This is a genomic window from Acinetobacter sp. ANC_7504 (assembly GCF_056779995.1).
Genome location: NZ_JBWYIZ010000006.1, coordinates 57,672 through 114,505 on the forward strand (window position 1 = coordinate 57,672; position 56,834 = coordinate 114,505).

Here is a 56,834-nt window from a genome sequence, read left to right on the forward strand (position 1 = left end):
GAAGTGGTTGAAGAAGTTCGTGCTGGTATGGAATGTGGTCTTGCAGTCAAAGGCTATAAAGACATCAAAGTACTCGATAAAATCGAAGTCTATGATGTTCAATTAATTAAACGGAGTCTTTAATGGCGGGTAGTCAACGTCTTAAGCGTATGGCGGACACGGTTCAGCGAGAATTATCTGAACTCATCCGTCAGGAGCTGAAAGATCCACGCTTAGGTGGTCTTGTGACCATCTCAGCGGTGAAAGTGAGCCCAGATTTAGGCTATGCTGAAGTTTATGTCACTGTCATGGGGCGTGAACTAGGTGATGAGCAAAGTGAAGCAGCAAATAAAGATACTCTAGATGTTTTAAATAAAGCATCAGGTTTTCTGCGTCATGAGCTGAGTCGTCGTATTAAGACACGTATCACACCTCGTTTACGTTTCCATTATGATAAAACTAATGCATACGGAAACTACATGTTTGGTCTAATTGCTGAAGCTGTGAAGGACTTACCTCCAGCTGACGATAAAAAAGACGAAGAGTAATTTCAAACAAAAAGCCACCTTAGGGTGGCTTTTTTTATCTTAATGTTTTTATATAAATTAAAGCCATAAAATAAATGCTACATTCAATTTTGAATTTGCGTATACAATATTTTTAATTAAACAAATACAAATAAATAATGAGGTTGATCTCATGCAAATTTTAAAAAAATTAGCTGTTGTGCTCGCATTATCAAGTACCTTGCTTTTCACAGGTTGTGGGTACAATACACTTCAAGCGAAAGATGAAGCGGTGACTGCATCATGGTCTGAGGTACAAAACCAATACCAGCGTCGAGCAGACCTTGTTCCGAATTTGGTGAATGTAGTTAAAGGATATGCAAAACATGAAGAACAAGTTTTAACTGAAGTCACAGAGGCACGTGCAAATGTTGCAGGGCTCAAAGTTGATAAAGAAGTCCTTGAAAATCCAGAATTGTTTAAACGATACCAAGAAGCGCAATCACAAATGACAAGTGCATTATCACGTTTGCTGGCAGTGACTGAAAACTATCCAGATCTTAAAGCGAATGAGCAATTCCGTGATTTGCAGGTACAATTAGAGGGTACAGAAAACCGTATAGCAGTTGCGCGTAATCGCTATATTTCTACCGTCCAAGATTACAACACCTATGTTCGTCAATTCCCACAAGTCGTAACTGCGAAAGTCATTGGCATGGATGCAAAAGAAAACTTTAGTGCTGAAGCGAGTGCACAAAAGGCACCTAATGTTTCTTTTGATTAAATCAATGATTATAAGTTGATGAATATGAGCATGAGAACTCAGCATCTTAGACACAATAGTATGAAATTGCTTTCATGGCTATTTGTCTTTGCGATGACCTGTACATTGCAAATGGTTCATGCAGAAACTGCAACAGCAGTAGATCATGAGTCTGATGCGATTGTGCTGGGAAAAGTGATTCAACCCAATTCAACAAATCCATCATCAAGTGTTCAGCAAAATAAACCAACTCCAGTACCTCCTGTTACTGTTTCAAATGATATGCAGGAAGGAGACACACAACGTCAACTCCCTACATTAAATGAACCTGTGATAGATCAGGCGAATATACTTTCTCCTCAAGAAAAGTCAGAACTCGATACAATAATTCGCGGTCTATATAATGAGGGTAAGGCTCAAATTGGGATCGTCATTGTTCCGACAACTGGTCAGGAAGGTATCTTTGATTTTGCAATGCGGACTGCACAGACTTGGGGGTTAGGTTCTGCTCAACAAGATAATGGTTTATTAATCGCAGTGGCGATTAATGATCGAAGATTACATATCGCAACAGGTTATGGATTGGAAGGTGTGATTCCAGATATCGTTGCGAGTCGAATTATTCGCGAACAAATCACCCCTTATTTTAAAGTCAATCAATTTGGACAGGGTTTAATTGCAGGGGTCAGAGAAATTGAACGAATCGTTAACCTTGATCCGGAAATTGCCCAGCAAGCTGCTGAAGAACTGAAACTTAGACAAGAACAAGCCTTAAAAGCGCAATATGCAAAGGAAAAGACATTTAACACGGTATTATTTATTTTAATCGCTGGTGTGATTGGTTCTTTTATTATTGGTAATCGTTTAAGTGCTTCGGTCGCGGGTGTTACTGCTTTTGCTGCGAGTATGATTTATGGTTCAGGGATTTTAATCAGCTTAATTGTGGGTATTGGAATTTTCTTTTTATTATTTACATCAATCGCACAGTTGATTTTCCAAGCATTTTTATCTGGCGGAGGACGCGGCGGCAGTGGCGGTCGAGGCGGATTTGGCGGTGGTGGATTTAATGGCGGTGGTGGTGGCTTTGGTGGGGGAGGTGCGTCAGGCTCATGGTAACAAAAACTGAAACGACAGAAATTATCACTGAACCAAAGTTGCAACAAGCATCTCAACCGAGCTTCAAGCGTTGGATTAAGCATTTTTGTTATTTGCCTGCGTCTAAACGTTATTTTTCCAAAATGGATCAAAATGCGATTGCAGAGGCAGTGAAACAAGCGGAGCAAGGTCATGTTGGAGAGATCCAAGTGGTCATAGAGGGATATATTCCATGTGCCTTGGCTTATTCAATGAATACTCGTCAGCGAGCAGAACAACTTTTTGCTGAATTAGGTGTATGGGATACAGAGTTTAATAGTGGTGTACTGATATATTTAAATCTATGTGAACAGAAAGTTGAAATTGTGATTGATCGTGGAATTCAAAAGGCCACAACGCAACAGGATTGGCAAGCAATCTGTGATCACATGATTAATGAGCTAAAAAATAAAAATTATAAACAGGGTGTTATTGTTGGTGTGATGGAAGTCGGTGAAATTTTGAATCGTTTTTATGATGATAAAGTGCAAGATTTGGAAAATGAGCTCAGTAATCAGCCAATTATTTTAAATTGATTTAAGAAAAGTGACAAAAAATGTCACTTTTTTACATAAATTAACATTAAAAATAAATTTGAAAATTATTTATTGGCAACTTTGAAGCGTTATCAGAAAATAGCATCAGTTAGTTAGCAACAACAAAATCTATTTTGGGGATAGGTTGTTAACTTTGAACTTAAAAAATTAGGAGAGATGTTATGAACGCTCAAAAAGGTTTTACTTTAATCGAGTTAATGATCGTTGTTGCAATTATCGGTATTCTTGCTGCGATTGCGATTCCTGCGTATCAAAATTACGTTGCTAAATCACAGGTTTCAGTTGGTTTAGCTGATATCACTGGTGGTAAGACGAACACTGAGTTAAAACTTTCAGAGGGTATTACTGCTGCAATTACTACAGCTTCAGGTGTAGGCCTTCCTGAAGAAACAGCAGCGTGCTCTAAGATAGATGTATCTGTAGCTACAAATGGTGAATCAACAATTGTTTGTAACTTACAAGGTTCTTCGCGTATTAATGGAAAATTCATCGCTTGGACTCGTACATCTGATGCAGATGCTGTAACAGGTGCAACTAATCCTGATGATAATGCAGATGAGTCTGTCGGCGCTTGGAAATGTGAAACAGATGTTGCTGAAAATTTAGCGCCTAAGTCATGTGTAGCAGGTACTAATCCATCTGCAGGTGCATAATAATAGTTTTTAAAAGAGCAAGCTTTAAGCTTGCTCTTTCTTTTCATTAAATAAGTATAATAGAATTTATTTTTATTTTTATAGATCTTGTAATGTGCAAGAATTTTTATATATTTTTTATTCTTCTTTTTCTAATTCTATCTTGGTTATTACCATACCATCGTTCTCCTTGGCCAACCTTCGGTTCAGAAGTACTGACGTTTATTGCAGCCTCTTTTTTATTACTATGTTTAGCAAAATCTAAAGTAAAAATCGCAAAACCACAGCTTTATTTATTGCCATTTTTAAGTATTCCACTCATTCAATTTATTTTTGGACAGAACATCTATTTCAGCAATGCTTTATTTAGTTTTGCGTATATTCTGTTCTTTATGTTGATGGTGATTGCTGGATATCAACTTTGCCTCGAGCAGAAAAAGAGAGAACAAGTATTTAAAATTACCTGTTTAACATTTGTTTCAGTCGGAGTTATCTCAGCTATATTTGCTGTGCTACAGTGGTTGGATATGCATACCTTCTTTTCAGGTATTATTTATTCATTTAACGGCAATCGCCCGTATGCGAATTTAGCTCAGCCGAATAATTTAGCGACATTACTCATTCTAAGTTTATTAAGTAGTATTTATCTATTTGAAAAGAAAATAATTTCTAGTTTTTTTCTTGTGCCAATGTCTTTAATCACACTGTTTGGTGTGGTGTTAGCACAATCTCGAACAAGTATTATCGTTTGCGCTTTTATTGTGATCTATTGGTTAATCAAACAAGTCAAAAAACAGAATCGATTTTCTCATATCCATCTCGCATTATGGGTTGGCTTATTTATATTACTTTCATCCAATTTAGCATCTCTTAATCAATGGCTTTTTGCTGTTACAGATACTCAAACTGCTGTTCAAGGCTCAGCAATAGTGGCAAAAGGTGCAGGTGATATTCGTCTAGATATGTGGCAACAAATGATAGCTGCAATTCTGCATCAACCATGGTGGGGATATGGATGGAATCAAACAGGCTTAGCGCAATACTATATTACCGATACCTTCCAAGTTTCACTTTGGTATAAAAGTGCACACAACATGATTCTAGATCTGTTGGTCTGGAATGGTTTGATTTTAGGTGGGCTTATTCTTCTGTACTTTACAGCTTGGCTACTGTGGCTCAATAAAGGGGTGAAGGATAATATATCGATCATTGCAACATTAATGGTATGTGCAATCCTCATTCATGGCATGTTAGAGTTTCCTTTGCATTATGCTTATTTTCTACTTCCAGCAGGTTTTTTACTGGGCATCATTCAGGCGGAATATACAAATTTGCCTTCATTAAAAGTGAATGGTCGAGTGTTCGCAGTGATTGGTCTTATCACGATTGTTGGGGCTTTAGTTACGACACGAGATTATTTTTTATATAAAGAGCAAAGTGTACTCGCATCAAAGACTGAAGCTTTAACAGTAGATCAACAACACACCATGCAAAAGAAAATTTGGTTGATTACTCAATTTAAAGAGCGCGTGTGGTGGATCGGATTAGATCCTAAAACTGAAATGACAGAACAACAACTTGCTGATCTAGAGCGAATGGTTGCAAACTTGGCATCAAAATATGATTTACATAAGTATGCACAAGTGTTGGCTTTTAATGGTAAGGAGCAAAAAGCGAAGCATCAATTATGGATTTTAGAAACATTGCATAAGCAGCATATTGAGTATGATGATTTATTGAAATAAAAAAAATCCCCGAAAGGGGATTTTTTTTATTTCAATCATTAAATTTGGCTTTGAATATAATTCTCTACACCTACTTGATCGACAAGATCGAGTTGAGTGGTCGCCCAATCTAAATACTCTTCTTCTTTTTCTAAAATCTCTTGTACTAAATCACGTGTAACATAATCGAGTTGTTCTTCTGCTAATTTCACAGCAGTTTGAATCGTTTCAATATTTTCTTTTACTTTCCGAACATCGCATTGCAGCACTTCGATTGTGTGTTGACCAATATAGAGCTTACCCAGATGTTGAAGATTTGGAAGACCTTCTAAAAATAAAATGCGCTCAATGATTTTATCTGCATGCTTCATTTGGCGGATAGATTCTTTATATTCCGCTGAACCGAGTTGTTCGATGCCCCAATCATTAAACATGCGTGAGTGTAAAAAATATTGGTTGATGGCTGTAAGATGGTGGTAAAGCACCTGATTTAACTGATGAATAACGTCACGGTTGCCTTTCATGATCTTAGCTCCAAACTCAAAATTCAGCCTATCATAGAAGGCTATCGATAGAGATTATCTTAACCCAACTTGCTAAAGGCTGACGAGTAATTTATTGAACAGCAAATGAAAATCGCAATCAAATACACTTTTGCAAAAAATAACCCCGCTGAGTCAAAGCGGGGGGAGAAATTGGAAATCTGAATTATAGTTATAGAATGAGTTGTTATTATTTTTAACACATTCTGAATTAAGCGGCGATTGAAATTCTGGCAGCTATTTCAGCAAGTTCTTCATTAATAATACTGCGTGCTTCAGGAACACAGCGTCCGCAACAAGTGCCTAGATCGAGCAAGTCACGAATTTCACGATAAGATTCAGCGCCATTTGCCATAGCATCTTTAATATCTTGATCTGTAATTCCACGACATAAACAAACGTACATTTCTGCTCAACCACAAGGATAAATGCGATAGTTGATATTATTGATAATTATTATCGTTTGTCAATTAAATTCATTTAAAAATGCTGTTTAATTCATCGTTTTTCCAGATAAAAAAATACCACCTTATAGGTGGTATTTTCTAAGATATTGAAATTATTTAGAAATAATTACAACACCATCCATTTCAACCAGTGCGCCTTTAGGTAAACTTGCAACGCCTAATGCCGCTCGTGCAGGGTAAGGCTGAGCGAAATATTCCCCCATAATTTGGTTTACCAGTTGAAAGTGAGATAAATCAGTGAGGAAAATATTCAGTTTAGCAATATCAGCTAAAGAACCACCAGCAGCTTCACAAACTGCTTTTAGATTATCAAATACACGACGAATTTGAGCTTCAATGCCCTCAACCAATTCCATGCTATATGGATCTAATCCAATTTGTCCTGAAAGATAAAGTGTATCGCCGACAAGAATGGCTTGAGAGTAAGTACCAATTGCAGCAGGTGCATTTTCAGTATGAATGACTTGGCGGGACATCTATTTCTCCATTATTCAAATCTAGCTTCATCATAAAGGATGAACACTATAGGTGAAAGCTCTAATCTGTATTCTTTAGCAGGCTTGTGAGACTTCTTCAACCGCAAGAGGAGCTGACATGCGTGAAATACGCGGAAAACCAAATTGCATGCGGAGTTCACGAATGATTTGCGCAATTTGCTGACGACTATGAACAACAATACTCAGATAGGTTTTTGAATCGTATTTTCGAACGGACTCGATTCCTATTTTTGATTTACGGCAGATATAAATCAGTTCTGAAATTTGCTCATCACTTAATAATAGATCGATACACAAGTAAGCATTGAAGTTGATTTCTGATTCACCTTCATCTTTCCAGTGCAACGGCATAATATTTTCAGGGTGTAACTGTTGTTCGTGTAGAAGGTTCTTACAGCGAGCACGGTGAACAATAAGACCGCGGCGAGATAAATGTCCCTGAATAGGATCGCCTAGCACTGCATTACAACAATGGGCATATTTTACATCTACACCCTCAGTACCTAAGATCAGGCGACTTGATGCTTGATCTTGATGATGATCTTGAGCAAAGAGATGGTTCGCCACAAGTTGTGGGAGCAAATCACCTACAGCAATTTGTTCAAAAAGTTGATTCTTGGTTGGAATATGGCGCCATTGTAATAGTTCAGTCCAATTTTGATCGGTTAGATCATGAATAGACGTATTAAATAACTTTAATGCACGATTTAAAGCTTGTTGACCGACAAGGCGCTGTTCATCAATATCTTGGTCTCGCAAAATATTTTGAATAGAGCGTCTGGCTTTTTGAGTGTTGATAAAGCTCAGCCAATCCGGGTTGGGTGAAGCGAGAACATCTGTAATCACCTCAATGACTTGACCACTTGAGAGTGGTGTAGAAAGCGGTTTGATTTCACCATCAATTTTACAGCCGACTGCATGGTTACCTAAGAACAAGCTTGCAGAATAAGCGAAATCTACTGCTGTCGCTCCTTGTGGTAACTCATGTAAGTGACCTTGAGGAGTATAGACCCATATTTTTTCTTGATGTAGATAATCTAATAGATCATTAAACGTGGTCTTTGCACAGTCGCCACCGACTAAGGTATGCAAATTCTGCATAGATGCTTGAATGGCAGATCGGCATGTTTGAGGAGCATTTTCACCTAATACCACCCCAAATCGCGCAGCCTTACGCATAAGTTCAGTTTGTATGGTGAGCGAAAGCGTTGTTTTCTCGCCTTTCAAACGCAGCATTAAGGATTGATTGCCACCTGGAAGAGGGCGGCGGATATGATCTTGGTAATTTAAAACTTGGAAGTTATCTTTTAACAACTCAACTAAACGATCGCAATCGGCAATGGTCTGGAGAACGATTTCAAACGCATGACTATGTGTGAGTTCTTGAAGGTTAATTTCGTTTTTAACAAAGTGGCGTAGCAATTCAATGTTATTGTTTTTCTTTTTAATCCGCCCAGGAATATTGGAGTTTTCCAAGAGGTCACTCAAATGCTTTTCCCAAATGGCTTGGTATTTACAGCGTTGAGGTTTGGTTTGCGCCAAAGCATCTTGAACATCATTGAACATATCTAAATCAAGATTTTGATAGCAGAGGTGTTCAAGGTTGTCAGCCATTTCATTCATGCCGACCAAACGCGCCATTGGCACGAATATATCAAAAGTTTCTTGCGCAATACGGGCACGTTTATCCGGTCTTAAAGCTTCCAAAGTCGTCATATTGTGGTAACGGTCTGAAAGTTTAATGATGATCACACGAGGATCTTGCAATGTGGCTTGTAGGATTTTTCGGAATGAGGCTGCTTTATTATATTCTTTGTCACTAGAGTGGCTTAATTTCGTAACACCATCGACCAGCTCAGCCACTGTTTTGCCAAATTTTTCAGTAATGTCTTCTTTGCTAAAGTCGGTATCTTCAATGACATCGTGCAGTAGTGCTGCCATCAACGTTTCTGGGTCTAGGCGCATATGCGCCAGAATACAACTTACGGCTATCGGATGCAGAATATAGGGTTCACCGCTTTTGCGTGTAATACCATCATGTGCCATGTCAGCATAATCGCAGGCCACAAGCACTCTGTCGACGTCCTTTTCAGATAAATACGCGTCGATGATGACTTTTAGCTGTTGCTTAGCTTGGCTGACCAATGGGCCTGGCATACTACACCTTTGAATCCGTGGAAGAGAGTAAAAAGTAAAAGACTTTACTAAAAATTCATATTGCTATAATGCTCTATTTTTAAATAGAGAATAGCTCTAATTTTTTTAACAAATTTTTTCAATTTTGTCGAATCATTCTCTAAAAAAATTCAATAAAAAAGCCTAGTCACTGGACTAGGCTCTTTTAAATGCAGGTCTTAAAGCTTATTGGAAAGAAAAACCATCTAAGTTTAAGTTATTTGCAGAAAGTGCTAAATCTAAGCTAGACGTTTGATAATCTTGCTCACGTTGTTTCAAGATATCTTTAGTGACATGACCTTCAGCGATTTCACGTAAAGCAACCACTGTTGGTTTGTCATTGTCCCATTCTACAGTTGGCTCGATACCTTGACGAGCAAGTTGACGCGCGCGTTTGCTTGCCACTAGTACAAGCTCAAAGCGGTTGTCTACATGGTCTAAACAATCTTCAACGGTTACGCGTGCCATAAGAGTTCTCGTATGTATGAAATTTTTTAACAGACTGCGCAGTATAAAATGCTTTGTCTATAGACTCAAGTTTAATCACGAATTCGGTGTGATTAATTTTTGAATTAAATCTTTATGTCGGTGAGCCTGTTGTGATAATGAAAGACGGTTCGCATTAATAACAGACTCAAGATCATGTAAAGCTTTATTAAAATCATCATTCAAGATGATGTAATCGAAGTTTACGTACTGTTGCATATCTTCTACCGCACAACTTAAGCGATGTTCAATCACTTCAACAGAATCTGTACCGCGGTTTGATAGGCGTTGGCGAAGATCAAATTGAGTAGGTGGAAGAATGAAAATTTGTTTTGATTCAGGAAAAAGTTTGCGAACCTGTTCTGCACCTTGCCAATCAATTTCAAGTAAAACATCATGACCTTTTGCAAGTTGTTCTTTTACAGTCGCTTGTGAAGTGCCGTAGTAGTTACCGAAAACTTCTGCGTATTCGATGAAACCACCTTGATTCACTTGCTCAATGAAAGATTCTTTGCTGGTAAAGTGATAATGCACACCATCTAATTCACCAGGACGTTGACCTCGAGTAGTGTGTGAAACAGAAACGTGTAAATTGCTTACGCGCTCAAGTAGGGCTTTAACTAATGATGTTTTGCCAGTTCCAGAAGCAGCTGAAACGACAAACAAGAGACCCGACATGATATTTTTCCTGATATGATAAAATATCTTCTCTATTTTAGAGCAGAGTGCTTTTAAACTAAATAGCAATTCGCATTTGTTTTAAAAAATATTCTGATTCATTGACCAAATTTTAGCGATCGTTTGAGGGTCTTATGGAAATTGTTTTAGCTAATCCACGTGGTTTCTGTGCTGGTGTAGACCGCGCTATTGCGATCGTTAATCGTGCACTTGAAAGCTTTAATCCTCCGATTTACGTTCGTCATGAAGTGGTACATAACAAATTTGTTGTGGACGATTTACGCCAACGTGGTGCAATTTTTGTAGATGAATTAGATGAAGTTCCTGATGACAATATCGTGATTTTTAGTGCACATGGTGTATCAAAAGCTGTACAACAAGAAGCTGAGCGCCGTGGATTAAAAGTATTTGATGCCACATGTCCTCTCGTGACAAAAGTGCATATCGAAGTCACAAAATATGCGCGTGAAGGGATTGAAGCCATTCTGATTGGTCATGAAGGGCATCCAGAAGTTGAAGGCACCATGGGTCAATATGATCTGAAAAATGGTGGTGCAATTTATCTGGTTGAAGATGAAGATGATGTTGCTGCTTTACAGGTGAATAATCCTAATAAGTTAGCATTTGTCACTCAAACGACACTTTCCATTGATGATACTGCAAAGGTCATTGATGCTTTACGTGCTAAATTTCCAGCCATCCAAGGGCCACGTAAAGATGATATCTGTTATGCAACTCAAAACCGTCAAGATGCGGTCCGTGATTTAGCGACTCAATGTGATGTCGTTTTAGTGGTTGGTTCTCCAAACTCCTCGAACTCTAATCGTCTTCGAGAATTGGCAGAGCGAATGGGTAAGCATGCTTATCTTGTAGATAATGCGGATGAGCTAAAAAAAGAATGGTTTGCTGAAACCACTAAAATCGGTGTTACTGCAGGTGCTTCAGCACCTGAAATTTTGATCAAACAAGTGATTCAGCGTCTACAAGATTGGGGCGCTACGTCACCACAGGAATTAAATGGGCGAGAAGAGAACATAACCTTTAGCTTGCCTAAAGAATTGAGAATTCAAGTTACTCAAGCTTAATAATGAATTATCAATGACATAGCAGGATAAGTGAACAGATTGCAAAAGCGTGATCTTATCCTCATTTTAATACCATTTGTCATAACTGTGTTGGTTTTATAATTATAAAATATTACTTTTGTAACATTAATAAATAAATACAAAAGTTTGAATATGAAAGACTTACAACGGGGCTTTACCATTATTGAGCTGTTGATTACCACAATTGTGCTATCAATCACAGCAACCATGGCTATTCCATCTTTTAAAAATCTTGTTGCGCAATATCGCCTAAATTCAGATGTGCGTGAATTATCAAGCGTGCTGATGATGGCGCGTAATCAAGCAACATTGTTAAGAAAAGATGTGACTGTAGATCTTAAGTCGAATCAATCAGATAGCAGTACAATCTTTCATTGGACACCCAAAGCGCAAAATAAATTGACTTCATCACAAGAAAAAGTCACATTCTGGATGGATGGGGGAATTTCTGACTTTACATCTGACATAAATTTTTCTATTTGTAATAAGGTGTTAGGTGTTTCTAAAACGATAGCAATAACAAGAATGGGAACACAATATTTAAAAGCAGAGGGGACATGCTAATGCGTGCTGCGCAACAGGGGGTAGGAATGATCGAAATTCTAGTTGCCTTATTGGTTTTGGCCATTGGGGTATTGGGGTTTTCATTTTTACAAATGCGCGCAATTGATGCTTCACATGAAGCAATGTCTAAATTACAAGCCATGAATTTAGCGCGTGACTTATCTGAGAAGATACGTGCGAACTCAAATGCTTATACTCAGTATCAAGCTAGAATAAATGCAGAAACACAAACAACTACAGCCAAATCATGTGTGCAAAAAGGAACGACGAATCCGTGTGTTCAAGCAGCCGATTTTGCCCATTATGATGCTGCCCAGATAATAAAAAATGCCAATGGTCTTGGTATGAGTATCAAAATGCCGAATTGCCAAGTCAGTAATAATTTGCAATCTCGCCGATGCATTTACGTAGCCTGGGGAAAAACAAAACCTATCGATGATGCTTCTGCAAAAGATGCATGTACCCATGGTGGAAGTTATTTACCAAAAGCGCAATGCATCGTTATGGAGCTTTATTGATGCAGCATCGTAGGTATACACAAAAAGGTTTGACGCTAGTCGAGCTTATGATCGCTTTGGTGCTTGGATTATTGATTACCGCTGCTGCGGTACATCTGTTTTTTACAGGGCAGATGGGATTCACGATGCAGAAAGGGATGTCGGAGGTTCAAGATAACGGCAACTTCGGTCTGCGCTTTCTTACTTATGAAATTCGTAAAGCAAATTATGGTCAAGTAAATATCATAAATGATCGTTTGACGCATGGTGGCATTGTTATCACTTCAGCTCAGTCTCCAGTGGTGCCTAAATCTGGTGATTTGGCATTTAATGCGAGCAATATTCCCGTCAATATTTCACGAAATATTCCAAATACGGAGGTTGTGCCTGTATCGCAATCTGGTATGCCGAGTAATATAGAGTTGGTTTCCGCTGAATCTTCACAACCTGCTCAAGCGGGAATGAGCGACCAATTGGTCATGCAGTTTTATGCTGATACACAAGGTGTGGATTGTGAAGGTAATAATTACGATGCTGGACGATATATTGTTCAACGTTTTTTTCTACGTAAAGATGCAAATGCAAATATTCAAAAAGAACCACACGATGCATTGGTCTTGGCCTGTGAAGCAGGGTGGTACACGCGTAACAGCACTCAAATTTTAAAAAATTTTAATAATAAACAGACTGTCTTTGGAACAACGAATGGTGAAATTTTGATGCATCGTGTTGATCACTTTCACTATCTGTTGGGGATTTCTAATGACGATAATACGGCACAGCAAAGATATATAAGTATTGAAGATTATAAAAAGCTCAATGTTTATCCACGGCCACGCATCAATTCAATACAGGTCGGTTTATTAGTAAGGTCATCTGAGAATGTAGGTCAAAATCAAGCAATTTCTCCTCATCAAGAATTTGAAGTTCTTGATCAAAAAGTAAAATTAAAAAAAGCACAAAAAACCGTCGCGACTAAATTTATTCGACAAGTCATTACACAAACGATCGCGATTCGAAATGGTATGAGTGTGATGGATTCAGCGGAGGGCTTATGATTCAACATCAACGTGGTGCAACGCTGATTGTGGTACTGATTATGTTAGTTCTGCTCACCATTATTGGTACTTGGGCGATTCGACAAAGTATGGTGAGTTTGAATATCACCACCAACAGCCAAGCGCAACAATTGTTAATGCAATCTTCCGATACTGTTTTTTATCGATTGGGGCATGGCGGCTATGCTGCCTCCAGTGGTAACCCCCTGAGCTTAATTGGTTACTCGATTCAGAATGAAGGTGACGAAGTCGTATTCTGTTTTAGAAACCAATCCAATAGTACGATGTTTAATGTTTCCAACAGTAGTGTATTGCGTTGGAATGAAGCAATGAGTGATGTCTCAGTCGATGGTGTTTCTGGGTTTTGTTCATTATCAAATGATGGGGATTATGCCAGTGCTCGTAAGGCGCAATTAACTCAGGTGTCTGTAATCGTAAGCCCTCCTTCAGACAGTGATCATGATATCCCACTTTCAAACGCAAATGTTGGAACTGACACTGAAAGTATAGGACAGCCTTCTGATACTAAAAAAATAATAGTCTATTCAACATCACTCTTACCCGCATTGTCTTCGACAGATTTAACGGATGAAATCCATCTTTGTTTGCGCCGACCACATACAGCACCATTGGTGGGTAATGCACAAACTATTTCGTCCTGTTTAAAGGATATTGGTGTGCCGTATAACACCCAAATTCAAAGTTACATTTTTGATGCTTATCAGCGCGCTGAATCTTAATGGGGATGTGTTGTGAATAAAAAGATAAAGAATCATTTTACAAAAAAGATGATTGCGCAAAGTATTGCAGTCGTGATGGCATTGGGTGCGATCCCAATGCAATTGAGTGCCAGTGATCTACAAATTTATCAAAATCCTGTAGCAAAAAATAATCCGATTATCATGTTGGCGATTGATAACTCGATGAGTATGAGTGCAGTAGATGCAACTTATAAAGGTCAAAGTGTTAGCCGTTTAAATGCCTTAAAAAACTCATTGGTAGATGCCTTAAATGCAAAGGACTTATCAGGAAATTATCGTATTCCAGATAATGTTTATATTGGGGTGTCGGTGTTTACGTCAACGGGTGAAATAGGGACAACAGAAGATTGGTTAAGCTATGGTGAAAATGCTCGTTCATCTAAAATCTTAGTAGAAGCAAAACAACTTACACCTGCTCACCGTACGGATTTAATCAATAAAATTAATAGTATTGGAGCCGTAGGTAGTACGCCCACACCACTATTACTCTCAGAAACTTATGCGTATTTACTAGGAAATCGTACCTTTGGGGCTAACCTAAAAGGCATCGATTTACTTCCTTCATCTAAATATTCTAATTATAGCCGTGGTTTATCTGGAGCATCATTTGCGCCAGCGGACATTCGCAAAGCGGATGGTAGTTATAGAGCGCCACTCAACAAGTTGAATAACAGTGATGCCCAATGTAGTACGCAAGGTGTTTTTTTCTTAACAGATGGGGCGCCAGTTGGTTTGAGACCAAAGACGGTACTCCCTGTCATGCAAAATGCGTTGGCAGATGACAGCTTTACTTGTGAAGGCTCGCCCTTAAAAGATGTCTATTACAATTACGGTAATGCCAAAGGTGCCAGTGGTGCCGCGACCTTCAATGGCGAGTTTAAGGAAATGGCGACGCAGCCATATCGTTTTTATGAAGATGATATTGGTAATGCTGTGTCAGCCAATCAAACCACCTGGCAAAACCGTAGTTCATGGGCTTGTGTGGGTAAGATGGTTCAGCGTTTGGCAAATCAAACACAGATGACCAGCGATGCGAATCAGAAGCGTGTTTATACATCTACTGTAGGTTTTGGTCCCTTATTCCAAAAGCATCCACGAGAAACCTGTCGTGATTATGACAATGACGGTCTATACGATCATTGTACTTTTGATAGTAGCTATACAGGTTCTGGAAATGACATTTCCAATAGTATGAATGCTCAAGCATTAAAACAGTTGGGGAATGTGATTGGTAAAGGGGATACCTACGGGACTCGCCAAGAAATTGGGGGGTATACCCAAGCGACTTCTGGTGAAGATATCCAGAATGCATTGAATACCTTCTTGGTTGCCGTCTCTCACGGTAACTTTGAGGCTGCTAGTTTTGGTACTTATGTGGTGCCATTTGACCGTTTATCAACAAGTTCAGCATATCCTTATGTGTTCGCACCGCAGTTTCAACCACAGGTGAGCACAGCAAATTCGGTATTGGCTTCCACACATCAATTATGGTTAGGGAACTTAAAGAAATACAGTATTAACGCTCAAGCTGTGATGATTGATCGTGCGGGGAAAGAGGTACTTGATCGATCAGGTGCAATACGAACCAATACGCAAGATTTTTGGAACAATACTGGAATAGATGATGGTTTGAGTGCAATTCAAGGGGGCGTGTTCTCTCGGATTGCCACACCTTCACCACTAGCAGGTGTTACTGCTACAGACAAAATAAAAACGCGCCCTTTATTCACCAATGCAACGATTGCCACAACGGGTGATCAAGCAAAACGATTGGTAGGTTCTGAGAATGGACAACTGACGAAATTAACGACACAGAATGTGCTAGCCGCGACCTATATTGATTCAACCAAGTCGGGGTGGCGACAAAATGTATATCAACCCTATTTACTGTCGGCTTTGGGTTATCGACTTGATAAAAACTACTTAAGTAGCTTACCTGCTGGATACATTTGGAATGATCTAAATAAAGTTAAAGATCTTAAGGTGATGCAGCAAATGGGAGGCGTTGTTCACTCGGAACCATTGTTGGTGACGCTCGAAGCAAAATATAACGCGGGGTCTGGTACCATTTTAGCGAATACCCGTAATGCGACTCATCGAAAAGATTACGTGGTATTTGGGACGATGCAAGGATTATTGCATGTTGTGGATCAAGAAACTGGTGAAGAGGCATTTAGTTTCCTAGCTCATGAAATGGTTCAAGATCCAAGTCGACGAGACGCGTTACTTGAACAGTCCAATACATTATTGTCATCTGCGCATCCTATTTATGGCATGGATGGATCATGGACTTCAGATGTTCAATATAAGATTGATCAGAACAACAATAAGTTTATTGCTGCGAAAGCCAACATTTATGGTGGTATGCGCATGGGTGGGCGTAGTTATTATGCCTTGGATATGAAAAATCCGAACCAACCTGAATTACTTTTCCATGTTGATCCAAGTTCTGGAACGATAAAGAGTAAATCAACATCAGTGAGTGGCACAAATCAATCAGATGCCTTAAAAGCTATGGGATATAGTTGGTCTAAACCTACCATTGCTAAAATTCGTTTTGACGGCAAAGTTAAAACGGTCATGATTGTGGGTGGTGGCTATGATATGGCCTATGAAACGGATGGTTATCAGCCTCAATCTGCATTAACTGGTCAACGAGCTAATCAAGGGGCGGGCGTCTATATTTTTGATGCTGAAACGGGCGAATTATTGTGGAATGCACGCTATGGCAACCAATCGAATCAAACCAGTGTTGATGTTAAGCATGCTGAGATGAAATATAGTGTGGTCAGTCAAATTAAAGCATTTGACCGCAATACGGATGGTTTGATCGATCACCTATATTTTGGTGATTTAGGTGGGCAAGTGTGGCGCGTCGATCTCAATAATCGTCTTGGAACGAATACAACCGCGTTTGGACGAGTGACACGTCTTGCTGATTTTAGTGCGTATCACCAACGTTTTTATGAAATGCCTGCTTTGACCATCCATGATCTGAATGGTGAGCGATTTGGTGCGGTGAGTATTGCGTCAGGAAATCGCAGCTTTCCATTAAATACCAGCAATATTTATGACAATCGAGTCTATGTGTTACATGATTATGACTTGGCACAACCGAATTTGTTTCAAGCGAATTTTGCTAAAACACAAAACCTTACCGAAGCTCATTTAACTGCATGGTCTAATTTATCAGGTACAACAGTGCCACATCTGATGAACCGTAATAAGCGTGGTTGGTTCTATGTGTTGCAACGAACAACGGCTAAAATCGAAACAGCGAATACTGGTACAGTTAAAGCATTAAATGGTTATATTGCGATCGCAAATAGTCCAAGTCATTCAGATTTATATGTGTCTTTATACAATCCAAATGATGCATCGTCACAACAACCGAACCAATGTACTGGGGGCATTAAAGGAGCAAGTCGTACCTTAAAGCTTTGCTTGCCGTATGGTGTTTGTGGAGATGCTGGATCAACGTCTAATCTTCAAAATAAAATTGTGGCAGAAATCTCAGACACTAAGTCTGATGGGATTAGTAAGCTAAACAGCGTAGCTATTGTCCAAAATGGTAAAAAGAAAACGACTTTGCTGGGCGGTGGTTATACCAACTACATCACAACCAAAGTGCTGAAAGCTTATAACTGGTTTGAGCGTCAGTAGGTGGTTACCATGAATCAAAAAGGTTTTACGCTGATTGAGTTGATGGTTGTTGTGGTGATGATTGCCATATTGATGACAATCGCAGTGCCATCTTACCAAAGTTATTTAAAACGTAATGCTGCTGCACAGGCTCAGCAAGAAGTATCCAAAATTATTGAACAACTTGAACGCTATAAAAGTCGCAGTTTTTCCTATCGAGGTTTTGATGCGAAGTATATCTACGATCAAGATACTTCAATGACGAGTATTTCCCTGCCTGATGCGAAGAAACCAAAATATGTGATTAGTATTGCCGATATCAGTGAAAAAACACCTAAAACCTTATTAAGTTCAGATCAGGGCTTGGGACGGGCATGGGGGATTCGAGCTGTACCAACGCAGACAGGCTATGATGCGTTTTTGGCGACGAGTCAGGGTATTCGTTGTAAAACAGAATATTTGGTGGAAAATGACTTAAAAGAAGTCAATGCATATACAGGATGTGGTGCAAATGCAAAACAATGGTAATTCAGGATTTACTTTAGTAGAGATTATGATTGCAGTGGTCATCATTGGAATTTTAGCCATGATTGCCTATCCGTCCTACCAAGAATATGTTCGTAAAACTAAACGTGTCGAAGTAAAAACCACATTGGCAGATATTGCAGCTCGACTTCAGCACTATCAGGTTGCGAATTACAGTTATATTAAACCGGATGGCAAAGCAGTCACGTTGGCTGAATTGGGATTTCATACCAATGCGCAAAATCGAGTTGAAGTTCCGTATTATGATCCTGTCTATACGGTTGGTATATCAGATGTAACCAACAACAGTTGGGTGTTGAGTGCAGTGCCTGTGAGTGGAAAATTGATGCAAACAGATGGTCACTTTGTCATAAATGAAGCCAATGAAAAATGTTGGGTGAAAGCAGCTTCTTGTACACCTTCTTCAAGTACAAACTGGGATGGAAAATAAATTTAAATTCAAAAATGTGGATAAATAATTTTTGAGCTTTCAATCGGATCAAAGTTCACGTAAAATACTGCCCTCTATGAAAGGGGTTTGAAATGTATCGATGGTCGGTGCAGGGATAATCCGTAAAAACTATAAGGTTCTATCATGGTTGTTATTCGTCTTGCACGCGGTGGTGCTAAAAAACGTCCGTTCTATCAAATCATCGTGACTGATAGCCGTAATGCACGTGACGGTCGTTTCATCGAACGTATCGGTTTCTTCAACCCTACAGCTCAAGGTAAAGCAGAAAAACTTCGTTTAGATGCTGATCGTTTCGCTCACTGGGTTGCTCAAGGTGCTCAACCTTCTGAACGTGTTGCTTCATTAGCTGCTCAAGCTAAAAAAGCTGCAGCTGCTGTTTAATACGGTAGAAGCTAGCCCATGACACCAACACAGAATGTTCCCGAAGATCGTATTCAGATTGGACAGCTACGTTCAGCTTATGGATTAAATGGGTGGCTCTGGGTCTATTCCAACACAGAACCTATGAGCAACATATTTGACTATCTGCCTTGGTACATCGAGACCAAAGCAGGTTGGCAAATTGTAGATGTGAAACGTTGGAAGCCACATGGTAAAGGCTTAGTTGTTTCGCTGAAAGGTGTGAGTGATCGTACTGCAGCAGACAATTTAGTTGGCGCAAATATCTGGATTTCTAAATCGCAACTGCCTCAACCAGGCGTGGACGAGTATTATTGGTCTGATCTAAAGGGTCTAACAGTGTTAGGTCTGGATGATGAAGAGCAAGAAGTCAATCTTGGTCAAATCCACGAATTGTTTGAAACAGGTGCTAACGATGTGATGGTAGTTCGTGCAACTGCTGACAGTGTCGATGGCGAAGAGCGAATGATTCCATGGCATAAAGATGTGGTGCAACGCGTTGATCTCGAAACTGGTCGTATCTATGTCAATTGGGGCGTAGATTACTAATATTTTCGGAAATACGGGAGTCTGCGATGTTTTTTGCAGTCATTACGCTTTTTCCTGAAATGTTTGAAGCGATTACAAGTTTTGGTATTAGCGGTCGCGCAGCGAAACGCGATTTAATGCAAATTCATTGTATTAATCCTCGTGATTTTGCAACAGGGAACTACAAACGAGTGGATGAGCGTCCATTTGGTGGTGGTCCTGGTATGGTGATGATGGCTGAGCCATTGGCAAAAGCAATTCATCGTGCCAAAGAGCTTGCAACGCAAGCAGGTGCTGTTCATGTACCTGTGGTGTATATGTCGCCACAAGGTAAAACCTTAAATGAACCTTCAGTACAAGATTTCGTGCAATATGACGGATTAATTGTATTGTGTGGTCGTTATGAAGGTGTTGATGAGCGTTTGATCCAAAAATATGTTGATCAGGAATGGTCCATAGGGGATTACGTTTTATCTGGGGGAGAACTGCCTGCGATGGTTTTATTGGACAGTATTATTCGGAGACTTCCGGGTGCAATGTCTGATGAACAATCACACGTTCAAGACTCATTTGTGGATGGTTTACTCGACTGTCCGCAATATACAAAGCCAGATCATTTTGAAGGTTTGGATGTGCCTGAGGTACTAAAATCAGGTCATCATGCAAATATTGAAAAATGGCGTTTTTTGCAGCGCTATCAACGAACGCTTGAACGTCGACCTGAATTGGTTGAAAAAGTTGAGTTGACTAAGCAGCAAAAGAAATGGCTCAAAGATTCGCAAAAATAAATCTTTTAGATTTATTTAAGCAAATATGACCTCAAGCATATTGCTTGAAGTATTAAATAGGCTCTTTATGCATTGAAGCGGTCAAGCATGAAGGGAAAGTCAATCGGGTCTATGCGCCTTAGCCTCTAGCCCCAGTGGATATCAGACCTCTTCTGACCCACACATATTGGAGATACCCCATGAGCGGTAAGCATCCTTTAGTACAAGCTGTAGAAAATGCTCAGCTTAAACAAGACATCCCAGCTTTTGCACCAGGTGACACAGTAGTTGTCCAAGTAAAAGTAAAAGAAGGCGACCGCGAACGTCTACAAGCGTTCGAAGGCGTTGTAATCGCTAAGAAAAACCGTGGTTTGAACTCTGCGTTCACAGTGCGTAAAATTTCTAGCGGTGTTGGTGTTGAGCGTGTTTTCCAAACTCATTCACCAATCGTAGCTAAAATCGAAGTTAAACGTCGTGGTGACGTTCGTCGTGCTAAACTTTATTACCTACGTGAACTTTCTGGTAAAGCTGCACGTATTCGTGAAAAGTTACCAGCTCGTAAACAAGGTTAATTTTAGCCTTGCTTCGAAGCAAAAAAATGCGCCTTTTGGCGCATTTTTTTATGATCAAAACTTACAAACCTTGAATCTTCAAACGATTGGCATGTTGTCTAAAGATTGATACTGGATCAGGAGCAAAGAAGCCTTTAAGCCCAAGTATTTGATTGACTTCATCAAAATGATTTAAGTTGTAATTATCACGAATTACTTTGCCGTATTTAGCACTACAAATAGGCACGAGACCATCGTGATTACGTTCATTAGGCATAATCGCTGTCCCTAAGACAACAATTGCGGTATCTAAAATATCGAGAACATTGGTCACCTTTGAAGAACCAATCCAAGAATAATGATATACGCCGTTAGCCGTTTGTGATGAACCGTTAGAATTACAGTCTTTCGGGATCGCAGCAGAAGGGAACTTTTGATTAAATTCTAAAGAACCTTTTACAGAAAGATCATACATGGATTGTTCGTAATTAACGCTAAGACTTGGATTACCTTCCATAATTGAAATTGCAGGTGCCAAAATATCACCAATAACTAATTTTGCTACACTATTAAGCACTTTACTATTTACGAAAGTATCTCCTAGGGGAGAGCCCTTAATACTGCCTGCAACAGCAGTTAGAGAAGCAACTTTCTCAGGAGCAATGGCTTCAACGTACCGTACAGTAGGTCCTCCATGACTATGGCCGATCAAATTGACCTTGTCTTTACCCGTAATAGCTAAAGCTGTTTCTACTTGTTGTAACAGTTGCTCACCACGAACCACAGTTGATTCGACAGGAGACATTTGAGCGACAAAAACACGTGCACCATTTCGTGCGAGGTCAGGGGTAATTTGATAGAACTGATCTAAACCGAAATGTTCTGTACCAATGCGGCTAAAACCTAATGCAAAGCCATGGGCCATAACAATAGGGTACTTAGTTTGCGCATAATTGGTATTTACGTATTTAGCTTCGACATCGATCAGGCCGGAAGCATATGTAAGTTGAGATAATCCTACCAGACTTAGCAGAAGTACTGGGATCATTTTTTTTGTTTTCATGTTTTCTTCCTTAAAAAGACAATATTTATTGTCAAAAAATATTGTAAAGAAAAACTAAACAAAAATAAGATAAATCCGACTAAATGTTAATCATTATTAAACTGAAAGAAAGGGTGAAAAGCTCACCCTTTGTGTTTAGGTTTTATAGCCCTTGGAGTTTAAGTCGATTTGCATGCTGACGATAAACATCTACAGCGCTTGGTGCAAAAATGCTTTTTAAACCGAGTAGATGGTTAATTTCATCTAAATGATTCCATTTATAATTATCACGAATGACCTTGCCAAATCGAGCGGAGCAACGTCCTACAATTCCATCTCCATCTTTTTCAGCCAAAAGAGAAGAAGCTAACATGCCATAATCAGATGGATCTAAAGCGGTATTAAATGGAGAGTTACCCATAAATGAATAATAATGAGTATTGTTGACACGATAAGCCCCTTCACCACATTGGGTTGTAGGTACACCATTTGGAAAATTCTGACTAAATTTGAGTGATTCTTTCGTTCCTAAACTTTGTAGGGCTGCTTTAGCATCATAAGGAAAGACTTTTGGATCAAGACCAGATGCGAATGTAATCACTGGCGATACCAGATTGTCAAAAATCGCGCGAGCAGGTGCTTCTAAAATATTACCTACCAGAACACCTTCTAGTATATCAGCCATTCTTGCTCCTTGATTTCCAGAAGCAATTGTCGTAACAGATGCGACATGATCAGGTATAACACCTGCAATATATCGAACAGTCTGACCACCATGACTATGTCCGATTAAATTCACTTTTTGCTTGCCGGTAATGGCAAGTATCTCTTCAACTTGACTCAGTGCTTGTTCGCCTCGCACTTCACTTGAGTTCATCGTTGAAACACGTGTTTGCCAGATGTTTGCACCATTTCGAGCAAGATCAGGAGTGATCTGATAAAAGTAGTCAACACCGACCATACTACCAAAGCCAAATAAGCCATGGGCAAGCACAATAGGGTATTGGGTTTGTGCATAATTTGATTTAGGTGTTTTGACGGTATGGTTAACGGCTAAATCTTTAATTTGCGTTGAGGCTTGTGCAACAGGAAGAAAAAATGAACCTATGCATAGGCTCATGACTATTTTTTTTAGTTTCATTTTCGATACTCATTCAGTGATTCGTTTATTTTTATGATTCAGGCGATATCCATCGCCATAATTTAAGATACTAAAATTGTGACTTAAGTCTATAAAAAAGAGATAAAGTGCAAATTTATTGATATAAATTGGATGGTTGACTCATTTATAGGATAGATATGTCATGCTAATGAGGGCTATTTAAACAGTCTGGACCCATCTAGAGATGAGAGCAGACAAAAAAATATATTAGAGACCTTGTTGTTTAAGGCGATTTGCATGTTGACGATACATCGAGACTGGATCTGGCGCAAAGACACTTTTTAAACCAAGCACTTGATTGACTTCATCTAGATGATTCCAATTGAGATCATCACGGATGGTTTTACCGAATTTCGCACTACAGCGTGAAACTAGACCATCATTCTCTTGACCACCATCAATTAATAAACTGGTAATTTTTAAAGCTGAGTCTACATCAAGTGGGTTTGTGACCGTTCCGATACCCGTAAAGGAATAGTTATATATTCCTTGTTCACGATATAAACCTTCAGAGCATGAGTTTTGAGGAACGCCTATAGGATATTTTTGATTAAATATTGCTGATCCTGCTAAGCTCAAACTATTGGCTCCCGCAAGTGAGTCATGAGGGAAGGATGCTGGATCAAGTCCCTGTGCCCAAATAATAGCTTTAGACAGTAGATTGACTACAGCCACAATAGGTGTTTCAAGGATTGGTGCTGTATCACGAATTTTTAATATAAAATCAGACACTGGTGAGCCTTGATGTGGCGCCCCAATCGCTGTCATTGATGCGACTAATTCAGGTCTTACACCTGCGACATATCGAATTGTGGGCCCGCCGTGAGAGTGACCGATTAGATTGACCTTAGGCGATCCAGTGAGTGCAATGACTTCTTCAACTTGATGTAAAAGTTGCTCACCCCGAATTTCTGATGAGTTAAATGGCGATACACGGGAAGCCCATACATTTGCACCGTTACGGGCGAGATCAGGTAAAATTTGATACCAATAATCTACACCGAGTGGATCAGTGCCAATACGGATAAAACCAGACATTCCGTGACTAAATACGATTGGATACTGGGTTTTTGCATAAGTAGTTTGAAATTTTGAAGTCACTTGTTCAGGTGCTGTAGCAGCGTAACTCGTGCCAATTAAACATGCGAAAGAGAGGCATGTCCCCAAAATAAATTTTCTCATCTCTATTCCTTAGATGGATTGAAATACTCGACAATTTCCGTTGTCACAATAAGAGTATAGCGAAGCAAAAGGAAAGAAAAGTGGATTTAAACTTTAGGGAACAATTTTTAAGATAAGCCTCCATAATTTCGTGATGAGCGTATGGAGGCTTGAGAAGATTATAGTCCTTGAAGTTTCAAACGATTTGCGTGTTGTCGATAAACCGATACTGGATCTGCTGCAAAAATGCTAGTCATCCCCATCATTTGATTGACCTCATCTAAATGATTCCAACGGTAATCATCCCGAATCGTTTGTCCGAAGCGAGCACTGCAAACTGGGACTAAACCATCATTTGCACCTTCCTTAGATACAATGAAAGATGCAGCTTGCATTGCATAATCTGATGGATCAAGGGCATTGGTAAACGGTGTATTACCAGTAAATGAATACATACGCATGCCATTGACTTGATATGCACCCTCACCACATTTTGTGGTTGGTACACCCGCAGGGAAACGTTCTGTAAATGCTAATGAGCCTGTTGTAGATAAACTTTTAGCCGAGGCAAGCGAATCATGTGGCAGGCTTTTCGCATTTAATCCTTGTGCCCAAACAATTGCTCCCGAGACAAAATTCATCGCTGTCGCAAGCACAGTATCAAGTCCTGTTCCTTCTGAACGCAAGATAAAGTCTGCCATAGGTGATCCTTTATTCACACCAGCGACAGTGGTCATGGATGCCACATGTTCAGGAATTGTTCCACCAATATAACGTATTGATGGTCCACCTTGACTATGCCCAATTAAGTTCACTTTTTGTGCACCAGTAATGGCTAAAATATCTTCAACTTGTTGAAGCAATTGCTCTCCACGAATTTCGTTGGAGTTGAATGGAGATACTCGTGTAGGCCAGACATTAGCACCATTACGCGCTAGATCTGGCAGGATTTGGTGCCAATAATCTAAACCAAAGCTCTCTGTACCAAGACGGACAAATCCTGTTAGTCCGTGTGCAAATACGATTGGGTATTTAGTTTTTGCGTAGGTATTGTATTTGCCAAGTGTCGAGGTTACAGGTTTCACTTCTAATGCAGAAGCATTAGATAATTGAGTCGTTAAGCAAGCTGCAGACGTAAGTAGGCACGCCATAATTTTGTTGTATTTCATCATCATCCTCAACTTTTTATTATCAAACCCTAATCCTAGAGTTAAATTGATTATAGTGATGTAAATCACATTTTAAATATCGAATAGATGAATGGTAAATTTTTAAGGTTAAAAAAGAGAGGTAGATTTGATCAATGAACTATCTTGATGAAGATTTGAATCTGCTTTCAAATCCAGCCTAATGAATTTGAAAGCAATTAATCAATTAAAGAGCTAGAGATTTAAAGTCCTTGTAATTTAAGGCGGTTGGCATGCTGTCTATAAACTGCAACAGGGTCAGGAGCAAAAAATCCTTTAATTCCGAACAGCAAGTTCACCTCATCTAAATGATTCCACGGAAAGTCATCACGAATAGTTTTACCAAAATGGGCACTACAAACTGGAACGATGCCATCATTTTTTCCTGCTTTATGAACCGACAAACGGTCAAGTAGAACCATGACAGGGTCACCTAGATCCAAGGCATTCGTAAAAGGCTTGTTTCCTGTCATTGAATATAAATGAATTCCTTTTTCTTGATAAGCACCTTCGCCACAGTGGGTTAATGGTAAACCGAGAGGGAATTTTTGATTAAACAAGGCAGTTCCTTCAACAGATGTACTCACACCAGCGGCCATCGCATCATGTGGGAACGTATCAGCAGGAAGACCTTGCGCCCACATAATGACTTTACCAAAAGTGCTGATGAGAACATTCAGTAGCTCTGATGTTCCTGTTTTATCTGCGATTTTTAATACATCTGACGCGATGATTGTACCTTTGTTGGCACCGGCTACAGTCATCACCGATGCAACATGTTCAGGCATTACACCTGCGGCATAACGAACAGAGTTTGCACCATGACTATGACCAATCAGATTGAGTTTATCAGCACCAGTAATCGCCATGACTTCTTCAAGTTGTTGAACATATTGTTCACCTCGGACTTCAGAAGAATTGAAAGGAGACATCCTAGCCGCCCATGTGTTTGCACCGTTTCTTGCTAGATCAGGTAAAATTTGATACCAGTAATCCATGCCTAGACTTTCAGTGCCCAAACGTATAAATCCAACCATTCCATGAGCGAATACAATAGGATATTTCGTTTTGGCATAGTCAGATTTGACACTTGAGACTTTGATCTGTTGAGCTTGAGTAGCATAAGTTGTCGTAGATGTTAGACATAGCGCTGTCACCAGCGAGCCTAGAATGTGTTTTATTTTCATTATTATTCCTAGTTTTTTAGTGAATCTATGATGTTCTTCCAGATGAACATACAGAAGACCTTAAAAGATGTTATTGAATGCAACAAGATACAAAAAATGCCAATTTAGCTTGCCGAATTAACATATAAAAAGCAAAAAAGAATCAAAAGTTGAAATAATTAAAGGATTTAATCATTAGCAAATGTGTTCAAAAAGCATTATTTAAATTTTGTCGAGAGTCGCTGATGGTCGGAAAAGCTATTCTGATGAATAGCTTTCCATTTAACTGCGCTATTTTGTGCGTCTAGAGTCCTGTCAGTTTCAAACGATTGGCATGCTGGCGATAAAGTGAAATAGGATCTGGGGCAAATAAACCTTTGAGACCGAACATCATATTAGCTAAATCGGTATGATTTAGTTTGTAATCATCACGAATCACACGTCCAATATGCGTGCTACAGCGCCCAACCATGCCATCATTATCTTTATTGCCATACGCTAAAGGCCCTAGCTGCATTAAAATGGTATCGATATCTAAGAGGTTGGTGGTTTGTGCAACACCAGTCCAAGAATAATAAAAGATTCCGTTGTCTATTGGGTTGCCTAAACGAGTACAACTTGACGCGAGAGCTTTTGTTGGAAAACGTTCATTAAATGCAGCAGAGCCTGTTTCAGTTAATGATTTCATCGAAGCATCAAAGCTGATCGGCATATCAGGACGACCTTGTGCATAAGCAATTAATGGGGGAATGATGTAATCCCCTAAAATATTAAATATTGTTCGAGTTGCTTCATTATTTTGAATTTTATCTGCGACCATAGAACCTCTGAAAGTCCCTCCTACACCAGTAACAGAAGCAACATAGTCGGGTTTTACTGCTGCAACATAACGCGCAGTCGGTCCGCCGTGCGAATGACCAATCAGATTGACCTTTTTCTGCCCAGTGATCGCAATTACTTCTTCAACCTGAGAAATTAATTGTTCTCCTCGAAATTCAGTCGTATGAGCAGGTGAGAGTTGTGCTGCAAAAACGCGTGCACCATTGCGCGATAGATCAGGTAAGATTTGATACCAATAGTCAATATTGAATGTTTCATTGCCTATGCGAGACCAGCCTAACCAACCGTGTGTCATCACAATAGGATATTTGGTTTTTGCGTAACTACCGATCTTTGTCTCATTTACTTCGAGTAATCCCGGACCTGCGTGGGCAGTGAATGAGCTTGATAAGCATAGCGTTGTGACGAATGCTAACGTCGTAGGTATCAATTTAAGTTTTAAGTTTTTCATCGTTCTTCCCTGTGAATGAATGTGTTCCTTGAAAAGATTAATCGGCAAAAGGAAGTTGACCGCCTTGATCATGAACTTGCTCGAATGTTTCTACCCGAAGTTGCTCTTGTGAATTATTAAAATGTTGGGAACGGAGGCGTTGTACAGCTTCCTGCTTTGCACTAGGGCTCATATTACTTTTGACAATGCTGTCACGTTCAGATAAATATTGATTGACCTTGCTTTTCCAATTTGAGCGCTGTCCATCAAGATTTTCTAGACGTTGTGTTGCTTCAGGACCCACTAAGCTGAGACGCATTTGACGAATTTCTTCTGCACTACCACCACGAGCTTTAATTTCTGCAGTTAATTGACGAAGATCTTCGAGTTGAGAAAGTTGTTTTAAATTTTCTTTCCAATCTTCAGGTAGATCATTGAACAGTTCTTTTAATTTATCGGCTTTTTGTTTTTCCGATAAATTTTTATCTTCCATGACACTCATGCGAGCCAAGGTATAATCATGATATTCATCTTCGATACCAAATAAACCTTCAATTTCATAGTCTGAAAAAAATTGTTTACGCAATGATTTCATCTGATTAAAAATAGCTTTGTAATACTGCGCACTTTCTTTGTCATGGTTTGGTGGTGTTAGGTCACCCATTTTTTCACGATATTGAACATAGCGTGACCATAAATCTGTCAGTTGACCTAGTAATGGTTCTTGATAGGTGCTTTGAACAAATTTAATAAAATCAGCCTTGATTTGCGGAATCTCTTTTTCGCCGTATTGGGTAATAAAAAACTCAAAACAGTTCTTAGTATTTTCATTCACAATCAAACGGTTGGCGTTATCGGTTTGGATTTGACAATTGATTTGAATATCTTGCTGACTTTTACTTGCAAAGCTAGAACCATTCACGGTTGTACTTTGTTGTAGCGCCATATTTTCTGATTGAATTTCGGCATCTTGTGCTGCTCGTTGTGAGTTTTCAGCAGATTCAGCTGAGTCAGGTTTCAACCATTGAAAGAGAAGGAATAAAACGATCAGACACGCCACAATCAGCAGTGTAATTTTCAATTTAGCTTTTGAATTCATTTCACATCCTATGAAATCATTTAGTTATTATTAATGGTGTAGAATAATTTGCCACAAATGTCACATTTTATGCATAAAAATTTAATCAATATTCGATAAATGGATTTGATAAAATAGCAGTATTTTACTGATCTGAATATTATCTAATGTCTGCTAAATCTCCAAAAATTACTCGACGTCATATAAGTGGTGTATTTCTACTCAACAAACCTTTGGGGATTAGCTCAAATGCAGCATTGCAAAAAGTGCGTTGGCTCTATCGTGCTGAAAAAGGTGGTCATACTGGCGCTTTAGATCCATTAGCATCAGGCTTACTCCCGATTTGCTTAGGTGAAGCGACCAAGTTTTCACACTTTTTACTGGAATCTACTAAACGTTATCAAACGACGATTCAATTGGGAAATAGTACAACTACAGGCGATGTCGAGGGTGAAGTTTTGCTCGAGGCACAACCGATTGAACTTAACGAAGATAAAATTCAAAGCGTGATTCAGCAATTCGTTGGAGACATTCAACAAGTTCCTCCAATGTATTCTGCTTTAAAGAAAGAAGGTCGTCCTTTGTACGAGCTGGCACGTAAAGGAATTGAAATCGAACGTGAGGCTCGTCCAATTCATATTTTCGCGATTGAACTGATGTCTTTCACTCAAGATTCAATTACTTTGGATGTGACATGCTCAAAAGGAACGTATATCCGAGTATTGGGAGAGGATATTGCTCAAGCTTTAGGAAGTTATGGGCACTTAACATATTTACATCGTATTCAAACTGGACATTTTGGTATTGTGCCAGAGTACACCATTGAATACTTAGAAAGTCTAACTGAACAACAACGTGAAGCATTGTTGTTACCTGCTTATGCGCCTGTCGATCATTTTCCAAAGGTTCAAGTACCAGAAGGTCGTGCAGAATATTTCTGTCGTGGGATGGAAAGTAATATTGATCATCCTGCCGAATCTCAAGTCCTCGTTTTTGACGAAAAAAAGTGTTTAGGTTTAGCTGAAATTACTGATAAAAAACGTCTAGTTCCTAAACGTGTATTAAATTTATAAGCGAACTCAATTATGGAATTAGACATCATCCTCAGCCTGATTTTTTTTGCATTTTGCGCAGGCGCAATTGATGCAGCAGTCGGTGGTGGTGGTCTCATTCAGATTCCAGCATTGATGAGTGCTTTTCCTCATATGGCGCCAGCAACATTATTTGGCACCAATAAGCTAGCTGCGGTTGTTGGAACAGCAACATCCGCGTGGACTTTCGCTAAAAAAGTTAAGTTTGAATGGAAGTTATTACTGGTGGTGGCGATATGTGCTGCCATCAGTTCTTTTGCGGGAGCTGCCAGTGTTTCCATGATTCCGAAATCAATCTTGCAGCCCTTTGTCTTGGTGATGCTGATTGTGATGGCAATTTACACATTGTCAAAGAAGGAGTTTGGACAGGTTCATATTGCACAAACGGTAAAAACTAAAATTCTGATCCTGGCTGGAATAGGAAGTTTGGCGATTGGGTTTTATGACGGATTATTCGGTCCGGGAACAGGAAGTTTTTTTATTTTTTATTTTATTCGATATTTACGAGTCGATTTTTTGCATGCAGCAGCTTTGGCCAAGATTGGTAATGTGATGACCAATTTAGCCGCTCTTACATTCTTTATTCCTGCAGGCCACATTTTATTTGCAGTGGGTGCCATGATGGCTGTTGCTAATATGATTGGTTCGATTGTGGGGGTGAAATTGGCGCTTAAATACGGTAGTGGTTTTATTCGTATTCTGTTTTTAATTCTGGTATCTATTTTAATTGTTCGATTAAGTTATCAGATGTTCTTAATGTAAACCATTCTCAACATTAAACTTTTTTATACAAATCGCTTCTTAAACCTATCTCGAAGTTATCGACTAAGCTCTTATAGTAAGTTGAGTGTTTTGAAGATCATTCAAGTTTTTCTTTTTTCAAATCATATTTATAAGACAGGATAACAAGATGAATATTTTTGAAGCTTTACGTGAAAGTCATGATGTTCAACGTGAACTTGCTGAGAAGCTGGTTCAAACTTCAGGGGACACGCCAGAACGCCGAACATTATTTGAGCAGCTAAAAAATGAATTGTTTGCTCATGCAGTGGCAGAAGACCGATACTTCTATATTCCACTGATGATGACCGATTCAGGTTTGAATATTACGCGTCATGCATTAGCTGAACATCATGAAATGGACGAATTACTTGAGCAACTCACCGAAACTGAATTCAGTAATCCAGGATGGTTAGCCATCGCGAAAAAATTGTCAGAAACCGTGCATCATCATCTTGAAGAAGAAGAGCATGGCTTTTTTCAGCAAGCAGGAAAAATTCTAGAGGATAAACAAAAGGAGAGTTTGGCTAAAAAATATCAAACTGAATATAAGAAATATAAGAAATTAGATAAAGACAGCTTGGTTTAACCCCATGATAAAAAAAGATGGCATGTGCCATCTTTTTTTATGTTTCTATGCCATGTGATTTCATTCTAGCAGCGCGATAAGTAACACCAATTGATGCAATCATAATACAACCCAAAGCAACGGCTTGTAATAAGGTAATGTGTTCATTCAACAGTAACCAACCTGTCAATGCACCTAATGCTGGTGACAAACTTGATAGCGTTCCATAAGACATTTTACTTAAATTCTTTAATGCCAATAAATCCAATGCATAGGGAATAGCAGTAGCCAAAAGCGCAATGACGATGGCTTGTGGCCAATATTCAAATTGAACTAATGCGGATGGATTATAAACCATACTGATCGGCAATAAGGTCAATGCTGAGAGGACGATTGCAATACTGAGAGCATGCATGCCGATATTCTGCCGAACGACTTTCTGTCCAAAATAAATATAGAATGCCCAACAAATGCCTGCACCAATGGCCATAGCAGCCCCAAGATATGAAAAGTTAGTCGCATTGGCATCTTGCCAAGGCACCATCAGTGCTACACCGAAAATTGCCAGGATGACCCAAATGTAATCACTTCGATGTTGGATTGACAGTAAAGCCAACGTGAGTGGGCCTAAGAACTCAAGTCCTACTGCAATCCCTTGTGGTAGTTTTCCTAATGATGCATAAAACAAGACATTCATCAAAGCGACTGAACCACTATAAAAGAGAAGATCTTTCCATTTTAAGTAAGGAAGGCGACGAAGAATTTTCCATGAACGGAACATCAATACAACCATAATTGATGCAAAGCATAGACGTAAAGTGACCACGGTAAATGGATCTAAAACTTCAAAAAGCTGCTTTGCGAAGGATGCACTAATTTGATAGGCGATCATGGATAAGACCATGAACAGCACGGCAGTGAGTTGAGCATTTGGCATTGGGAAAACGAAGCCGAATTAAAAAGAGTGAGACTGCTCAAATTTTAACATTATTATGATGACCACAGTGCTTAAATCCATTATGGAAAATGTAGTTTAAATTAAGTATGAGATCATTCTTGTTTGGCGTGTTGAGTGGTATAGGTGCAGCCAATTGAGGCACAAATGATGGTAAACAATGCTAGCCATTGATTCCATAACAATTGCTCACCCAAAAATACAAACCCAGATAATGCGGCAACAGCTGGTTCAATACTCATCAGGGTACCGAAACTTAATGCTGTTAGATTTCGTAGTGCAATCATTTCTAAAGTAAAGGGTAAAGCACTGGCGAGTATCGCTAAAGTGATGAATAACATTAGATGATTAATTTCAAATACGCTTGCTGGCAAGCCGATACTGAGGGCGATCGGCATGAGAATGATACTTCCAACAAACATGCCTAAACATACGGTGTGATTACCTGAAACTCCCGAAGGCCGCTGACCAGCAATAATATAAAGTGCCCAACATGCGCCAGCTGCCAACGCAAAAAATACACCAAGTAAATCCAAAGGTTGTTTGGCTTGGTCAAAGGGAAATAAAAGGATCAGTCCAATAATGGCCAAACTAACCCAAATAAAATCAAACTTTTGACGCGCATAATATAAGGCCACACTGAGTGGACCAATAAATTCAAATGAAACTGCTAAACCGAGTGGAAGACGATCAATGGCAAGATAGAACAACATATTCATGCCAGCTAATGCGACACCATAACTGACAATGGCTGTCCATTTAATTTGTTTAAATTGAATTTTCCAAACTTGAAAAATAAGCGCCAAAATCACAGCACTAAATGTCAGACGTAGGGCTGACACCGTAACGATAGGGAATTGTTCAAATAAAACTTTTGCTAATGAACCACTACTTTGTAGACTGATCATGGCGATCAATAACAAACCGAGTGCTTGTAACTGCGGGTTTATTTTTAACAAAGACATGGTTTTAAACGTATGGTGGTTAGATTAGAAAGGGATATCTTTCATCTAAGTTGGCGGAGCCTACGTCAACTCAGATGAAACACCATAAAAAAACCACAGCTCGAAAAAGCTGTGGTTTTCCAAACGTATTAGAGATTAGAACAATACGCGAGCGCGGATTGTACCTTCTACGTTATGAAGTGTATCAAGTGCTTCAGCAGAAGCTGTAGCATCAACGTCCATGACTAAATAACCCACATCACCTTTGGTCATAAGAGACTGACCTGAGATGTTAATGCCGTGTTCAGCAAACAGGTTGTTAATTTTAGACAACACGCCTGGAATGTTTTTGTGAATGTGAAGTAAACGGTGTTTACCTTCAGTCAATGGAAGCGCAATTTCAGGGAAGTTAACTGCTGACAATGTCATACCTTTGTCAGAGTAAGCAACGAATTTCTCTGCAACTTCTAGACCGATGTTTGCTTGAGCTTCCATCGTAGAACCACCCACGTGCGGTGTTAAAATCACGTTCGGGATATTACGTAGTGGAGAGATAAACTCTTCACCGTTCGCTTTAGGCTCTTTCGGGAATACGTCAACAGCAGCACCAGCCAAATGACCTGATTTCAGAGCATCAGCTAAATCTTCAATTACTACACATGTACCACGTGCAGCATTGATGAAGATTGAACCTTGTTTCATCTGAGCAAATTGCTCTTTGGTCATGAAATTACGTGTAGAAGGAACATCTGGCACGTGTAGTGATACAACATCAGCATTTGCAAGAAGTTCGCCCATTGAGCCAACTTGGCGAGCATTACCTAAAGGTAATTTTGTTACTGTATCAAAGTAAATCACTTTCATACCCATGCTTTCAGCAAGTACAGAAAGTTGTGAACCAATTGAACCGTAACCCACAATACCTAAAGTTTTACCACGTGTTTCAAATGAACCTACTGCAGATTTGTTCCAACCACCTGCATGTGTATCTGTAGATTTTTCAGGTACACGACGAAGGAGAAGAATAGCTTCAGCTAATACAAGTTCAGCAACAGAACGAGTATTTGAGTATGGTGCGTTGAACACTGGAATACCACGGCTCATCGCAGCATTCAAGTTCACTTGGTTTGTACCAATACAGAAACAACCGACCGCGATCAATTTATTCGCAGCTTCAAAAACTTCTTCAGTTAATTGTGTGCGCGAACGAATACCGATGAAGTGAGCATCTTTAATCGCTTCTTTCAGCGCTTCACCTTCAAGCGCAGTTTTACGATAGTCGATGTTGGTGTATCCAGCAGCATTCAAAGTGTCGATTGCGTTTTGGTGAACGCCTTCTAACAATAGGAAACGAATTTTATCTTTAGGCAAAGAGAGATGTTGGCTCATTACGGCTCCGCTACAAAGGCCAAATTTAGTGGCAGTATGATAGCATACGTGAGCGTGCTATATACATTTCCTTTATGACTTGAGCTATGGATATTTTTGCAAGATATAGTCCTTATCAGACAAACTGCGGTTGAATTAACTGCATCATATCTAAGTAACATTCGCAAAATGTCTGATTTTATCGGGGTTTCATGGGAAAATGCTTTATAATGCACAATCGTGAAATTGACTCATCTAGTCGTGGTGATATTTTCTTCACATTCGCTTAACAAATACGCTTTTAAAATCTTGATTAAAGGTTTGTTTTTTAAGCAATCTACAACTTGTATCTTTCTTGCTAGGTCTGCAAACGATGAATGCTCCAGTTGCTTTAACCCCAGAGTTATTGACTCAATTAACGTCAATTGTTGGTGAAAACCGTATCAAAACTGATGCGGACAGCCTACAAAATTGGGGACGCGATCACACTAAACATTTTGATCCAAACCCATCAGTCATCGTTTTTCCTTCGACGACTGAACAAGTTCAGGCAATTGTGAAACTAGCAAACCAATTTAATGTTGCTGTGACACCATCAGGTGGTCGTACTGGTCTTTCTGCAGGTGCTGTCGCTGCCAACGGTGAAATCGTGGTCAGCATGGATAAGATGAACCAAATTTTGGAATTCTTCCCAGCAGACCGTATGGTACGTGTACAAGCAGGTGTGGTCACTGAACAACTTCAGAACTATGCTGAAGAACAAGGTATGTATTATCCAGTTGATTTCGCTTCAGCTGGTTCATCACAAATCGGCGGTAACATCGGTACTAATGCAGGTGGTATTAAAGTCATTAAATACGGTATGACACGTAACTGGGTACTCGGTCTGACTGTGGTCACTGGTAAAGGTGATGTGCTGCGTTTAAACAAAGGCATGATCAAGAATGCGACAGGTTATGCGTTGCAACACTTATTTATTGGTGGTGAAGGTACTTTAGGTTTAGTGACTGAAGCGGAAATTAAACTTGAGCGTCAACCACAAGATCTGCAAGTGATGGTGCTCGGTGTACCTGACTTTGATGCAGTGATGCCAGTTCTTCACGCGTTCCAAGCGAAAATTGATTTAACTGCGTTCGAGTTCTTCGGTGAACTTGCGATGCAAAAAGTATTGGCAAATGGTCACGTGCAACGTCCATTTGAAACCGAATGCCCATTTTATGTATTGCTTGAGTTTGAAGCGCCATTTGAACCAATTATGGACAAGGCAATGGAAATCTTTGAGCATTGTATGGAACAAGGTTGGGTACTTGATGGCGTGCTTAGTCAAAGCTTAGACCAAGTAGAAAGCTTATGGCGTCTGCGTGAAGATATTTCTGAGTCAATCGCACCATTTATCCCATACAAAAATGATATTTCAGTGCTCATCACACACGTACCTGCATTCATTAAAGAAATTGATGCAATTGTTGCTGACAATTATCCTGACTTTGAAATTTGCTGGTTTGGTCATATTGGCGATGGTAACTTGCACTTAAATATCTTAAAGCCTGAAAATTTAACCAAAGATGAATTCTTTGCGAAATGTCAGGTGGTGAACAAGTATGTATTTGATACTGTGAAAAAGTATGATGGTTCAATTTCTGCGGAACATGGTGTGGGTATGACGAAGAAGCCATATCTTGAGTACACACGTTCAGCTGAAGAAATTGAATATATGAAAGCACTCAAACAAGTATTTGATCCAAATGGGATTATGAATCCAGGTAAATTATTTGATTTGTGAAACAAAATCTATCTATAAATAAGGTCTAAAAAACAGCATGCTTGTCATGCTGTTTTTTTATTTCATGAGAAATTTTAATGTTAAAAAGAATAATTTTTCTAAGTGCAATTGCACTTTCACTTAATGCATGTATAGGTCAAAAACAGTCGAATGAGATCAATACTAAAAATCATAATTCTGAAGCTGGTCAAGTAGAAACGTCGAAACAAAATGCCAATTCTGTTCAAAACTCTCCTTTAGATCAAGTGTATCGGAAAATTCAAAGCTTTGAAGATATGAGAACAGTAGATTTACAACAGGAATTCGATACACCTGAATCTGGAAAATCTCATGCAAAAGTAACTGTCACCTATGGTGGACTAGCGGATGACTCTGTTTCTGCACAACGTGAAACTTACCAATTTGAATACATTAATAGTGAGTGGAAAGAAATATCAAAAGATGAAACTTGGAAATGTGGTCGTGGACCAGATACTACAAACTTTCATAATAAATTATGCCCTTAAAAATTTACTTTCGAAATTTTCCATAAAATTGTTACGAGCGTCATTTGAACTGTTTAAATTCAAAAATGTAGCATCAATATGCTGCATTTTTTATTCGTATTTCTCGTTCTATTAATCATTTTTAATGAGCTTTAGAAAAAATAACATACATATCTGTTCTTTTTTGTCACAACAGTTCAGAACATCATATGTAAAAGATCAATGGCGAACTGAGTAAAACAATGATGATGAAAATAATGACCACAGTTGGTCTAGTTAGTATGATGCTCACGGGGTGTGCTACTACGAAAAATGTTATTTCTAAAGTACATGGGAATGACACTCCTTTAGAGCAAGTCTTGAAGCTACATCCTGAATTACGCAATCAGCTTGCGACTGTTGAATTACGTCAGTATTTTAATCGTGCCGAAGCACCGACCGTAGCCGAAGTCAAAGTGACACAAACAGGCTTGATGGATGACTCAATTGCTGCCGAGCGCTTTATCTATAGTTTTAAATTGAACGATGGTAAATGGCAGCAAGTTAATAAGAAAACGGAATACAAATGTGTGCGAGGAAAAAATACAAAATCTTTCCAAACTGCGCTTTGTCCATGACATCAGACCAGAAATTCGGTTTAAAAAGGCATAGTGAGTTATGCCTTTTTTATTGCATGCATTATTGAGTCGAATAAGGATGAGTAGACGAGAAGCGCCATTCACGATAGCAAATATAGCCCATCGCTAAAATGGGAAAAATCATACATAAGAAGCCAAACAACATATAAGTAATCGCACCTAATATTGCACCTGAAGTGAAGGATAAAATAGTCGGTAAGATTTTTAGAATATTTTGTTTGGCAACTTGTTTGCGTTCTTCTGATACATGAGGCGCCCCATAAGCAATAGTACAATCAATGGTCAGTTGAGCAAGATTGCCCGTCATTAAGGTTGAGGTAGCCATTGTAGATAGTAATGTTCGGATAATGGCATTTCGAATTCCCATTGCAGCAATGCCCAATGTTGCGGTAAGTATTGCGCCAAATTCAGCCAAAGTATAAAAGGGGCTGAAATTAAGTCCCGCCAGCATGAAGAGCGTTAACAGTATTGTCTCTGCAATAAAGAACCCCAGTAAGATGTTCGGATACTTGTCTTTCCAACGTTGTTCACACCACGCAGTAATACCAATCGTAACTACGAAAATGCCAATAAAAAGAGCCCACAGTCCTAATCCTCCCAAGATCGTTTCTTTGCCTGCAGTCACGATATAGCCAGTAACATGATTGGTATAAATGCCAAATAATGAAATAAATCCAACGGTATTTAGCCAACCACCGACGAGCGATAGAATCGAAGCTTCATGATGATGTCGCCAGCGATTTTTAATTGGTATGTAGCATTTTGACATAGTTCTAAAAGCTCAAGGTGTACTGAGAGATTACATCGACAAAACAAGTGTTTTATCGAGTCTGCAGATCCTTTGCTTTGTGGAATTAATCCACATGAACATTAAGTAATTAAAAGTTTCATATTGATCAGTGGTGAATGTTCAGATTAGATGATTTCTAACATTTTATATGTTTCAAATTGCATCAAATTTTGATGACAAAAATATTTCAATTGATAAAACACAACTGAAAGCATCATAAAATTAACGTAGAGGGAAATCTAAAACCCCATTAAACTAAAGTTATTCAATAAATAAGATAAAAAATGAAAACACTCGCTTTTATCCATCGTAACGACAGTCATTTTTCAGTTGGAGACTTTAATCCGGTCGTGTCTGTTTTTTCACACTATGAACTCGGAAATACAGTATCCCCATTTTTACTTCTCGATCATATTGGTCCCGGTATGTTGAAACCCTCTCAACTGCGTAAAGGTGTTGAAGAGCATCCGCACCGTGGTTTTGAGACAGTCACTTTTGTGTATGAAGGTGAGTTAGAGCATTGGGATTCGCAAGGTGGTGGAGGTGTTATTCAGAAAGGTGATGTACAGTGGATGACTGCTGCATCAGGCATTATTCATAAAGAAAAATTTAGTGAGTCATTTTCCCGAGAAGGTGGACGATTTGAAATGATTCAGCTGTGGGTGAATTTGCCAGCAACTGCAAAAAAATCGAATCCGCGTTATCAAAGCTTACTTAAATCTAACATCCCAGTTGTAGATTTAGCTCATGATGTGGGTACTGCGCGTGTCATTGCTGGGGCCTTTATGCAAGTGCAAGGACCAGCATTAGTCCACAGTCCTTTGCTGGTTTTGGATTTGGATTTAAAAGCAGGTCACACACTCACATTACCAGCAGGACATTTGGATACCACACTGATGTATATGCGCCGTGGTAAAGTTGAATTTGGTACAGATGATGAATTACTGACTGATCAGGGAATGGCGGTGTTTTCAAGTCATGGTGAAAATGTTGAATTCACCACATTGTCTGATAGCAAAATTTTATATCTCATGGGGCAGCCGCTGAACGAGCCTTTAGTCGGGCGTGGTTTTTATGTCATGAATACGCAAGATGAGATTGTTGAAGCGATTGAGGAAATGAAGCATGGTACTTTTTTGAAAAGTCATGCAATTGATGCCAAATGATGTCAATGTTTGGGTGAGAAATTGATTTACGATAAAGGCTAAATTTTCGTTTAATTTTCAGACTTTGTTTCGTAGTTCAGGGTTACAAAAACGCAAAACTTTGTCATGGCATTGTGATGCATTTCACGTAAACTACGCTTCCAAAAAATATTCAAACATGTGAAAAAAACATGCAAAAGGTGAGTAAAGCAACCTTAAGTCGGGCAACAATTATGTTTCCTTTGGCATTGGTGCTCTTCGAATTTTCAGTCTATATCTGTAATGATCTTGTACAACCTGCGATGCTTACGATTACACGTGAGTTTGGTGTAGGCAGTGAGTGGGCGCCATCATCCATGTCTTTCTTTTTATTGGGTGGAGCATCTTTGGCGTGGTTTTTAGGACCGTTATCAGATCGCTTAGGTCGTAAAAAAGTACTCCTTGGAGGTGTTTTCTTTTTTGTAGTCTGCTGTTTGCTCATTTTATTCACCCAGTCTATAGAGCAATTTCTTGCATTTCGTTTTTTACAAGGGATTGGGCTGACCATTATTTCAGCTGTGGGTTATGCTGCCATCCAAGAAATTTTTGAAGAAAGAGATGCGATTAAAGTCATGGCTTTAATGGCGAATATTTCATTGATCGCACCATTGCTTGGTCCTGTGCTCGGCGCATTTATGATAGACCATGTGTCTTGGCATTGGGGTTTCATTGGGATTGCCTTTTTAGCAGCCTTAAGTTGGTTTGGTCTTAAAGCAAAAATGCCTGAGCAGCATTTGAGTATTCCAAAGCAACCATTAAGTTATGTATGGGATGATTTCAAAGCCATTTTTAAAAATAAAAAATTTATGGGCTTGGCTTTGTCAGTACCCATGGTCTCAATTCCACTAATTTTGTGGATCGCTATGTCACCTGTAATTTTGGTCGAACAGCTCGGTCTGACCAATATGCAATATGGCTATGCACAGGTGCCTGTATTGGGTGGTTTAATTATTGGAAATATTGTCCTGATTCGTGTTATTGATCGCTATGCAGTAGGAAAGACCGTGGTAGTTGCATTGCCGTTGATGTTGGTTGGAACGCTTATTGTTTTGGCTGGTGCGATTTGGCAGGATTATTTATTATGGTGCTTAATTATCGGTATGACCTTAATCAGTTTTGGTGAGGGCTGCAGTTTTTCTGTGCTTTATCGTTTTAGTTTAGATGCTTCTGAGGTATCTAAAGGAACTGTTGCTGCCGCAGTAGGCATGATTATGATGATTGCATTCTTTGTTGTGATCGAAATTGTACGCATTATGTATGAATCCTATGGCACGATGGCATATGCATTGGCTTGTTTTATCCTTATTGCACTATGGTTTAGTGCTCCAAGAAAAATTGTTCATCAGATCATGCAAGAAAGAGCCACTTCAGCATAAAAAATCCTCCTTGTGGAGGATTTTTTAATCATTGTATTTGTTCGAGATGTTTGAGTTTACGATCAAAAATAAAAGGGGCAAAGGGTAGAACGGAAGCTATCAGCCCAAGAATAAATACATTGATAGACCACTTTTGCTTCTCGCATACCACAAATAATACGACTAAAAACAGCACAAATAGAACGCCATGTCCCATGCCAATATATTTCACATAAATAGGCTGATCCAACATATATTTCATTGGCATGGCAAAAAAGAGCAGTAGTAGGAATGAAATCCCTTCAAGTAAACCAATAATACGTAAGGACTTAATATTCATTCTCAAACCCCACAAAAGAAGACATCCTATTTTACCTAATCGTTGTTGTAGCAAAGTTAGAATCTATGTGGACTAGATCGCATTGTTTAAGGGAAATATAATTTATAATAATCGTTTTTTATGATAGTAGATTTAAAAATAAGCTAATATGTCAATCATGTCTATAAAGATGGATATGAAGTGATACTCACAACATTTTATAGATCATCAGCGAAATAAAAAAGGACTAAGCTAGAGCTTAATCCTTTGATGAGTCTTGGGTGTAGTTTAGCGTATAACACCACATGCTACACGATCACCCCCACCACCTAGTGGTTTAGGTTGGTCTGAATAATTGTCACCACCTGCATGTACCATGATGGATAGACCTTGAATATCTGCAAGTGTAAGACGTGGTGCAATCACTTGTGTTTTTGCATTACCTGACGCATCAACGTTCAATACAGGTAAGTCACCTAGATGACCATCATTTGGCGTACCATGCCCAGGCGCTTGATTTGGATTGTAATGTCCACCAGCGGCAAGCGCAGCACCCATTTTTCCATCTTTTTCAGCAGGCTCACATGAGCCTTTTTCATGGATATGGAACCCGTGATATCCAGGTGATAATTTAGTTAAGTCCGTTGTGATCACAAGACCTTTGTCACTATCTTGGAAGCTAATCGTTCCAATTTGATCATGAACTCCTTGAGCACTCACCGCATTTACAGGAATGGTTTGGATTTTAGTGTTGGATTCTTTGGATGCAGATGTATTTTGCGTTGCTGCACATCCCACAAAGCCTAAACTCAGCAATGCACTGAGCATAGAAACTTTGAATGCTGAAACTTTCGATTGCATTTGCATGCTGTTCTATCCTTGTTCCATGTAAGTGATAACGCATTGAAACAAATTTGGCATTTAGCAACAAGAACGATTTAAGTATTTGATTGTATAGATTTCTTATCAGTAAAAAATAAAACACCACTTATGAGAGTGGTGTTTCATTGTCTTGATCGTAGGCCATCGTGGCTTTAGGCACGGGTTCTGGTTCCAGTGTTTCATGTAACCATTCACGCCAAATGGCTAAAAGAATGGCGAGAATTACAGGACCAATAAAGAGTCCAACTAAACCAAAGCTCGCTAAACCACCCAATACACCAAACATGATCAATAAGAACGGAATTTGAGTAGCACCTGAAATGACCAAAGGACGAATGACATTATCGGCTGTACTCACCACACAAACGCCCCAAGCCATTACGCCAATCGCCTCAACGGTCTGACCTTGTGAAAATAACCACAGTGAAACAGCACCATATGCCACTGGAGGACCAAAAGGAATTAGCGCCATGATAAAGGTCATAATGGTTAAAAGCATTGGATTTGGAACACCAGCAACGTAATAGCTGATTCCTGCCAATATCGACTGTGCAACGGCAGTCAAACCAACACCATATACCACTGCACGCGTTGTTTCAGAGATCGTGTCGATATAATGTTGGATACGTGGACCAATGACTTTCTCCATCGCTTTACTGACCTGTTGAACAATCGTTTGTCCATCACGGTAAAAGAAAAAGAGAGAGAGCATGGCAAAACCAAGTTTGACTAAATTTTTGGTAATTTCGCTAATCACGAATTTACCGTAATTTAGATGTCCTTGAATCCATATACTAATATTACTAAAAAGTGCATTTGGGTCGGCATTGATGTCACGTACAATTCGAGAAACTTCTTTACCTACAATGGGTAACTCACGTATCACGTCAGGAACGGTGATATGACCAGAAGCCAGTTGGCGCTGTAAATCAAAGAATAAGTTTCGGCCTTCATGTTGAAGTAAGAAGATAGCAAAGGTGAACGGTAAACCGACAACGAGTGCCAATAAGAACGTCATAACAGACGCACCCAATGTAGGTCGATTACCACACCAAGCGAGAATACGTTTGTATAAAGGCCAAGTCATATAGGCGATAATACAAGCCCATAACACAGGTACGATAAAGTATTTGACAATGTCATATCCCAAATAAAGCAGAATAAAAAACAAGCCAAATAAAAGTACACGCTGTAAAGTTGGATTAAAATCTTGCACTAAAGTCTCTGATCTATATTCTTGATTTTCAAACGTATCTGACGCACATCTGATTCATTTCGAGTATGCATTTAACATCATATATGAAAATGAAAAAAAAGTGCGATGACAATCTGTATTCTTTATTTAGAACCAATCACTTGGATCATCAATTAAAACATCTAACAAGGGTTGCCATTGTTGTTGTATTGATAAATAAGTTTTTTGATTTTTATCAAAAATATTGAGACCCTGCATCGCCAATTGACCATAAGCTGTTCGTTCAGAAATCCAAGCAACAGGTTGTTGTTCAATTTTGGCAAAGAACTGTTGGATCTCTTGAGCACTCTGACTATTTGGTTTGACACGATTTGCCACCAAATGAACTTGAACTTTACCTTTCCGAATACGTTTAATGTCATGAATGTGTTTTAAGAAACGACGCGTGCTGTCGATATCAAAAAAAGAAGGTTGCAGAGGTGTGACCACTGCATGACATTCTGCAATTAATTGTTCTGCGTGTTCGCCTGTTAATGCACCTGGAGCATCAATAATCAGATAATCAAGATTCTTCGGTGCATCACCAATCGATTTTTCATGGCGCCAATCTAAACTTTGAATGTGTGTTGCTGATTTTGGGCGCTGCTTTAACCATTGCAATGCAGATTTTTGATTGTCCGCATCCGCCAATGCAACTTTATAACCTTTCTGTGCGAGTGCTGTCGCCAGTGTAATCGCAGAAATTGTTTTTCCACAGCCACCTTTTTGGTTGGCAATCAGTATCGTTTTCATGAGTTTAAAATTATACATGCTTCAAATAAGGTCTGATCTTAGCTTAGCATTAAAATCAGCCAAAACGCGCATACATGACAAAAGTTTAGTTCTTGTTTAAATTGTCCGCATAACAAGTCATAGAGAACGTCAATGTCCATTTGGATGGCAATGTTAATAGGCGCCTGTATTGGCGTGGTAATCACCACAATGATGTTGAGCTCAACCCGCAATGGCCGTATCAAAGCAGAATATGAACAATATATTGCAGAGCTTGAACTTGAGCATCAACACGCATTAGCTGCTGCTCAAAAACGCAGTGTAAATACCAGTCGTGCGGTACTGAAAGGTAAAATGGCTGAACAATTAGCACCGATTATGCCAGAATTTCAATATTTACCCAGTGATGCTAAATTCTTAGGTGATCCTGTCGACTATGTGGTATTTGATGGATATACAGATTTCCGTGATGGTGATGGCGCGGCAGAAGATATTGAAGTTGTATTGATTGATATTAAAAGTGGTGGAGCACGGCTCACCAAAGGTCAGATGGCAATTGCGAATGCAATTGCCGAAGGGCGTGTGCGTTTTGAGACGATCCGTATCGACTTTCAAGACTAACTTGGATTACTCATCCACTACGTAGAAGTGATCAGTTGGTTTTAGTCGCTCGAGCAAGCATCATGCGACGACCTACTTTGGGCACTTCTTCTGCTTCGAAATAATCGAGTTCAGAAATCTCAAAGCCAGCATCAAGCAGTGCTTGCTCGATATTTCTGTTCAAATGACAACCATCAGCAATCACTTTCTGTACAGGCGTTAAAAGATCTTGAAGACGCTTTAAACTCTTTTGCTGTTGTGCATCGTAAGCGACATGTTCAACCAAATGCAAAGTGCCACCGATACGTAATACACGTTTAATTTCATGTAGAACTTGTTGAACATGACTCACACTACACAATGTCCATGTGCTGACGACATGTTGAATAGATTGATCTTCAAAAGGTAAATTTTCCGCTTTAGCATGAACATGTTCCACATGGAACGGTGCATCTTGAATACGCTGTTCAGCTAATTTGTATACATCTAAACTCGGTTCAAGCGCATAGAGACTGTCCACAGCTTGATAAAATGGCAGGTTAATTCCTGTACCAAAACCAATTTCTAATACCTCACCTTGAATCGGAAGCAGAAGACGGCGTCTGCTATCCATCATACTTGGTAACTGCATGACTTGATTCAGAATATGAGGGAATACTCGTTGCTGATAAAATTTGTAGATCATTTTTGTTCTTAACATCTTCCATTATTTGATTATTTTACACGTTGAATACACTTTTAACAGTAGACAAAATTGTGACTAAATCACGATAGATTGTTACTGTTCATCAATTTCCTTTTCAGAATGAAGTTCTAAGATAGATCATATAGATGTAGGTTAAATACAATTCAGTCGGATGTTGTCCAGAGTAGATGTATGTGCTGCGGTTGGGTTGTTTTTGATACTTAGCAAGAAGGATGGATGTCTGTTGAAAAAGTTAGTTCTCGCATTATGTATCGCCCTTGGTGGTGTTTCGGCTTATAGCTCTGCCAGTGTGAAGTCGAGCGACTTTAATATTGCCAATGGTTTGCCCCCAGCTTCGGCAGATCAAAAAATTTCGGTACTGGAACCTTTTGAAGGGGAATTTCGTATTCTTGGTTCAAAAGAATATACCGATGATCCGCAAGCCCAATTTTCACCCATCGACTATGCCGTGACCCGCGGTATTTTCACAGAACCTGAAATTGCACGACAAATTTCGATTAATCAGTATGACCGCTACTTAAATTGGAAAATGGCAAAACCACCGATTCACCCACGCTTAGCAACACAGTTGGTGAGTAACATGCACATTATCCCGGCTAATCCAGAAATTGCGAAAGAGATTAAGAAAGTTCAACGCGGTGATCTGGTGCGCTTAGAAGGGGAATTGGTGCAAATTAATGCCAAAGATTTGGTGTGGAAGTCAGCTTTGGATTGGAATGGTATCGGCGATGGTGCATGCAAATTAATTCGCGTCGAATCAATTGAATGGTTAGAAAAGCGCAATATTTAAACAGGATTTGAGATTGATGAGTTTGAAATGACTTTCAGCTCAAAGTCTTCATCATTAGAGAAATGAGAGAGTGTGGATCATGAGCGTTGGCAAGACATCCTTATGGATAAGTTTATGTATTGGCGTACTCGGGAGTAGTCTTGCCGCATGTCAAAATCCAGTCTCTGAAGTGCAAGCGGAGTCCCATCACTACACTGATCAGCAAAATTGTCCTGCACTATTGGTGATGAAAGTGGGTGAAACCTTAGAATTTAATGCAGCAGAAAATCCAAGTACGGGTTATCAATGGCAAATCATGCAACCGCTTCATCTCTTTAAAGTTGAAGAACAATATTTGGCGACTGAAAAATCAAAAGCGATGGTAGGCGTTGGAGGTGAAAAGACAGTGAAGCTGACTGCGCTAAAGCCTGGTCAGGAACTCATTGAATTGGCGTATGTGCGACCTTGGGAAGTTGCTCAAGACCGTACTCAAACAGATGCCCCAACATCGTGGCAATGTCGAGTACGTATTTCTTAAGCAGGCAGAAGACTGTTTCTAAAATTGTGCTGTACTTTTACTATGTACGCTATTGTTCTTTCGTGACACTAGTATTTTGACTCCAATGTTGGAGTTGGGCTTTCGCAGTATAATAATCACTCATATTTCGAATTGCATCTTTAGGATTTCGAAGCTCATCTTCGGGAGACTGTTCGAGCTCTTGATAGACCTCAATCTGATTTTCCCAGTATTGATAAAATAAGCCTTGAATATATCTACCTTGTTCCGTCTTAAGATCTAATTCTTTCAACATATTGAGGGAGGACTGAATGAGATCTCGTTTACGCTGAAACTCCATATCCGCATTTAAATTGCCATCTGCTTTTAATTGCTGAAGTTCTGCGTCTAGCTCATCACTTAATTGCTCAAAACTTTGATCATATTGATTCAGCAAAGCAACGTCATGTGCGTCATTTGGAGTGGATTCAAACGATTTGATCGGCTGTGCTTCAATTTGTGTTTTCAATTCAACAGATGGATCAACGGATTCTTTTTGTTCGGTCTGAGGGTTTTGTTCTGTTTTTTGGCATCCAATGAGCATGAAAGGCATACTCAAGCAGAGTGCAAATATCGAAAGTCGAATAGGGTGAAGATTTGCCGTCATGAGAGTCAATCCTCTGTTGGTTTTTTTAATGAATGATCGAGATTAAGTTTAGTTTATCGCGCACGATAGTGATAGGCATAAGTGATATAAGGAAAGGAAACTTCATCATGGAGCATGAGTCCCGTGTGTTCAAATACGATCGATTCAAATACTGTTTTCATTTGTGCTTGGTCTGCTGCTGACATTGCCGCAATAAAACTGGTAGATAACAGTCGTTTGCTGACGACCTGTTCAACACTGCCGACTTGATGCTGAGTGAAGGTACTTAAACTTTGGAATTCAAATAATTCTTGCTGCTGAAATACATTTTGCCATTGGTTGCTATGAAAGCGTGGCGTATCGGACTCAAAAGGTGCGATGTAATCCGCCAATGCTTTGACCCAATCCACTGAGATATCTCGTTGGTTCCAGACTAGCCCTAAATGCCCTTGGGGTTTAAGAAGGCGATGCATTTCTTGCAATGTTTGTCGTTCAGCAAACCAATGAAATGACTGTGCGCATAAAATAGCATCAACACTATGCGTTGATTGCGCAATTTGATGGCTTGATGCTTGTAGTGTCTTCACCTCAGGATGTACTATTTTCAATTGTTCGAGCATTGCTGGAATCGGTTCAACGGCGATTATGTTCGAGGTGACTTGTTTTAGATAGTGCAGGAATTTTCCTGTACCTGAACCTAAGTCAATCGCAACTGCATCAGGATGAATATTCAACTCATCTTTCAACCACGTGACGATAGCCTGTGGATAATTTGGTCGGACTTGTTGATAAAGTTCAGCCGCAGAACTAAACCCATTTTCAGCAGCAGGATGAAGTGAATGTGTCATATTTTGCGCTTTTTAATCTGAACAGTATCTATAAAATATGACACCGACAATGTGATGTAAGCAAGTGAACGATTGATTCATTTTGCAAACCAGATGATGAGAACCCTTTTTTGGAATTGCAATGGATAAGCAAATAGTATTTGAAGACGAACACATCAGAGCAATTTATTTAAAAGGAACAACAGAAACATTGGTTCTCTCTTTTGGTGACTTGATCAGTCGTGCCAAGGGCAATGCCATTAATGCTGAAAAATCCTTAGCCAAATATGACTACAATGTCATAGGTATCATGCCAAAACAAAAGTCATGGTTCCCATCACAGAGCATGCAAGCTTTGATCGAGCAAATATCGCCTTTGTTGAATCAATTTCAGCGTGTCGTGGCTTATGGTGGTTCTATGGGTGGCTACGCAGCGATTAAGTACAGTAAGCTATTGGGCGCAGCACGTGTGGTCTCTATGGTGCCACAATATTCAATTAATCCTGCTGAAATTGAAGACCGCCGTTATACTGATTTTTACGATCCTAAGGTCAATGCTGACATGCAAATTGACGCGACAGATATTGCGTCCGATGCAGAATATATCGTGGTTTATGATCCTTACTTTGATCTGGATCGCGAGCACTATGAAAAGATTAAGCCACTTATTCCTCAACTCAATACACTTCATTTACCTTATACGGGTCATGATGCGGTTGCTGTATTAGCAAATTCTGCGTTATTGCATGATTTTATTGAACATGAATTTGATGTAACCTACTTTTATCGCCAGATTCGAGCAGTTAAAAAGAACAGTAAATTTTACTATCGAAGCGTGATCGCACATCTGCTTGGCACCCACAATGAAGCATTAGGTAATATTTTAAAAACCATCGATCTACAACTAGACAGTAGCTTTTTTGATGCCAGTCTTAAACAGACGATTACCCGTATTTTACTGACCAACAAACGAGTAGATGAACAAGATCTACAAAAGCTCGGTATTTCGATTCATTTGCCGTTTGAAAATAAAACACAACTTCATGATAGCTTTGGCAAAGTGTTGGTCTTTAACGTGATCACCCAAAAACTAGAAAGCTATGAACAACATGTGATTGATATTAATGGTAAGTATATTATTCCATTACATGTGGAAAGTACTGGATTGGCCCAGATTGAAATTAAAAAACAGCACTATCTCATTTGTATGAATGATCGCCGTGTCACCAAATTGATCAAAATGGATGATGCGCTCAGTGCGGATATGAGCCCTTTGATTGTGAAAAAGGGCGAAGGTTTCTTTAGCATCAGTTATAAGCATCTCTATATGCACTGCGATGAGTTAGGAAACTGTATTTTTGAATCAGATACTGTTGGTGAAGCAGAAAAATTTTCAGTGGAGTAAGGCTGAATTTTTCATAGTTATTGATCAAAGCGCTTCGGCGCTTTTTTTATCTTTAAGTAAAAAAGATAGAGTGTGTGATAGGTCTCAATCTGTCATAAAAAGTGATATTGTTTAAAATTTACCCGTGTTTATTTTGTAACGAAAGCGACGGAATGACTCTGTTTCGTTGCTAAGATCAGGCAATATATAACGAATTTGAATGATTCAAATGATGATGTATTCATGAATATCGGAATATTCATGCATCTTTCACGTGTCTACTTGAGCACAAAAAAACCCATATAAATGGAATTTAGGTGGGACAAATGAATAAAAAGAAAATTGCAAAAACTGAAACAGGAATGAATCCTCCAAAACAATCGCGTACACATCGTCGTGTTATGCAGGTGATTCAAACCGCTGAAAAACTTTTAGTTAAAATGGGCTTAGAGTCAATTTCAATTCCTGAAATTGCCAATGCTTCAAACATTCCAAGAGCGAGTATTTATCAGTTCTTTCCGACAAAATATGATCTGTTGCATCATATGGCACAGTTGCATTTGCAGAAACTAGTAAGCTTGCTCAAGGAAGCTGGTTTAAACGTCATACGCGAACATCCGCACGAAAGTATGGCGGCTTATGGTCGAATGGTGGCTGCAGCTGTGATTGAAACCACTGCCAAGTTTTATAATGAATCTGCTGTGGCACGATTATTAATATTGTCAGGTCCACTGAACCGACAAGTGTATTTACGTCATCAAATGGAACTCAAACAGTTCAGTCAAGATTTAAGAGATGCACTTAAAGCAATTCGGGTAGATGATTATTTACCACAACAACCTGACAGTATGTTGATCATTATTGAAATGATCTTTACTTGTATGAAACATGGTTATTACACAGAAGATCGGATTTCTGAACGTATTTGTGAGGAGGCGTATCGTTTGGCAACGGCATATTTAAATGCGCTGAAAGAAGATCAATTTTCCCTAAAAGCACAGCGTGCAGCAACGACGCAATCTGAGACAAAAAACCAGTCAAATCAGCTATTGTTGACCTACAATTAAGCTTACAATCAGTTGAATTATCATGAAAATCTTGCAGTCGAAATGCAGATCAATATTGCTGAGGTTCAACGTGAAAGCTGTTTTTTTGGATCAATTCTCTCTCGATCAGAATGATTTAGATTTTTCGGGGTGGTATCAAGTCTTTGATGAGGTAACATTCTTTGAGCGCACTGATCCAGATCAAGTGCTTGAACGCATTGCGGATGTAGATGTGGTGGTGACCAATAAAGTGGTGATTACGGCAGACATGATGCAACAACGACCGCAGCTTAAATTAATTTTAATTTCAGCCACAGGCACCAATAATGTCGATTTAATCCAAGCAAAAGCTCAAAACATTGTGGTATGTAACTGTCAGGCATATGGTACTGCCGCTGTAGCTCAACATACCATGATGTTGATGCTGAACTTGGCAACGTCTTTTATTCAATATGATCGTGCAGTTCGTGCGGGTGAATGGAATAAAGCATCACAATTCTGTTTATTAGATTTCCCCATTGCTGAATTGAATGGTAAGACCTTAGGGATTTTGGGCTATGGTGAACTTGGTCAAGCAGTAGCGAAGCTGGCTGAAGCCTTTGGTATGAAGGTGATTGTGGCTCATTTACCGGGACGACCTGCAGCCGCTGATCGTGTCAGTTTAGAAAGCTTGCTGCGTCAATCAGACTTTATTAGCTTACATTGTCCATTAACTGAAACAACACGCGACTTAATTGATGAGGAAGCATTCAGTCTAATGAAAGAAAGTGCATATTTAATTAATTGTGCCCGTGGTGGCATTGTGAATGAACAAGCATTGGCGGAAGCACTAATAAATCGGAGAATCGCAGGGGCAGCGACTGATGTATTGAGTATAGAACCGCCTCAGCAAGGCAATGTGTTATTGAATTCGGATATCCCTAATCTCATTATTACACCACACAGTGCATGGGGAAGTGTTGAAGCACGTCAACGTATTGTGCAACAAGTACAGGAAAACGCAGCTGCATTTAAAGCGGGTCAACCGATCCGTCAAGTTAACTGAAGTTAAGTAATAAAAAAGGTGCTGTGAGAAGCACCTTTTTTCTTGAAGAGATATAAATAAACTCAACCTAATAAATAAACTCCACTTAGGTTTGAATAAAACGACATGGTTTAACGTGGGACACCTGCATCACTGTCATCTACAGCTGGACTAGAGGTGGTAGCTCCACTATTAGGTAAAGCAACACTTTGACGCTGAATGGTCGGTTCTGCTTCAGGTGCTTGATTTTGACTTGTTAGCGTGGTGTTGGCTGATTGCGCAGTTTCAAGGTTGACTGAATTTTCTTGAACGTGTAAAGCGACCGATGCAGTGGTTTGAGCAGGTGAGGCTATGGCAGCAGGTGCTGTCGTTGGGTTAGGTTGACTCAAACTGCCTCTTTCGATGGGAACACCACCTGCTCCGACGAGGTTCTGTTTAACATGCTGCACAGATTTAACAGTTGTATCTACGCCTTGACGAGCACCGTCACGTAATGCAACCGCTTTTTCATTGGTGAATTCTTTGGTGTTTTGCCAAGCTGAATCGACGGATGGTTTGATTTTAGCAATACCACGCTTGGTCGCATCATCAACGGTGTTGGCTGTATTTTGCAAAGTCTCTTGTGCTTTGACTGCAAGTACTTTGGCTAAATTTGGATTGTCACCGTAAGCAGGATTGTTGCCCGTTAAAGTAGAGTCTTGAGCAAATGTAGTTGCTGAGTATAGCGTAATACAACTTACCAGCATCGTTTTCATTATGTTCATGAAGGATCCTCTTCTCGGTTCTGTATGGGTGGCGCTGTGACTCAATCGCCTCATCTGTACAAAACTTTTGAATTTTTTATCAGTTTCCAAGCAAACTACATGAGCGATGGGGCTGTTTCAATGTTGAAATGTATCTGTAACGTTGTGCTTCGGCAGTTTTAATGATTAAAGCTACAATTTTTATTCATCTTGCATCGCTTAAAGGCTTTTAGGATACAACACTACATTGTGTGCATTGGATCGTGGACAACAAAATTAAAAGTAAAGTTTATCCTCCGATTCTAAGACAGGTGTTGATCAAACCAATATATTCAACATAAAAAAAGTCTGAGCATGGATTCATGCTCAGACGCTGTTTATAAGAAATCTAAAAATTAATGCTTCAGATATTGAGTCGGGACTTTTGGTAAAACCACGCTTGATGGGTATTGTGAATTCGAATAGATCGAAATCGATCCCAAAAGCGATGAAGTTAAACTTGGTAATGGGGCAACGCCTTTCCATACATCACTGGAAACCACCGAAATTTGAATACGATGTCCTTTAGGAATAAGCGCAGCAGTTGCTGGAATCTCAACATTGACCAAGACTGGCTTGTTTTTGTCTAAAGGCTGAATATCCGATGCTTTAAATGTATGCCAAGGTTGAATCATTTGTCCTTTGATATAACGAGAACGTGATTCGTCAACTTTACGCATGGACGCTGTGATAATACCCGTGCTTAATGTTTTAGCATTGCCCGTTCTTGGGTCCACATCGGATACACGTACGACTAAACCACTGTCTTTAGAGCTGGATGAAATCCACAAGTCAGCTTGTATCGGTCCATTTAAATAATAGTCTTCAGTTAAAGGTACTGAGTTAAAGACTGAAGCAGGAATATTCGCCAAGTTGCTATTTTCCAGACATGGGAACGGTAGGATAGACGTTGCACCAATGAGAACTTGTTCAACGGTACTTGAGCATAAACCGAAAGTTGGCGCTTGTAATAAGTAGTTTTCACCAGAGCTTGACGTTGGTCGATCTTTTGCAAGGTTTCCACGTGTATTTAAGAATAAACGATCAGGTTCTAATGCTACATGCGGCCAATCCGTACTGACGACATAATCTTCATAACCGTGCACCCATTGTGTGACGTTAGGTAGAGTTTCAGCGCCAGTGTTGATGCCTTTTAAATATTGATCAAACCATTGAAGTTGCATTTTGTCTAAACGCGGTACATTACCTTTAGGCAAACTTGGGAAAAGTTGTGCGGCTTGAATGTGTGCCCAAGGTCCAATAAAGGTTTTTACTGTGGTATGACCTTTTAATGCTTCATGCCAAAGCGGTTCACTGCGTTGGAACAAATCACGTGTTCCCCCGACAATAAAAGTCGGAACTTTAATATTATTGGCTTGTTCTAACAGCGATCTTTCTTGCCAAAAGTCATTATCAAAGGCATCAGCTTTGCCTTTTAGTGCATTGGCAAAAAGCGGTATTTGGAATTCTGTACTGTTAATAATTTTATCGAGTGCGGTCAGTTTTCCAGTAATCGGGTCTTGAACCAAGGTATCAATCGGTAAAGTACCCAACAGTGTAATCAAACTCATCCAAAGTGGAATGAAGTTCGTATTTAGCTGTCCACCATTGAAAAGAATATCGCGGTACGCATCACCCATAGGTACGATTGGGAACGCTGCCTTGATCGCTGGATGTTGTGTCGCTGCACCCAGTATCGCCGTGATTCCTAAATAAGAAACGCCATATAAGCCGACATTTCCATCAGAGAAGCTTTGTTTACTTGACCAGTCAATAATTTCATAAGCATCTTGTTGTTCGACTTTGCCAAAAGCTTCCCACTTACCTGTAGAGTTACCTGTTCCACGAACATCTGCAACGACTGTTGCGTAGCCACGTTTCACCATTTCAGGGTCTGCACCACCTGCTATTGCTGAAACCTTACCTGCAACCCCTGCGCTATAGGCCGTTTGAATAACAATCACAGGGAATTTTGCATTGATAGGACGACCTGACTCATCGGCAGGGAGCGTGACATAAGTGGCGATTCGCGTTCCATCACGCATGGTAATCCACTGTGCTGGCAAGGTCACCGACTTAGGATATTCAGCAGGTCGATCATACAATTGCCATTGAGCATTGGCATTGGAAAGTAATGGGACTTGAGGTTGACTCGGAGATTGTCTAGTTCCGAGTCGAGTGTTTTTTAATGCAACGGGAGTACCTGGGAGTGTGACATCTGGGGAGGTCACTGGGTCGGGTTGAGGACTTAAATAGCTTAAGTCTGGTGTCACATTTGGAGTTGGATTAATTGTTTTATTCGCTATGCCAATGGTGGTCGCAAGTATCGTGACGCCGATGCCAACAGCAGCATAGAAAGAATTTAGCAATTTCATTACATAATTCCTTTTTGTTTTTCATTTTTGTAGTCGTGCTTGAGTGAAGAATGAAATATGCATAAAGCCAAATCGTTCCATTCATTTTATTTTTATGTCTCCTAATCTGATCAAAAAAGATAATTCAGATTAGGCTTTGATGTTGTATCACTGTTTAGTTTAACTAACAAGTTGGGGTCTTGCTGTTTGTCGGATTGGCAATGATGTTTTGATTAAGTATTTTATTTTTAATATAAAAAAATATTGATTGGGTCAGTTTAAAAAATACAACTGTATATAACTTAATCATAATTTAGAAGATATTTCTTCTATCTGATTTCTAAAGAAAATTATAAATTGTGAGCATTTATGCCAATCAGGAGCTTTTATTGAAACTGTAGAAACTCAGCGCTATGTGAGACTTTCACCTTTATGAAAAATCGTGATTAATCAAATTTTTTTACTCTGATATCTGAAGCAATACTGATTTAGGCAAAATATGCGCAGCTTTAAATCAAAGTCATTGCTCGAATAGATGATTTATATTTTTCTTAATCAGAGCACCAAGTTGAGGATCAAATCCATCTACCAAGAATCGGCTAATTAATCCTTCTATTAATGTGTAAATTAATTCGGATAAGTCTTGCCGGCCCATATTCAAGCAATGTGTTGATATTAATTCTTTTATCCATTGCTTATGATTTTGAGCAACTGAGATTATAGATTTATCGTCTTGGTTCGATTCAGCGACAGCTCTAACAAATAAGCATCCTTTAAAGGAGTCTTGTTGAAACCACTGCATATGCCAATCAAAAATTTTGTTTATTGCCGCAAGACCTTCTGATTTGCCGATATATTGAAACAAACTCTCTTTAAATTTTTCATCACGAGCTTTGAGAACGGATTCAACCAACTGCATCTTATTTTTGTAGTACGTGTACATCGTGGTTTTCGAACACCCTGATTGATTTCGAATTAAGTCTACACCTACGCCAACAAAGCTATTTTGGTTAAATAGTTTTTCTGCTGTATCAAGAATTTTTAATGCTGATTTTGACATCCTTGCAATCCTGAAAATAAAAATAGTACAGATCTGTACTATTTTTATTTTATCTGTATTATGCTTTTAAAACAATATTAAAAAGGCGATATCAGTATGATTTCAATTTTTGAAGGAAAAGAAAAACTTACTGCTTTTCCTAAACCGCACGAAATGATTCGGAGCTTTATTGGAGGAACAATTAGTATTTTTTTGCTACTTTTGTTGAGTAAATTAACGGGAAATATTTATATCATGGCGCCTTTTGGCGCAACTTGTGTAATTCTTTATGCAGTATCACAGTCGCCATTAGCTCAACCTAGAAATGTGATTTTCGGTCATTTTATTTCTGCTTTTATCGGTCTATTTTTTCTTAAGTTTTTTCCTGATTCGATTTTGACTGTAGCTTTATCAGTCGGTTGTGCGATTGCCTTAATGCAAATTTTTAGATGTGTGCATCCTCCAGCAGGAGCAAATCCATTGGTCATTTTATTAACAGCAGATTCAATCAGCTATGGATGGAATTTCCTCATATTTCCTGTGCTTTTAGGATCTGTGGCTTTAGTATTGATTGCGATGATTGTGAATAATATTAAACCTAATCATAAATGGCCACTTTACGGTTTAGGTATAATCAAATCCAAGTCATAATTGAAATTTGCATCATTCGATTTTTTTAATCTTATGTGAAACTACCTGAGATAGCCTTTCACTCAAACCTATCTTTTGTGAGACTTGGCACTGGTCGAGTCACTTTATACTCCCCACTTATAAAAAAGCACAGTTGGTTTTAGCCAATTGTGCTGTTGTAGTTTATGAATGATCAGATGAATGGTGTTTAGAGCCTTAGAAATGTTCACACTGTTGAAGATTTTGCGCGTTAAAGTGGTTTTTTAGCGCGTTAAAGTTGGATTGTTTTACTGAATCTTGAATATCAAATACGGTTTGTTTGTTCTCGACATCTGCATCTAAATTTG

General features: G+C 39.2%; 62 protein-coding genes (2 of these 62 cut by a window edge). 34 read left to right on the forward strand and 28 right to left on the reverse strand.

Features of this window, described 5'->3' with window-relative positions; genetic code table 11:
• The 7 genes from infB to AC1M9F_RS08195 all read left to right on the forward strand — a co-directional run.
• A protein-coding gene (gene infB, locus AC1M9F_RS08165) for a translation initiation factor IF-2 (protein ID WP_035266024.1) crosses the window boundary here: on the forward strand, positions 1-123 show its end. It extends 2,592 nt beyond the left edge of the window; 123 of the gene's 2,715 nt are visible here — the last part of the coding sequence; the start codon falls outside the window, past its left edge; it ends in the stop codon at positions 121-123.
• Entirely contained in the window at positions 123-527 is a 405-nt protein-coding gene (locus AC1M9F_RS08170) for a ribosome-binding factor A (protein ID WP_035266025.1), read from the forward strand. Before infB ends, AC1M9F_RS08170 begins: the two co-directional genes overlap by 1 nt.
• 151 nt (positions 528-678) lie before the next feature.
• The gene (locus AC1M9F_RS08175) at positions 679-1,269 is read left to right on the forward strand and encodes a LemA family protein (protein WP_481597511.1); all 591 of its coding nucleotides are present in this window, start codon (positions 679-681) and stop codon (positions 1,267-1,269) included.
• A gap of 30 nt (positions 1,270-1,299) precedes the next feature.
• The gene (locus AC1M9F_RS08180) at positions 1,300-2,364 is read left to right on the forward strand and encodes a TPM domain-containing protein (RefSeq protein WP_481597512.1); all 1,065 of its coding nucleotides are present in this window, start codon (positions 1,300-1,302) and stop codon (positions 2,362-2,364) included.
• The gene (locus tag AC1M9F_RS08185) at positions 2,358-2,918 is read left to right on the forward strand and encodes a TPM domain-containing protein (RefSeq protein ID WP_481587382.1); all 561 of its coding nucleotides are present in this window, start codon (positions 2,358-2,360) and stop codon (positions 2,916-2,918) included. The genes AC1M9F_RS08180 and AC1M9F_RS08185 overlap by 7 nt, the downstream gene beginning before the upstream one ends.
• Before the next feature lie 182 nt (positions 2,919-3,100).
• Positions 3,101-3,592, forward strand: a complete 492-nt coding sequence (locus AC1M9F_RS08190) for a pilin (RefSeq protein WP_481597513.1) — start codon at positions 3,101-3,103, stop codon at positions 3,590-3,592.
• Between the two features lie 92 nt (positions 3,593-3,684).
• Positions 3,685-5,316: a PglL family O-oligosaccharyltransferase gene (locus tag AC1M9F_RS08195; protein WP_481597514.1), complete on the forward strand. Its 1,632-nt coding sequence runs from the start codon at positions 3,685-3,687 to the stop codon at positions 5,314-5,316.
• Between the two features lie 38 nt (positions 5,317-5,354).
• Here AC1M9F_RS08195 and bfr read toward each other — a convergent pair whose 3' ends face one another.
• From bfr to gmk, 6 genes are all read right to left on the reverse strand, one after another.
• Positions 5,355-5,819, reverse strand: a complete 465-nt coding sequence (bfr, locus tag AC1M9F_RS08200; RefSeq protein WP_035264352.1) for a heteropolymeric bacterioferritin subunit Bfr — start codon at positions 5,817-5,819, stop codon at positions 5,355-5,357.
• Positions 5,820-6,048: 229 nt separating this feature from the next.
• Positions 6,049-6,243, reverse strand: a complete 195-nt coding sequence (locus tag AC1M9F_RS08205) for a bacterioferritin-associated ferredoxin (RefSeq protein ID WP_035264349.1) — start codon at positions 6,241-6,243, stop codon at positions 6,049-6,051.
• A gap of 153 nt (positions 6,244-6,396) precedes the next feature.
• Positions 6,397-6,780 carry a RidA family protein gene (locus AC1M9F_RS08210; RefSeq protein ID WP_035264336.1) on the reverse strand — a complete coding sequence of 128 codons (384 nt, stop codon included), beginning with the start codon at positions 6,778-6,780 and terminating at the stop codon, positions 6,397-6,399.
• 75 nt (positions 6,781-6,855) lie between these two features.
• A complete protein-coding gene (locus AC1M9F_RS08215) occupies positions 6,856-8,958 on the reverse strand; it encodes a RelA/SpoT family protein (RefSeq protein WP_481597515.1) in 2,103 nt (700 codons plus the stop codon).
• 204 nt (positions 8,959-9,162) lie between these two features.
• Positions 9,163-9,444 carry a DNA-directed RNA polymerase subunit omega gene (gene rpoZ, locus AC1M9F_RS08220; RefSeq protein ID WP_035264331.1) on the reverse strand — a complete coding sequence of 94 codons (282 nt, stop codon included), beginning with the start codon at positions 9,442-9,444 and terminating at the stop codon, positions 9,163-9,165.
• Positions 9,445-9,519: 75 nt separating this feature from the next.
• Positions 9,520-10,140 (reverse strand): guanylate kinase, encoded by a 621-nt coding sequence (gmk, locus tag AC1M9F_RS08225; protein WP_035264330.1) that lies wholly within the window; start codon positions 10,138-10,140, stop codon positions 9,520-9,522.
• A gap of 134 nt (positions 10,141-10,274) precedes the next feature.
• On the opposite strand from gmk, the gene ispH reads away from it, so the two are divergent.
• The 12 genes from ispH to rplS all read left to right on the forward strand — a co-directional run bounded on the left by ispH (position 10,275) and on the right by rplS (position 21,031).
• Complete coding sequence (gene ispH / locus AC1M9F_RS08230; RefSeq protein WP_092766665.1) at positions 10,275-11,225, forward strand: 4-hydroxy-3-methylbut-2-enyl diphosphate reductase; 951 nt, start codon at positions 10,275-10,277, stop codon at positions 11,223-11,225.
• Between the two features lie 153 nt (positions 11,226-11,378).
• Positions 11,379-11,810 carry a pilus assembly FimT family protein gene (locus tag AC1M9F_RS08235; protein ID WP_481587375.1) on the forward strand — a complete coding sequence of 144 codons (432 nt, stop codon included), beginning with the start codon at positions 11,379-11,381 and terminating at the stop codon, positions 11,808-11,810.
• Positions 11,810-12,328 carry a type IV pilus modification protein PilV gene (gene pilV / locus AC1M9F_RS08240; protein ID WP_228143086.1) on the forward strand — a complete coding sequence of 173 codons (519 nt, stop codon included), beginning with the start codon at positions 11,810-11,812 and terminating at the stop codon, positions 12,326-12,328. Before AC1M9F_RS08235 ends, pilV begins: the two co-directional genes overlap by 1 nt.
• Entirely contained in the window at positions 12,328-13,365 is a 1,038-nt protein-coding gene (locus AC1M9F_RS08245) for a PilW family protein (RefSeq protein ID WP_481597516.1), read from the forward strand. The genes pilV and AC1M9F_RS08245 overlap by 1 nt, the downstream gene beginning before the upstream one ends.
• The gene (locus AC1M9F_RS08250; protein ID WP_481597517.1) at positions 13,362-14,105 is read left to right on the forward strand and encodes a pilus assembly protein PilX; all 744 of its coding nucleotides are present in this window, start codon (positions 13,362-13,364) and stop codon (positions 14,103-14,105) included. Before AC1M9F_RS08245 ends, AC1M9F_RS08250 begins: the two co-directional genes overlap by 4 nt.
• A 12-nt stretch (positions 14,106-14,117) precedes the next feature.
• Entirely contained in the window at positions 14,118-17,789 is a 3,672-nt protein-coding gene (locus AC1M9F_RS08255) for a PilC/PilY family type IV pilus protein (RefSeq protein ID WP_481597518.1), read from the forward strand.
• A 9-nt stretch (positions 17,790-17,798) separates the two neighbouring features.
• Positions 17,799-18,296, forward strand: coding sequence for a type IV pilin protein (locus AC1M9F_RS08260; RefSeq protein WP_481597519.1), 498 nt, complete (start codon positions 17,799-17,801; stop codon positions 18,294-18,296).
• A complete protein-coding gene (locus AC1M9F_RS08265) occupies positions 18,280-18,744 on the forward strand; it encodes a type IV pilin protein (RefSeq protein WP_481597520.1) in 465 nt (154 codons plus the stop codon). Before AC1M9F_RS08260 ends, AC1M9F_RS08265 begins: the two co-directional genes overlap by 17 nt.
• A 144-nt stretch (positions 18,745-18,888) precedes the next feature.
• Positions 18,889-19,146, forward strand: coding sequence for a 30S ribosomal protein S16 (gene rpsP / locus AC1M9F_RS08270; RefSeq protein ID WP_035264308.1), 258 nt, complete (start codon positions 18,889-18,891; stop codon positions 19,144-19,146).
• Between the two features lie 18 nt (positions 19,147-19,164).
• Entirely contained in the window at positions 19,165-19,713 is a 549-nt protein-coding gene (gene rimM / locus AC1M9F_RS08275; RefSeq protein ID WP_035264305.1) for a ribosome maturation factor RimM, read from the forward strand.
• A 26-nt stretch (positions 19,714-19,739) separates the two neighbouring features.
• A complete protein-coding gene (gene trmD / locus AC1M9F_RS08280; protein ID WP_092766672.1) occupies positions 19,740-20,480 on the forward strand; it encodes a tRNA (guanosine(37)-N1)-methyltransferase TrmD in 741 nt (246 codons plus the stop codon).
• Between the two features lie 179 nt (positions 20,481-20,659).
• Complete coding sequence (gene rplS / locus AC1M9F_RS08285) at positions 20,660-21,031, forward strand: 50S ribosomal protein L19 (RefSeq protein WP_004787066.1); 372 nt, start codon at positions 20,660-20,662, stop codon at positions 21,029-21,031.
• Between the two features lie 61 nt (positions 21,032-21,092).
• Here the strand turns inward: rplS and AC1M9F_RS08290 are convergent, their stop codons facing one another.
• The 7 genes from AC1M9F_RS08290 to AC1M9F_RS08320 all read right to left on the reverse strand — a co-directional run bounded on the left by AC1M9F_RS08290 (position 21,093) and on the right by AC1M9F_RS08320 (position 29,097).
• Complete coding sequence (locus tag AC1M9F_RS08290) at positions 21,093-22,073, reverse strand: lipase family alpha/beta hydrolase (protein WP_481597521.1); 981 nt, start codon at positions 22,071-22,073, stop codon at positions 21,093-21,095.
• 142 nt (positions 22,074-22,215) lie between these two features.
• Positions 22,216-23,193, reverse strand: coding sequence for a lipase family alpha/beta hydrolase (locus AC1M9F_RS08295; RefSeq protein WP_481597522.1), 978 nt, complete (start codon positions 23,191-23,193; stop codon positions 22,216-22,218).
• A gap of 228 nt (positions 23,194-23,421) precedes the next feature.
• A complete protein-coding gene (locus AC1M9F_RS08300) occupies positions 23,422-24,396 on the reverse strand; it encodes an esterase/lipase family protein (protein ID WP_035264290.1) in 975 nt (324 codons plus the stop codon).
• Between the two features lie 158 nt (positions 24,397-24,554).
• Complete coding sequence (locus AC1M9F_RS08305; protein WP_481597523.1) at positions 24,555-25,544, reverse strand: lipase family alpha/beta hydrolase; 990 nt, start codon at positions 25,542-25,544, stop codon at positions 24,555-24,557.
• A 221-nt stretch (positions 25,545-25,765) separates the two neighbouring features.
• Positions 25,766-26,749, reverse strand: coding sequence for an esterase/lipase family protein (locus AC1M9F_RS08310; RefSeq protein ID WP_092766675.1), 984 nt, complete (start codon positions 26,747-26,749; stop codon positions 25,766-25,768).
• 283 nt (positions 26,750-27,032) lie between these two features.
• Positions 27,033-28,019, reverse strand: coding sequence for an esterase/lipase family protein (locus tag AC1M9F_RS08315; RefSeq protein ID WP_481597524.1), 987 nt, complete (start codon positions 28,017-28,019; stop codon positions 27,033-27,035).
• A 37-nt stretch (positions 28,020-28,056) separates the two neighbouring features.
• Complete coding sequence (locus AC1M9F_RS08320) at positions 28,057-29,097, reverse strand: lipase secretion chaperone (protein WP_481597525.1); 1,041 nt, start codon at positions 29,095-29,097, stop codon at positions 28,057-28,059.
• Between the two features lie 146 nt (positions 29,098-29,243).
• Here AC1M9F_RS08320 and truB point away from each other — a divergent pair, with 146 nt between their 5' ends.
• The 3 genes from truB (at position 29,244) to AC1M9F_RS08335 (ending at position 31,536) form a co-directional block, all read left to right on the forward strand.
• Positions 29,244-30,149: a tRNA pseudouridine(55) synthase TruB gene (truB, locus tag AC1M9F_RS08325; RefSeq protein WP_035264283.1), complete on the forward strand. Its 906-nt coding sequence runs from the start codon at positions 29,244-29,246 to the stop codon at positions 30,147-30,149.
• Positions 30,150-30,161: 12 nt separating this feature from the next.
• Complete coding sequence (locus AC1M9F_RS08330; RefSeq protein WP_481597526.1) at positions 30,162-30,929, forward strand: sulfite exporter TauE/SafE family protein; 768 nt, start codon at positions 30,162-30,164, stop codon at positions 30,927-30,929.
• A gap of 148 nt (positions 30,930-31,077) precedes the next feature.
• The gene (locus AC1M9F_RS08335; protein WP_035264279.1) at positions 31,078-31,536 is read left to right on the forward strand and encodes a hemerythrin domain-containing protein; all 459 of its coding nucleotides are present in this window, start codon (positions 31,078-31,080) and stop codon (positions 31,534-31,536) included.
• Between the two features lie 37 nt (positions 31,537-31,573).
• Here the strand turns inward: AC1M9F_RS08335 and AC1M9F_RS08340 are convergent, their stop codons facing one another.
• The 3 genes from AC1M9F_RS08340 to serA form a co-directional block, all read right to left on the reverse strand.
• Positions 31,574-32,452, reverse strand: a complete 879-nt coding sequence (locus AC1M9F_RS08340) for an EamA family transporter (protein ID WP_035264278.1) — start codon at positions 32,450-32,452, stop codon at positions 31,574-31,576.
• 113 nt (positions 32,453-32,565) lie between these two features.
• A complete protein-coding gene (locus AC1M9F_RS08345) occupies positions 32,566-33,435 on the reverse strand; it encodes an EamA family transporter (RefSeq protein WP_481597527.1) in 870 nt (289 codons plus the stop codon).
• 135 nt (positions 33,436-33,570) lie between these two features.
• Complete coding sequence (gene serA / locus AC1M9F_RS08350; RefSeq protein WP_035264273.1) at positions 33,571-34,803, reverse strand: phosphoglycerate dehydrogenase; 1,233 nt, start codon at positions 34,801-34,803, stop codon at positions 33,571-33,573.
• A gap of 352 nt (positions 34,804-35,155) precedes the next feature.
• On the opposite strand from serA, the gene AC1M9F_RS08355 reads away from it, so the two are divergent.
• The 3 genes from AC1M9F_RS08355 (at position 35,156) to AC1M9F_RS08365 (ending at position 37,667) form a co-directional block, all read left to right on the forward strand.
• Complete coding sequence (locus tag AC1M9F_RS08355) at positions 35,156-36,565, forward strand: FAD-binding oxidoreductase (protein WP_180028909.1); 1,410 nt, start codon at positions 35,156-35,158, stop codon at positions 36,563-36,565.
• 77 nt (positions 36,566-36,642) lie between these two features.
• Positions 36,643-37,071: a hypothetical protein gene (locus tag AC1M9F_RS08360; RefSeq protein ID WP_481596176.1), complete on the forward strand. Its 429-nt coding sequence runs from the start codon at positions 36,643-36,645 to the stop codon at positions 37,069-37,071.
• Positions 37,072-37,307: 236 nt separating this feature from the next.
• A complete protein-coding gene (locus AC1M9F_RS08365) occupies positions 37,308-37,667 on the forward strand; it encodes a hypothetical protein (RefSeq protein ID WP_481597528.1) in 360 nt (119 codons plus the stop codon).
• A 61-nt stretch (positions 37,668-37,728) separates the two neighbouring features.
• On the opposite strand, the gene AC1M9F_RS08370 is transcribed toward AC1M9F_RS08365, so the two are convergent.
• Positions 37,729-38,457, reverse strand: coding sequence for a YoaK family protein (locus AC1M9F_RS08370; RefSeq protein ID WP_481597529.1), 729 nt, complete (start codon positions 38,455-38,457; stop codon positions 37,729-37,731).
• 305 nt (positions 38,458-38,762) lie between these two features.
• Here AC1M9F_RS08370 and AC1M9F_RS08375 point away from each other — a divergent pair, with 305 nt between their 5' ends.
• Together AC1M9F_RS08375 and craA are read left to right on the forward strand one after the other, a co-directional pair.
• The gene (locus AC1M9F_RS08375; RefSeq protein WP_481597530.1) at positions 38,763-39,644 is read left to right on the forward strand and encodes a pirin family protein; all 882 of its coding nucleotides are present in this window, start codon (positions 38,763-38,765) and stop codon (positions 39,642-39,644) included.
• A gap of 170 nt (positions 39,645-39,814) precedes the next feature.
• Positions 39,815-41,038 (forward strand): chloramphenicol efflux MFS transporter CraA, encoded by a 1,224-nt coding sequence (craA, locus tag AC1M9F_RS08380; protein ID WP_035264265.1) that lies wholly within the window; start codon positions 39,815-39,817, stop codon positions 41,036-41,038.
• 28 nt (positions 41,039-41,066) lie between these two features.
• On the opposite strand, the gene AC1M9F_RS08385 is transcribed toward craA, so the two are convergent.
• The 4 genes from AC1M9F_RS08385 to AC1M9F_RS08400 form a co-directional block, all read right to left on the reverse strand.
• Entirely contained in the window at positions 41,067-41,357 is a 291-nt protein-coding gene (locus AC1M9F_RS08385) for a DUF3817 domain-containing protein (RefSeq protein WP_179998758.1), read from the reverse strand.
• 267 nt (positions 41,358-41,624) lie between these two features.
• On the reverse strand, positions 41,625-42,203 hold the full coding sequence (sodC, locus tag AC1M9F_RS08390; RefSeq protein ID WP_035264260.1) for a superoxide dismutase family protein: 579 nt from the start codon (positions 42,201-42,203) through the stop codon (positions 41,625-41,627).
• Between the two features lie 121 nt (positions 42,204-42,324).
• Positions 42,325-43,434, reverse strand: coding sequence for an AI-2E family transporter (locus AC1M9F_RS08395; protein WP_481597531.1), 1,110 nt, complete (start codon positions 43,432-43,434; stop codon positions 42,325-42,327).
• A gap of 126 nt (positions 43,435-43,560) precedes the next feature.
• Positions 43,561-44,205, reverse strand: coding sequence for a ParA family protein (locus AC1M9F_RS08400; protein WP_481592254.1), 645 nt, complete (start codon positions 44,203-44,205; stop codon positions 43,561-43,563).
• A gap of 132 nt (positions 44,206-44,337) precedes the next feature.
• Here AC1M9F_RS08400 and AC1M9F_RS08405 point away from each other — a divergent pair, with 132 nt between their 5' ends.
• Entirely contained in the window at positions 44,338-44,805 is a 468-nt protein-coding gene (locus AC1M9F_RS08405) for a Holliday junction resolvase-like protein (RefSeq protein ID WP_481592253.1), read from the forward strand.
• Between the two features lie 31 nt (positions 44,806-44,836).
• On the opposite strand, the gene AC1M9F_RS08410 is transcribed toward AC1M9F_RS08405, so the two are convergent.
• Positions 44,837-45,469 carry a class I SAM-dependent methyltransferase gene (locus AC1M9F_RS08410; RefSeq protein WP_035264378.1) on the reverse strand — a complete coding sequence of 211 codons (633 nt, stop codon included), beginning with the start codon at positions 45,467-45,469 and terminating at the stop codon, positions 44,837-44,839.
• A gap of 244 nt (positions 45,470-45,713) precedes the next feature.
• Between AC1M9F_RS08410 and AC1M9F_RS08415 the strand changes: the two genes are divergently transcribed.
• The gene (locus AC1M9F_RS08415; RefSeq protein WP_171076732.1) at positions 45,714-46,280 is read left to right on the forward strand and encodes a hypothetical protein; all 567 of its coding nucleotides are present in this window, start codon (positions 45,714-45,716) and stop codon (positions 46,278-46,280) included.
• Between the two features lie 79 nt (positions 46,281-46,359).
• Positions 46,360-46,797 (forward strand): protease inhibitor I42 family protein, encoded by a 438-nt coding sequence (locus tag AC1M9F_RS08420; RefSeq protein ID WP_180028899.1) that lies wholly within the window; start codon positions 46,360-46,362, stop codon positions 46,795-46,797.
• Positions 46,798-46,846: 49 nt separating this feature from the next.
• Here the strand turns inward: AC1M9F_RS08420 and AC1M9F_RS08425 are convergent, their stop codons facing one another.
• Together AC1M9F_RS08425 and AC1M9F_RS08430 are read right to left on the reverse strand one after the other, a co-directional pair.
• Positions 46,847-47,422, reverse strand: coding sequence for a hypothetical protein (locus AC1M9F_RS08425; protein WP_481592251.1), 576 nt, complete (start codon positions 47,420-47,422; stop codon positions 46,847-46,849).
• Positions 47,423-47,475: 53 nt separating this feature from the next.
• Complete coding sequence (locus tag AC1M9F_RS08430; protein ID WP_481597532.1) at positions 47,476-48,249, reverse strand: class I SAM-dependent methyltransferase; 774 nt, start codon at positions 48,247-48,249, stop codon at positions 47,476-47,478.
• Positions 48,250-48,370: 121 nt separating this feature from the next.
• On the opposite strand from AC1M9F_RS08430, the gene AC1M9F_RS08435 reads away from it, so the two are divergent.
• The 3 genes from AC1M9F_RS08435 (at position 48,371) to AC1M9F_RS08445 (ending at position 51,703) form a co-directional block, all read left to right on the forward strand.
• Entirely contained in the window at positions 48,371-49,633 is a 1,263-nt protein-coding gene (locus tag AC1M9F_RS08435; protein WP_481597533.1) for a hypothetical protein, read from the forward strand.
• Positions 49,634-49,938: 305 nt separating this feature from the next.
• Entirely contained in the window at positions 49,939-50,679 is a 741-nt protein-coding gene (locus AC1M9F_RS08440; RefSeq protein WP_092766779.1) for a TetR/AcrR family transcriptional regulator, read from the forward strand.
• A gap of 70 nt (positions 50,680-50,749) precedes the next feature.
• On the forward strand, positions 50,750-51,703 hold the full coding sequence (locus tag AC1M9F_RS08445) for a 2-hydroxyacid dehydrogenase (protein ID WP_481597534.1): 954 nt from the start codon (positions 50,750-50,752) through the stop codon (positions 51,701-51,703).
• A 110-nt stretch (positions 51,704-51,813) separates the two neighbouring features.
• Here the strand turns inward: AC1M9F_RS08445 and AC1M9F_RS08450 are convergent, their stop codons facing one another.
• From AC1M9F_RS08450 to AC1M9F_RS08460, 3 genes are all read right to left on the reverse strand, one after another.
• Positions 51,814-52,446 (reverse strand): hypothetical protein, encoded by a 633-nt coding sequence (locus AC1M9F_RS08450; protein ID WP_481597535.1) that lies wholly within the window; start codon positions 52,444-52,446, stop codon positions 51,814-51,816.
• Positions 52,447-52,820: 374 nt separating this feature from the next.
• The gene (locus AC1M9F_RS08455; RefSeq protein ID WP_481597536.1) at positions 52,821-54,839 is read right to left on the reverse strand and encodes a CocE/NonD family hydrolase; all 2,019 of its coding nucleotides are present in this window, start codon (positions 54,837-54,839) and stop codon (positions 52,821-52,823) included.
• A 499-nt stretch (positions 54,840-55,338) separates the two neighbouring features.
• Entirely contained in the window at positions 55,339-55,878 is a 540-nt protein-coding gene (locus tag AC1M9F_RS08460; protein WP_481597537.1) for a TetR/AcrR family transcriptional regulator, read from the reverse strand.
• A 96-nt stretch (positions 55,879-55,974) separates the two neighbouring features.
• Between AC1M9F_RS08460 and AC1M9F_RS08465 the strand changes: the two genes are divergently transcribed.
• Positions 55,975-56,508, forward strand: coding sequence for an HPP family protein (locus AC1M9F_RS08465; protein ID WP_481597538.1), 534 nt, complete (start codon positions 55,975-55,977; stop codon positions 56,506-56,508).
• 195 nt (positions 56,509-56,703) lie between these two features.
• Here the strand turns inward: AC1M9F_RS08465 and AC1M9F_RS08470 are convergent, their stop codons facing one another.
• On the reverse strand, positions 56,704-56,834 hold the 3' end of the coding sequence (locus tag AC1M9F_RS08470; RefSeq protein ID WP_481597539.1) for a hypothetical protein. 259 nt of this gene lie beyond the right edge of the window; only the last 131 of its 390 coding nucleotides appear in the window; its start codon lies beyond the right edge, outside the window — the gene reads right to left on this strand; the stop codon is at positions 56,704-56,706.

What these genes read in the sequence shown, in the direction of transcription:
- AC1M9F_RS08175 (WP_481597511.1), top strand. Translation starts at nt 679, where the DNA reads ATGCAAATTTTAAAAAAATTAGCTGTTGTGCTCGCATTATCAAGTACC.
- AC1M9F_RS08310 (WP_092766675.1), bottom strand. Translation starts at nt 26,749, where the DNA reads ATGAAAATAAAACACATTCTAGGCTCGCTGGTGACAGCGCTATGTCTA.
- AC1M9F_RS08235 (WP_481587375.1), top strand. Translation starts at nt 11,379, where the DNA reads ATGAAAGACTTACAACGGGGCTTTACCATTATTGAGCTGTTGATTACC.
- AC1M9F_RS08300 (WP_035264290.1), bottom strand. Translation starts at nt 24,396, where the DNA reads ATGAGAAAATTTATTTTGGGGACATGCCTCTCTTTCGCATGTTTAATT.
- AC1M9F_RS08365 (WP_481597528.1), top strand. Translation starts at nt 37,308, where the DNA reads ATGACCACAGTTGGTCTAGTTAGTATGATGCTCACGGGGTGTGCTACT.
- AC1M9F_RS08170 (WP_035266025.1), top strand. Translation starts at nt 123, where the DNA reads ATGGCGGGTAGTCAACGTCTTAAGCGTATGGCGGACACGGTTCAGCGA.
- AC1M9F_RS08360 (WP_481596176.1), top strand. Translation starts at nt 36,643, where the DNA reads ATGTTAAAAAGAATAATTTTTCTAAGTGCAATTGCACTTTCACTTAAT.
- AC1M9F_RS08465 (WP_481597538.1), top strand. Translation starts at nt 55,975, where the DNA reads ATGATTTCAATTTTTGAAGGAAAAGAAAAACTTACTGCTTTTCCTAAA.
- AC1M9F_RS08370 (WP_481597529.1), bottom strand. Translation starts at nt 38,457, where the DNA reads ATGTCAAAATGCTACATACCAATTAAAAATCGCTGGCGACATCATCAT.
- bfr (WP_035264352.1), bottom strand. Translation starts at nt 5,819, where the DNA reads ATGAAAGGCAACCGTGACGTTATTCATCAGTTAAATCAGGTGCTTTAC.
- AC1M9F_RS08180 (WP_481597512.1), top strand. Translation starts at nt 1,300, where the DNA reads ATGAGAACTCAGCATCTTAGACACAATAGTATGAAATTGCTTTCATGG.
- AC1M9F_RS08440 (WP_092766779.1), top strand. Translation starts at nt 49,939, where the DNA reads ATGAATAAAAAGAAAATTGCAAAAACTGAAACAGGAATGAATCCTCCA.
- AC1M9F_RS08400 (WP_481592254.1), bottom strand. Translation starts at nt 44,205, where the DNA reads ATGAAAACGATACTGATTGCCAACCAAAAAGGTGGCTGTGGAAAAACA.
- AC1M9F_RS08205 (WP_035264349.1), bottom strand. Translation starts at nt 6,243, where the DNA reads ATGTACGTTTGTTTATGTCGTGGAATTACAGATCAAGATATTAAAGAT.
- AC1M9F_RS08450 (WP_481597535.1), bottom strand. Translation starts at nt 52,446, where the DNA reads ATGAACATAATGAAAACGATGCTGGTAAGTTGTATTACGCTATACTCA.
- AC1M9F_RS08265 (WP_481597520.1), top strand. Translation starts at nt 18,280, where the DNA reads ATGCAAAACAATGGTAATTCAGGATTTACTTTAGTAGAGATTATGATT.
- serA (WP_035264273.1), bottom strand. Translation starts at nt 34,803, where the DNA reads ATGAGCCAACATCTCTCTTTGCCTAAAGATAAAATTCGTTTCCTATTG.
- AC1M9F_RS08185 (WP_481587382.1), top strand. Translation starts at nt 2,358, where the DNA reads ATGGTAACAAAAACTGAAACGACAGAAATTATCACTGAACCAAAGTTG.
- sodC (WP_035264260.1), bottom strand. Translation starts at nt 42,203, where the DNA reads ATGCAAATGCAATCGAAAGTTTCAGCATTCAAAGTTTCTATGCTCAGT.
- AC1M9F_RS08430 (WP_481597532.1), bottom strand. Translation starts at nt 48,249, where the DNA reads ATGACACATTCACTTCATCCTGCTGCTGAAAATGGGTTTAGTTCTGCG.
- AC1M9F_RS08335 (WP_035264279.1), top strand. Translation starts at nt 31,078, where the DNA reads ATGAATATTTTTGAAGCTTTACGTGAAAGTCATGATGTTCAACGTGAA.
- truB (WP_035264283.1), top strand. Translation starts at nt 29,244, where the DNA reads ATGTCTGCTAAATCTCCAAAAATTACTCGACGTCATATAAGTGGTGTA.
- AC1M9F_RS08250 (WP_481597517.1), top strand. Translation starts at nt 13,362, where the DNA reads ATGATTCAACATCAACGTGGTGCAACGCTGATTGTGGTACTGATTATG.
- AC1M9F_RS08460 (WP_481597537.1), bottom strand. Translation starts at nt 55,878, where the DNA reads ATGTCAAAATCAGCATTAAAAATTCTTGATACAGCAGAAAAACTATTT.
- AC1M9F_RS08195 (WP_481597514.1), top strand. Translation starts at nt 3,685, where the DNA reads ATGTGCAAGAATTTTTATATATTTTTTATTCTTCTTTTTCTAATTCTA.
- AC1M9F_RS08435 (WP_481597533.1), top strand. Translation starts at nt 48,371, where the DNA reads ATGGATAAGCAAATAGTATTTGAAGACGAACACATCAGAGCAATTTAT.
- AC1M9F_RS08320 (WP_481597525.1), bottom strand. Translation starts at nt 29,097, where the DNA reads ATGAATTCAAAAGCTAAATTGAAAATTACACTGCTGATTGTGGCGTGT.
- AC1M9F_RS08315 (WP_481597524.1), bottom strand. Translation starts at nt 28,019, where the DNA reads ATGAAAAACTTAAAACTTAAATTGATACCTACGACGTTAGCATTCGTC.
- pilV (WP_228143086.1), top strand. Translation starts at nt 11,810, where the DNA reads ATGCGTGCTGCGCAACAGGGGGTAGGAATGATCGAAATTCTAGTTGCC.
- AC1M9F_RS08345 (WP_481597527.1), bottom strand. Translation starts at nt 33,435, where the DNA reads ATGTCTTTGTTAAAAATAAACCCGCAGTTACAAGCACTCGGTTTGTTA.
- rimM (WP_035264305.1), top strand. Translation starts at nt 19,165, where the DNA reads ATGACACCAACACAGAATGTTCCCGAAGATCGTATTCAGATTGGACAG.
- AC1M9F_RS08330 (WP_481597526.1), top strand. Translation starts at nt 30,162, where the DNA reads ATGGAATTAGACATCATCCTCAGCCTGATTTTTTTTGCATTTTGCGCA.
- gmk (WP_035264330.1), bottom strand. Translation starts at nt 10,140, where the DNA reads ATGTCGGGTCTCTTGTTTGTCGTTTCAGCTGCTTCTGGAACTGGCAAA.
- rplS (WP_004787066.1), top strand. Translation starts at nt 20,660, where the DNA reads ATGAGCGGTAAGCATCCTTTAGTACAAGCTGTAGAAAATGCTCAGCTT.
- AC1M9F_RS08260 (WP_481597519.1), top strand. Translation starts at nt 17,799, where the DNA reads ATGAATCAAAAAGGTTTTACGCTGATTGAGTTGATGGTTGTTGTGGTG.
- AC1M9F_RS08410 (WP_035264378.1), bottom strand. Translation starts at nt 45,469, where the DNA reads ATGATCTACAAATTTTATCAGCAACGAGTATTCCCTCATATTCTGAAT.
- AC1M9F_RS08305 (WP_481597523.1), bottom strand. Translation starts at nt 25,544, where the DNA reads ATGAAATACAACAAAATTATGGCGTGCCTACTTACGTCTGCAGCTTGC.
- AC1M9F_RS08340 (WP_035264278.1), bottom strand. Translation starts at nt 32,452, where the DNA reads ATGCCAAATGCTCAACTCACTGCCGTGCTGTTCATGGTCTTATCCATG.
- AC1M9F_RS08290 (WP_481597521.1), bottom strand. Translation starts at nt 22,073, where the DNA reads ATGAAAACAAAAAAAATGATCCCAGTACTTCTGCTAAGTCTGGTAGGA.
- rpsP (WP_035264308.1), top strand. Translation starts at nt 18,889, where the DNA reads ATGGTTGTTATTCGTCTTGCACGCGGTGGTGCTAAAAAACGTCCGTTC.
- AC1M9F_RS08245 (WP_481597516.1), top strand. Translation starts at nt 12,328, where the DNA reads ATGCAGCATCGTAGGTATACACAAAAAGGTTTGACGCTAGTCGAGCTT.
- AC1M9F_RS08375 (WP_481597530.1), top strand. Translation starts at nt 38,763, where the DNA reads ATGAAAACACTCGCTTTTATCCATCGTAACGACAGTCATTTTTCAGTT.
- ispH (WP_092766665.1), top strand. Translation starts at nt 10,275, where the DNA reads ATGGAAATTGTTTTAGCTAATCCACGTGGTTTCTGTGCTGGTGTAGAC.
- AC1M9F_RS08210 (WP_035264336.1), bottom strand. Translation starts at nt 6,780, where the DNA reads ATGTCCCGCCAAGTCATTCATACTGAAAATGCACCTGCTGCAATTGGT.
- AC1M9F_RS08405 (WP_481592253.1), top strand. Translation starts at nt 44,338, where the DNA reads ATGTCCATTTGGATGGCAATGTTAATAGGCGCCTGTATTGGCGTGGTA.
- AC1M9F_RS08215 (WP_481597515.1), bottom strand. Translation starts at nt 8,958, where the DNA reads ATGCCAGGCCCATTGGTCAGCCAAGCTAAGCAACAGCTAAAAGTCATC.
- AC1M9F_RS08420 (WP_180028899.1), top strand. Translation starts at nt 46,360, where the DNA reads ATGAGCGTTGGCAAGACATCCTTATGGATAAGTTTATGTATTGGCGTA.
- AC1M9F_RS08455 (WP_481597536.1), bottom strand. Translation starts at nt 54,839, where the DNA reads ATGAAATTGCTAAATTCTTTCTATGCTGCTGTTGGCATCGGCGTCACG.
- trmD (WP_092766672.1), top strand. Translation starts at nt 19,740, where the DNA reads ATGTTTTTTGCAGTCATTACGCTTTTTCCTGAAATGTTTGAAGCGATT.
- AC1M9F_RS08295 (WP_481597522.1), bottom strand. Translation starts at nt 23,193, where the DNA reads ATGAAACTAAAAAAAATAGTCATGAGCCTATGCATAGGTTCATTTTTT.
- rpoZ (WP_035264331.1), bottom strand. Translation starts at nt 9,444, where the DNA reads ATGGCACGCGTAACCGTTGAAGATTGTTTAGACCATGTAGACAACCGC.
- AC1M9F_RS08190 (WP_481597513.1), top strand. Translation starts at nt 3,101, where the DNA reads ATGAACGCTCAAAAAGGTTTTACTTTAATCGAGTTAATGATCGTTGTT.
- craA (WP_035264265.1), top strand. Translation starts at nt 39,815, where the DNA reads ATGCAAAAGGTGAGTAAAGCAACCTTAAGTCGGGCAACAATTATGTTT.
- AC1M9F_RS08355 (WP_180028909.1), top strand. Translation starts at nt 35,156, where the DNA reads ATGAATGCTCCAGTTGCTTTAACCCCAGAGTTATTGACTCAATTAACG.
- AC1M9F_RS08425 (WP_481592251.1), bottom strand. Translation starts at nt 47,422, where the DNA reads ATGACGGCAAATCTTCACCCTATTCGACTTTCGATATTTGCACTCTGC.
- AC1M9F_RS08385 (WP_179998758.1), bottom strand. Translation starts at nt 41,357, where the DNA reads ATGAATATTAAGTCCTTACGTATTATTGGTTTACTTGAAGGGATTTCA.